This window comes from Salinarimonas ramus (assembly GCF_014645695.1).
Taxonomy (GTDB): domain Bacteria; phylum Pseudomonadota; class Alphaproteobacteria; order Rhizobiales; family Beijerinckiaceae; genus Salinarimonas; species Salinarimonas ramus.
The window spans coordinates 226,025-268,730 of record NZ_BMMF01000008.1 but is presented as its reverse complement, the minus strand read 5'-3'; the positions used below and the strand labels follow the sequence as shown (position 1 = coordinate 268,730).

At 71.2% G+C, this 42,706-nt stretch carries 38 protein-coding genes (1 of these 38 only partly in view); 22 read left to right on the top strand and 16 right to left on the bottom strand.

Features of this window, described 5'->3' with window-relative positions:
• Positions 1–1,000: hypothetical protein (locus IEX89_RS15025; protein ID WP_188914036.1), on the bottom strand; the 1,000-nt coding region annotated here is incomplete at its 3' end.
• A gap of 298 nt (positions 1,001–1,298) precedes the next feature.
• On the opposite strand from IEX89_RS15025, the gene IEX89_RS15020 reads away from it, so the two are divergent.
• The 4 genes from IEX89_RS15020 to IEX89_RS15005 all read left to right on the top strand — a co-directional run bounded on the left by IEX89_RS15020 (position 1,299) and on the right by IEX89_RS15005 (position 6,840).
• Positions 1,299–1,874: a phage tail protein gene (locus tag IEX89_RS15020; RefSeq protein ID WP_188914035.1), complete on the top strand. Its 576-nt coding sequence runs from the start codon at positions 1,299–1,301 to the stop codon at positions 1,872–1,874.
• 9 nt (positions 1,875–1,883) lie between these two features.
• Positions 1,884–2,246 (top strand): hypothetical protein, encoded by a 363-nt coding sequence (locus IEX89_RS15015; RefSeq protein WP_188914034.1) that lies wholly within the window; start codon positions 1,884–1,886, stop codon positions 2,244–2,246.
• Between the two features lie 783 nt (positions 2,247–3,029).
• Positions 3,030–3,758, top strand: a complete 729-nt coding sequence (locus IEX89_RS15010) for an XRE family transcriptional regulator (protein ID WP_188914033.1) — start codon at positions 3,030–3,032, stop codon at positions 3,756–3,758.
• 166 nt (positions 3,759–3,924) lie between these two features.
• Positions 3,925–6,840 carry a PAS domain S-box protein gene (locus IEX89_RS15005; RefSeq protein ID WP_188914032.1) on the top strand — a complete coding sequence of 972 codons (2,916 nt, stop codon included), beginning with the start codon at positions 3,925–3,927 and terminating at the stop codon, positions 6,838–6,840.
• Positions 6,841–6,880: 40 nt separating this feature from the next.
• Here the strand turns inward: IEX89_RS15005 and IEX89_RS15000 are convergent, their stop codons facing one another.
• From IEX89_RS15000 to IEX89_RS14980, 5 genes are read right to left on the bottom strand one after another with little or no spacing between them, the layout of a single operon-like run.
• Entirely contained in the window at positions 6,881–7,843 is a 963-nt protein-coding gene (locus tag IEX89_RS15000; RefSeq protein ID WP_188914031.1) for a 2-hydroxyacid dehydrogenase, read from the bottom strand.
• Positions 7,840–9,132: an NAD(P)/FAD-dependent oxidoreductase gene (locus IEX89_RS14995; RefSeq protein WP_188914030.1), complete on the bottom strand. Its 1,293-nt coding sequence runs from the start codon at positions 9,130–9,132 to the stop codon at positions 7,840–7,842. Before IEX89_RS14995 ends, IEX89_RS15000 begins: the two co-directional genes overlap by 4 nt.
• Before the next feature lie 32 nt (positions 9,133–9,164).
• On the bottom strand, positions 9,165–10,871 hold the full coding sequence (locus tag IEX89_RS14990) for a gamma-glutamyltransferase family protein (protein WP_188914029.1): 1,707 nt from the start codon (positions 10,869–10,871) through the stop codon (positions 9,165–9,167).
• Complete coding sequence (locus IEX89_RS14985) at positions 10,868–12,877, bottom strand: TRAP transporter permease (protein ID WP_188914028.1); 2,010 nt, start codon at positions 12,875–12,877, stop codon at positions 10,868–10,870. The genes IEX89_RS14990 and IEX89_RS14985 overlap by 4 nt, the downstream gene beginning before the upstream one ends.
• 36 nt (positions 12,878–12,913) lie before the next feature.
• Complete coding sequence (locus IEX89_RS14980) at positions 12,914–13,930, bottom strand: TAXI family TRAP transporter solute-binding subunit (RefSeq protein ID WP_188914027.1); 1,017 nt, start codon at positions 13,928–13,930, stop codon at positions 12,914–12,916.
• Between the two features lie 150 nt (positions 13,931–14,080).
• On the opposite strand from IEX89_RS14980, the gene IEX89_RS14975 reads away from it, so the two are divergent.
• The 5 genes from IEX89_RS14975 (at position 14,081) to IEX89_RS14955 (ending at position 19,340) form a co-directional block, all read left to right on the top strand.
• Positions 14,081–14,686 carry a cupin domain-containing protein gene (locus IEX89_RS14975; RefSeq protein WP_188914026.1) on the top strand — a complete coding sequence of 202 codons (606 nt, stop codon included), beginning with the start codon at positions 14,081–14,083 and terminating at the stop codon, positions 14,684–14,686.
• A gap of 95 nt (positions 14,687–14,781) precedes the next feature.
• Positions 14,782–16,197 carry an MATE family efflux transporter gene (locus tag IEX89_RS14970; RefSeq protein ID WP_188914025.1) on the top strand — a complete coding sequence of 472 codons (1,416 nt, stop codon included), beginning with the start codon at positions 14,782–14,784 and terminating at the stop codon, positions 16,195–16,197.
• A 70-nt stretch (positions 16,198–16,267) separates the two neighbouring features.
• Positions 16,268–17,119, top strand: coding sequence for a chorismate mutase (locus tag IEX89_RS14965; protein WP_188914024.1), 852 nt, complete (start codon positions 16,268–16,270; stop codon positions 17,117–17,119).
• 90 nt (positions 17,120–17,209) lie between these two features.
• Positions 17,210–18,406: a histidinol-phosphate transaminase gene (gene hisC / locus IEX89_RS14960; RefSeq protein ID WP_188914023.1), complete on the top strand. Its 1,197-nt coding sequence runs from the start codon at positions 17,210–17,212 to the stop codon at positions 18,404–18,406.
• Positions 18,399–19,340, top strand: coding sequence for a prephenate/arogenate dehydrogenase family protein (locus IEX89_RS14955; RefSeq protein WP_188914022.1), 942 nt, complete (start codon positions 18,399–18,401; stop codon positions 19,338–19,340). The genes hisC and IEX89_RS14955 overlap by 8 nt, the downstream gene beginning before the upstream one ends.
• Positions 19,341–19,429: 89 nt before the next feature.
• Here the strand turns inward: IEX89_RS14955 and proX are convergent, their stop codons facing one another.
• From proX to proV, 3 genes are all read right to left on the bottom strand, one after another.
• Positions 19,430–20,446, bottom strand: a complete 1,017-nt coding sequence (proX, locus tag IEX89_RS14950) for a glycine betaine/L-proline ABC transporter substrate-binding protein ProX (RefSeq protein WP_188914021.1) — start codon at positions 20,444–20,446, stop codon at positions 19,430–19,432.
• A 158-nt stretch (positions 20,447–20,604) separates the two neighbouring features.
• Positions 20,605–21,573: a glycine betaine/L-proline ABC transporter permease ProW gene (gene proW, locus IEX89_RS14945; protein ID WP_188914020.1), complete on the bottom strand. Its 969-nt coding sequence runs from the start codon at positions 21,571–21,573 to the stop codon at positions 20,605–20,607.
• A 4-nt stretch (positions 21,574–21,577) separates the two neighbouring features.
• Entirely contained in the window at positions 21,578–22,822 is a 1,245-nt protein-coding gene (proV, locus tag IEX89_RS14940) for a glycine betaine/L-proline ABC transporter ATP-binding protein ProV (RefSeq protein ID WP_188914019.1), read from the bottom strand.
• Between the two features lie 476 nt (positions 22,823–23,298).
• Between proV and IEX89_RS14935 the strand changes: the two genes are divergently transcribed.
• Positions 23,299–24,591: a flavin monoamine oxidase family protein gene (locus IEX89_RS14935; RefSeq protein WP_188914018.1), complete on the top strand. Its 1,293-nt coding sequence runs from the start codon at positions 23,299–23,301 to the stop codon at positions 24,589–24,591.
• A 29-nt stretch (positions 24,592–24,620) separates the two neighbouring features.
• Here the strand turns inward: IEX89_RS14935 and IEX89_RS14930 are convergent, their stop codons facing one another.
• Positions 24,621–25,166 carry a metal-independent carbonic anhydrase family protein gene (locus IEX89_RS14930; protein WP_188914017.1) on the bottom strand — a complete coding sequence of 182 codons (546 nt, stop codon included), beginning with the start codon at positions 25,164–25,166 and terminating at the stop codon, positions 24,621–24,623.
• Positions 25,167–25,321: 155 nt separating this feature from the next.
• On the opposite strand from IEX89_RS14930, the gene IEX89_RS14925 reads away from it, so the two are divergent.
• On the top strand, positions 25,322–26,308 hold the full coding sequence (locus IEX89_RS14925) for a LysR family transcriptional regulator (RefSeq protein ID WP_188914016.1): 987 nt from the start codon (positions 25,322–25,324) through the stop codon (positions 26,306–26,308).
• Between the two features lie 3 nt (positions 26,309–26,311).
• On the opposite strand, the gene lhpI is transcribed toward IEX89_RS14925, so the two are convergent.
• The 4 genes from lhpI to sppA all read right to left on the bottom strand — a co-directional run bounded on the left by lhpI (position 26,312) and on the right by sppA (position 29,137).
• Positions 26,312–27,304 carry a bifunctional Delta(1)-pyrroline-2-carboxylate/Delta(1)-piperideine-2-carboxylate reductase gene (gene lhpI / locus IEX89_RS14920; protein ID WP_188914015.1) on the bottom strand — a complete coding sequence of 331 codons (993 nt, stop codon included), beginning with the start codon at positions 27,302–27,304 and terminating at the stop codon, positions 26,312–26,314.
• Positions 27,301–27,645 (bottom strand): LapA family protein, encoded by a 345-nt coding sequence (locus IEX89_RS14915; RefSeq protein ID WP_188914014.1) that lies wholly within the window; start codon positions 27,643–27,645, stop codon positions 27,301–27,303. The genes lhpI and IEX89_RS14915 overlap by 4 nt, the downstream gene beginning before the upstream one ends.
• A 90-nt stretch (positions 27,646–27,735) precedes the next feature.
• Positions 27,736–28,095 (bottom strand): integration host factor subunit beta, encoded by a 360-nt coding sequence (locus tag IEX89_RS14910; protein WP_188914013.1) that lies wholly within the window; start codon positions 28,093–28,095, stop codon positions 27,736–27,738.
• Positions 28,096–28,120: 25 nt separating this feature from the next.
• Positions 28,121–29,137 (bottom strand): signal peptide peptidase SppA, encoded by a 1,017-nt coding sequence (gene sppA, locus IEX89_RS14905; RefSeq protein ID WP_188914012.1) that lies wholly within the window; start codon positions 29,135–29,137, stop codon positions 28,121–28,123.
• Between the two features lie 213 nt (positions 29,138–29,350).
• Between sppA and IEX89_RS14900 the strand changes: the two genes are divergently transcribed.
• Positions 29,351–30,271: a LysR family transcriptional regulator gene (locus IEX89_RS14900; RefSeq protein ID WP_188914011.1), complete on the top strand. Its 921-nt coding sequence runs from the start codon at positions 29,351–29,353 to the stop codon at positions 30,269–30,271.
• An 89-nt stretch (positions 30,272–30,360) separates the two neighbouring features.
• On the opposite strand, the gene rpsA is transcribed toward IEX89_RS14900, so the two are convergent.
• Positions 30,361–32,061 carry a 30S ribosomal protein S1 gene (gene rpsA / locus IEX89_RS14895; RefSeq protein WP_188914010.1) on the bottom strand — a complete coding sequence of 567 codons (1,701 nt, stop codon included), beginning with the start codon at positions 32,059–32,061 and terminating at the stop codon, positions 30,361–30,363.
• A gap of 524 nt (positions 32,062–32,585) precedes the next feature.
• Between rpsA and IEX89_RS14890 the strand changes: the two genes are divergently transcribed.
• The 7 genes from IEX89_RS14890 (at position 32,586) to IEX89_RS14860 (ending at position 38,901) form a co-directional block, all read left to right on the top strand.
• Positions 32,586–33,779 (top strand): ABC transporter substrate-binding protein, encoded by a 1,194-nt coding sequence (locus IEX89_RS14890; protein ID WP_188914009.1) that lies wholly within the window; start codon positions 32,586–32,588, stop codon positions 33,777–33,779.
• Positions 33,780–33,850: 71 nt separating this feature from the next.
• Positions 33,851–34,663 carry an ABC transporter ATP-binding protein gene (locus tag IEX89_RS14885; RefSeq protein ID WP_188914008.1) on the top strand — a complete coding sequence of 271 codons (813 nt, stop codon included), beginning with the start codon at positions 33,851–33,853 and terminating at the stop codon, positions 34,661–34,663.
• Positions 34,660–35,364: an ABC transporter ATP-binding protein gene (locus tag IEX89_RS14880; protein WP_188914007.1), complete on the top strand. Its 705-nt coding sequence runs from the start codon at positions 34,660–34,662 to the stop codon at positions 35,362–35,364. The genes IEX89_RS14885 and IEX89_RS14880 overlap by 4 nt, the downstream gene beginning before the upstream one ends.
• A 6-nt stretch (positions 35,365–35,370) precedes the next feature.
• On the top strand, positions 35,371–36,384 hold the full coding sequence (locus tag IEX89_RS14875) for a branched-chain amino acid ABC transporter permease (RefSeq protein ID WP_188914006.1): 1,014 nt from the start codon (positions 35,371–35,373) through the stop codon (positions 36,382–36,384).
• Positions 36,381–37,706 (top strand): branched-chain amino acid ABC transporter permease, encoded by a 1,326-nt coding sequence (locus IEX89_RS14870; protein ID WP_188914005.1) that lies wholly within the window; start codon positions 36,381–36,383, stop codon positions 37,704–37,706. Before IEX89_RS14875 ends, IEX89_RS14870 begins: the two co-directional genes overlap by 4 nt.
• 74 nt (positions 37,707–37,780) lie before the next feature.
• Positions 37,781–38,038 carry a glutaredoxin 3 gene (gene grxC, locus IEX89_RS14865; RefSeq protein WP_188914004.1) on the top strand — a complete coding sequence of 86 codons (258 nt, stop codon included), beginning with the start codon at positions 37,781–37,783 and terminating at the stop codon, positions 38,036–38,038.
• 17 nt (positions 38,039–38,055) lie between these two features.
• The gene (locus IEX89_RS14860) at positions 38,056–38,901 is read left to right on the top strand and encodes a carbon-nitrogen hydrolase family protein (protein ID WP_244645463.1); all 846 of its coding nucleotides are present in this window, start codon (positions 38,056–38,058) and stop codon (positions 38,899–38,901) included.
• 40 nt (positions 38,902–38,941) lie between these two features.
• Here IEX89_RS14860 and IEX89_RS14855 read toward each other — a convergent pair whose 3' ends face one another.
• Positions 38,942–39,727 (bottom strand): SDR family NAD(P)-dependent oxidoreductase, encoded by a 786-nt coding sequence (locus IEX89_RS14855; protein ID WP_188914003.1) that lies wholly within the window; start codon positions 39,725–39,727, stop codon positions 38,942–38,944.
• A 205-nt stretch (positions 39,728–39,932) separates the two neighbouring features.
• Here IEX89_RS14855 and IEX89_RS14850 point away from each other — a divergent pair, with 205 nt between their 5' ends.
• The 3 genes from IEX89_RS14850 to rpiA all read left to right on the top strand — a co-directional run.
• Positions 39,933–41,426, top strand: coding sequence for a SulP family inorganic anion transporter (locus tag IEX89_RS14850; protein ID WP_188914002.1), 1,494 nt, complete (start codon positions 39,933–39,935; stop codon positions 41,424–41,426).
• Positions 41,427–41,439: 13 nt separating this feature from the next.
• Positions 41,440–42,294 (top strand): universal stress protein, encoded by an 855-nt coding sequence (locus IEX89_RS14845; RefSeq protein ID WP_188914001.1) that lies wholly within the window; start codon positions 41,440–41,442, stop codon positions 42,292–42,294.
• Positions 42,295–42,425: 131 nt separating this feature from the next.
• Positions 42,426–42,706, top strand: the 5' portion of a protein-coding gene (gene rpiA, locus IEX89_RS14840) for a ribose-5-phosphate isomerase RpiA (RefSeq protein ID WP_188914000.1). The gene runs 418 nt beyond the window's last position; the window shows 281 of its 699 coding nt (coding positions 1–281); it begins with the start codon at positions 42,426–42,428; its stop codon lies off the right edge, out of view.

Here is a 42,706-nt window from a genome sequence, read left to right as displayed (position 1 = left end):
CGGTATTCGACTCGGCGTCCGCGAAGGTGATGGCCGAGAGGTCGAGGTTGCCCTGCGTGTCCTCGGTGAAGGACACGCTCGTCGGCACGCCCGTCGCCGTCGGCGCGTCGTTGATCGAGGTGGAGACGACGGTCGTGGTGCTGTCGGTGGTGTCGGTGGTGCCGTCGTTCACGGTGATGGTGAACGTCGTGGTCTCGGTGAGGCCGGCGGCGACGCGGTTGTCGGTGGGGTCGAAGACGAGCTGGCGGATGGCGGTGGTGGCGGCGGCGGTCGTCGAGGCGAGCGTGTAGGTGCCGTTATTGTTGTCGGTGAAGCCGGATGCCGTCAGCGAGGCGGCGGTGAAGACGCCCTTGGCGGCGACGTCGAGGGCGACCGTGACCGTGACCGGGTTGTCCTCCGCGTCGGAGATCTCGACGGTGCTGAATGGTGTGATGGTGGCGGTGTCGTTGACGTTTTGGTTCGCTGTTGTATTAGAAATCGTGGGTGCAATATTCGGAACAGCAGACACGTTAATGTCGTCAAACTCAAGATCTAAGTTTGCCGATACAGTTTGCGTTCTAAAACGTATCGCGTCGATGTTATCCCAGCCCGTAAATGCGAGAGTACCGACCGCGTCGACATTTTCACTATATGAAATACTGCCTGTAGTTCCCAGGGCGAATGAGAAATCTTCATCAATTACAACTTGACCATCTCTCAGGCCCTCGATTATCATTGGCTCTAGAAAAACATAATACAATTGTAGTGAGTCAAGTTTAAACTCACTCCCATCTGTAGATTGGATGGAGAACGTATTTGGAATGAAGGCCCCGGAGAGTCGCAGTGCAAAGTCTGTAGGACTCTCTGTTATGGGGCTTGATTGAGGATCGTTCGCATCGATGATGGTAAAATACTGATCCTGAGATGCGCCGCTGCCGACGAAGGTGAAGTCTTGAAGCGTAAAGCTTTGCTGATTGATAGTGCCAACGGTGGCCCCATCAAAATTCTGATCATTGGCCATACTGATCTCCGTGTGGCTTTTCCAAGCCGAAACGAGGCTCTTCTAGTGCATGCAATTAAGACACGATTGATACAATTTTAGGACGTATTTAGATGCAACATAATCACCTAACCGAGCTATGCCCAACTAGCGCTAGATAATGCACGATAACGGAGCCGTCATCAAGCACACTCTTGGGTGCAGATCGCCCGAACGCTCCTGCAAGTAGAGGGCTTGGACATCACTAGAAATTGTGCTCTTCTCAAACGCGTCGGGGCTGCGAATCACTCCCCGCTCCGCGTCAGATTGGGAGGGGCACATGGAATACTTCATCGGCACAGTCTTGCTTTGGGCGCCTACTTTTGCCCCGAGAGGGTGGTCTTATTGCAACGGAGGACTTCTTGCAATAAGCCAGAATACCGCTCTGTTTTCGCTGATTGGAACAACGTATGGCGGAGATGGTCGAACTACGTTTGGTCTGCCCGACCTCCGCTCGCGAGTCCCGATTGGCGCTGGGATGGGTCAAGGGCCCGGCTTGAGCTTCTATCCCTTGGGCGCAAGAGCGGGTGTAGAAAGCGTTACTCTGCTGTTAACGCAGATGCCCCAGCATAACCATCCGGCTCAAGCTAGCATGGTGGCTTACGACACTCCTGCAAGTGACGTTTCTCCTCAGGCTGGGCAGGTCCTATCCTCCGGCTCAGTGAATGTCCGCGGAAGTGCGGGCACAGCGAGCATTTATGCGAACCCCGCCGGGGCCGCTGTCACGCTCGCTCCGCAATCAACATCCGTTCAAGTCGGAATGAACGGAGGTAATCAATCACATGAGAACAGGATGCCGTTCGAAGGTGTGAGCTTTATCATTGCACTTACTGGCATCTTCCCGCCGCGCGACTGATCGCACACCATGACCGACGTGCCCCTCCTCGACACTCTCCACGTCCGCCCCTGCGGGCTCGCCCACGAGGGACGGGAGGGGCGCGGCTTCTGTTCCAAGGCGGCGCGGGCGGGCAATCTCGCCTGCGCCCACACCATGGCGCGTTACCCTCTGCGTGACGCCCTCGAAGCCCAGTCCGCCGCCGGCCGCCCCGGCGCCGCCGCCGCGCTGGCCCGCTGGCACGCCCTCGACCTCGCCATCGGCCAGGCCGACCACGCCCGCTCCGAGGCCGAAGCGAGAGGCGACCGCCCCGCCGCCGCCCGCGCCGTGGCGGATCACGACGCTGCCGCTCGAGAGCTCGACGAACTGCTGACGTTCGCCCGCGCGGGGTGAGGCGGTGGGGACGGGTCGCGCGACGCGTGACCGTCCATGTGTCGCCGATGCGGGCGTCTCGTGGCCGCGCGCGCTACCGCGCACGCTGTAGCGGGCACCCGTGCTCATGGGTCCCGGGTCCGCGTTCGCGGCCCGGGATGACAGGGGGGCGCGCCCTCTTCCGTCATCCCGGACGGCGAAGCCGATCCGTGACCCGGAACACGAGGGGGTAGGGTCAGGGCGCGCGGGAGCGCGTCCGTCCACCGGGAGATGTGCAGGCGTCTCGTGGCCGCGCGCGCTACCGCGCACGCTATGGCGGGCACCCGTGCTCATGGGTCCCGGGTCCGCGTTCGCGGCCCGGGATGACAGTTTTGGGCGCGCCGAAGCGACCTCGCGGCTCCCCCGCACCGGATCACCTCCGCCGTCCCGGACGGCGGCGAGCTCCGGCCTTCCTGCAGCACATGCGCGCACGCGACAGCTCCTCCATCCGTCGATATCGGATCGACCTCATACGCAATCGGGTCTACAAACGACCGAATCCGGCCGCGGCCGGCCGGACGGACGCGAACGCGTCGCCCCATCGGCTGCCGAAGCCGTGGGACGGCGGACCCGTGTCCGCGGGGACCGGGGATGCGCAATGTACGGCGGCGGACACCATCGCAAATCCGATTCCCTCGACGAGAGACGAACGGAAAGCCGATCGAGACCAGCCGTGACGAGCGCGATATTCCCTCACACCTTCGACACTGATCGATTCTCCGATCGTCGTCAACCCCGAATGCGTTCGACGGGCAGGAATACGCGATGACGCATCCCGACGACGACGACGCCGTTCCCGGCGGGGCACGAGGGGGCTCGCATCGGGGAGGCTTGCAGGAGGAACAGGCGTTCTTCGAGGGCGACGGCGCGGATGCCGCGCCGACCGGGTTCAAGCAGGAGATCGCCGAGCGGGTGCGGCGCGCCATGGGCGGCCGCAGCCAGAGCGCGTTCGCGCGCGCGATCGGCGTTTCGCAGAGCACGGTGTCGGAGGTGGTGCGGGGGGAGCGGGAGCCCAGGCCGTCGATGCTGGTCAGGATCGCGGAGGTGACGGGGCTCTCGGCGGCGTGGCTGCTCACCGGCGAGGCGCAAGACGCGGGCTCGGAGGGGGCGATCCTGGTGCCCCACGTCGACACGGGGGGCGAGGAGCCGGCGCGGCCGGGCGTGCCGTTCAGCGCGGCGACGCTGCGAGAGCTCGGGATCCGGCCCGGCCGGGCGCGGGTCCTGGCGGTGCGCGGCGAGGCGGCCGACCCGGTGCACGCCGGCGGCATCGCCGTGATCGACCTCGACGCCACGAGCGTCGAGGGCTACGGCGGGCTCTACGCCGTGGAGTGGCCGGGCGGCGCGCTGGTGAAGCGGCTGGAGCGCAGCTTCGACGGCGATCTCCTGATCCACGGCGACGGGCCCGGGCGCGGGGAGGCGACGCGGCTCGACGCCGCGCGCAGCGACCGGCTGGTGGTGCTGGGGCGGGTGCGGATGATCCAGCGGATGGTGTGACGCGCGACCCACGGCGCGCCGGCCGAGCCGGCGGCGCTCGCCGCTCCGCGACGGAGCCGCGGGACATGCCCGTGCGTTCGCGTCTATACTCGTTCGCAGCCGTCGGCGGTCCGGCGACGGAGAGGCCCGCGGCATCCCGCGATTTCGCCCCGAGGACGACCCGCCCGTGAGCAACCCCGACCGAGACGACACCCGTTCCGAAACCGGTCGTGCCTCGGCCGGAGCGGTCGAGGCCTGGGATGCGATGCAGCGCGACGCGATCCTCGCCCAGCTCGCCGAGGGGATCATCGTCGCGGACGCGCAGGGGCGCATCACCTTCGTCAACGACGCGGCCGAACGGCTGCACGGCACGAAGCTGCTGGGCGTCGCGCCCGACGCCTATTCGGACGCCTACAGCCTGCTCACCGAGGACGGCGCGCCCCATCCCTCGCAGGACCTGCCGCTCGCGCGCGCGGTCCTCCACGGGGAGCGGGTGGAGGAGGCGCGCTGGCGCATCCGGCGCCCGGACGGCAGCGAGGTCGTCGCCATCGGCTCCGCACGCCCGATCCTTTCGCCCGACGGCACGCGCACGGGCGCCGTCCTCACCGTGCGCGACGACACCGCCCGCCTCGCCGCCGAGGCGGCGCTGCGCGCGAGCGAGGCCCGGCTCGCCTTCCTCGATCGGCTCGGCGCCGTGAGCGTGCCCATCGCCGACGCCGACGCCGTGCTGGCGACGACGACGCGGATGCTGGGCGAGCATCTCGGGCTCGCGATCTGCGCCTATGCCGACATGGACGCGGACGAGGACGGCTTCACCATCCGCGGCGACTGGGCGGCGCCGGCTTCGCGCAGCATCGTGGGGCGCTACCGGCTCGTCGATTTCGGGGCGCTCGCGGTGGCGCGGCTGCGCGCGGGCGAGCCCCTCGTCGTCGAGGACATCCGGCGCGACCTCCCGCCGGAGGCGGCGGCGACCTTCCAGGCGATCGGCATCGGCGCCACCGTCTGCATGCCCCTCGTCAAGGGCGGGCGGCTCACCGCGCTCATGGCGATCCACGACCGCGTGCCGCGCCGGTGGACCGACGAGGAGATCTCGCTGCTGCGTGCCGTCACGGCCCGCTCGTGGGCGCACGTGGAGCGCGTCGCGGCCGCCGCCGAGCTGCGCGTCAGCGAGGCCCGGCTCACCCGCGCCTTCGAGGCCGGCGCGCTGGGCGCCTGGGAGCTCGATCTGACCACGCTCGCCGCCTGGCGTTCCCCGCAGCACGACCGGATCTTCGGCTACGAGGACATGCTGCCGGAATGGACCTACGGGCAGTTCCTCGACCATATCGTCCCGGAGGACCGCGCGCGTGTCGACGCGGCGTTCCAGGAGGCCATCGCCGACCTCTCCCGCTGGGAGTTCGAGTGCCGGATCCGCCGCGCCGACGGCGAGGAGCGCTGGATCGCGGGGCAGGGAAGGGTCGACGCCGGCCCGGACGGGACGGCGCGGCGGATCGAGGGCATGGTGCGCGACGTCACCGGTCGGCGCCTCGCCGAGGAGCGCCTGCGCGAGCTCAACGACACCCTCGCCCGGCGCGTCGCCGAGCGCACGGCCGAGCGCGACAGGATCTGGCGCCTCTCGACGGACATGATGCTCGTGGCGCGCTTCGACGGCACGATCGCGGCCGTCAACCCGGCCTGGACGACGCTGCTCGGCTGGAGCGAGGCGGAGCTCGTCGGCGCGGACTTCCCGAGCCTCGTCCATCCCGACGAGCGTGCCGGCACCCTCGCCGAGATGGGCCGCCTCGGGGAGGGCGCGACCACGTTCCGCTTCGAGAACCGCTACCGCGCCCGCGACGGTTCCTATCGCTGGCTGTCCTGGACCGCGGTGCCCGAGGCCGGATTGATCCACGCGGTGGGGCGCGACGTCACCGCCGAGCGCGAGCAGGCGCTCGCCCTCGCCAAGGCCGAGGACGCGCTGCGCCAGAGCCAGAAGCTCGAGGCCATGGGCCAGCTCACCGGCGGCGTCGCTCACGACTTCAACAATCTCCTCACCCCGATCATCGGCCCCCTCGACATGCTGGTGCGGCGCGGCATCGGCAGCGAGCGCGAGCGACGTCTCCTCGACGCGGCCCTGCAATCGGCGGAGCGGGCGAAGGTGCTCGTCCAGCGCCTCCTCGCCTTCGCGCGGCGCCAGCCGCTGCGGCCCTCCTCGGTGGACATCGCGACCCTCGTCGGCGGCATGGCCGACCTGATCGGCTCGACGCTCGGCCCCTCCATCGAGGTGCGGGTCGATCTCGCGCCGGACCTGCCCAAGGCGCATGCCGACGCGAACCAGATCGAGATGGCGCTGCTCAATCTCGGCGTGAACGCCCGCGACGCCATGCCGAGCGGCGGCACGCTCACCATCGCCGCCGCCCCGGCGCGGGTGGAGGCGCAGACGATCGACATCGCGGCGCAGGCCGTGCCCGCTCTCGCGCCGGGTGCCTACGTGCGCCTCACCGTCGCCGATACCGGCATCGGCATGGACGAGGCGACGCGGGCGCGCGCCATCGAGCCGTTCTTCTCCACGAAGGGCATCGGCAAGGGCACGGGGCTCGGGCTGTCCATGGTCCACGGGCTCGCCGCCCAGCTCGGTGGCGCCCTCTCCATCGAGAGCGCGCTCGGGCAGGGCACGCGTATCCATCTCTGGCTCCCCGTCGGCGCGGCGGACGCCGCCGGCGCCGAGCGGCCGGCGGGCGCGTCCGCGCCGGCGCAGGCGGAGCGCGGGGCGGCGCTCGTCGTCGACGACGAGGAGCTCGTGCGCATGAGCGTCGCCGACATGCTCGTCGATCTCGGCTTCTCGGTGAGCGAGGCGACCTCGGGCGAGGAGGCGCTTCGCCGCCTCGACGAGGGCGGGCCCTTCGCGATCCTGGTCACCGACCACCTGATGCCGGGCATGAGCGGCGTCGACCTCGCGCGCGCCGCGCAGCGCACGCGCCCCTCGCTGCCGATCCTGATCGTCTCGGGCTACGCAGACGTCGAGACCATCGCTCCCGACCTGCCACGCCTCGCCAAGCCCTTCCGCCCGGCGGAGCTCGCGAGCCAGATCGCCCGGCTCCTGCCCGAGGACGGCGCCACGGGCTGAGCACCGGACGCTCGGCGCGATCCACCACGGCCGGGTCGCGCTAGCCGGCCTCGTCGGAAAGATAGCCGTCGAACGAGACGAGGCTCTCCACCACGCGATCGTAGAGCCGCGTGCGGGCCTGGCGTGTGCGGTAGGCCACGTGCGGGGTGAGGACGACGTTGGGCAGGCGCCGCAGCGGCGAGGCGGCGGCGAGCGGCTCGTGCGCGAAGACGTCGAGGCCCGCGCCGGCGATCCGCCCCGCCTCCAGCGCGGCGACGAGCGCCGCCTCGTCGACGAGGGCGCCGCGCGCCGTGTTCACGAGGATCGCCTCCGGGCGCATGGCCGCGATCAGCCGCGCGTCGAGGATGCCCGCCGTCTCCGGCGTCGAGGCGAGGTGGAGGGAGACCACGTCCGCGCGCGCGACGAGCTCGTCGAGGGAGACGAAGGTGACGGCGCCCTCGCGCTCGCCGGGGGCGCGCGAACGGGTGTGGACGAGGATCGTCGCCTCGAAGCCCTCGAGCAGGCGCGCGAAGGCCTTGGCGATCCCGCCCCAGCCGACGAGCCCGACCGTCGCGCCGGAGAGCTCGCGGCCCTGATGCGCCACCTCCCAGCCGCCCGCACGGAGCGTGGCGTCGGCCGCGGGGATCGCGCGCAGCGTCGCGAGCGCGAGGCCGAGCGCGTGCTCGGCGATGGCGCGATCGCCGTAGCCCGGCGCCGTCGTCACGTCGACACCGTGGGCGGCCGCCAGCGCCAGGTCGACGTAGCTCGACGCACCGCTGCCGCAGAAGGCGATGCGCCTGAGCCGCGGCGCCGCGGCGAAGGCCTCGCTCGGGAAGTCCCAGGCGAGCATCACGCCGTCGGCGTCCGCCACGCGCGCCGCGAAGGTGGCGGCGTCGGGCGCGCGCCCGAGGTGGACGCGCACCTCGCCGCGGGCTTCGAGCCGGGCCATGGCGCCGCTCGCGTCGAGCAGGGCGAGCGTGTCTTCGCTCGTGTCCGGCAGGACGAGGACGGGCCGGCGGCTCACGAGGCCATCGCCCGGCGTTCGCGGGCGTCCTGCCAGCGATAATAGGCGGTGAGCGCGTGCACGACGGGGGAATGCAGCCCGTGCAACCGGATCGGTCGCAGCGGCGTCACCGGAAGCGGCATCGCGTCGGCCGGCTCGCCGGCGGCGAGGCGGGCGAGGACGGTGCCCATGGCCGTCCCCATGGCGACCCCGCGCCCGTTGAAGCCGAGCCCGGCGAACAGCCCCTCCTCGATCTCGTGGAGATGCGGGAGATGATCCGCCGTCATCGCGACGCGCCCGCCCCAATGGTACGAGAAGCGGATCTCGCCGAGCTGCGGATAGAGCCGTCGGAGCGCCGCCTGCAGCACGCCGGTGTCGCCGGCGTCGAGCGCGTCCTTGCGGAAGCCGCGCCCGCCCATGAGCAGGCGGTTGTGGCGGTCCTTGCGGAAGTACCACAGCAGCCGGCGCGTGTCGGAGGCGGGATGGCCTTCGGGCAGGATCGTCGCCGCGACGTTGTCGGAGAGCGGCTCGGTCGCGACCTGGAAGCTGAAGACCGGCACGACGCTGCGCATCAGCGTCGGGTGCAGCGGCCCGGAATAGCCGTTCGTGGCGAGGACGACCCGGCGCGCCGCGACGCTGCCGCGCGGCGTCGTCACGCGCCACGTCCCGTCGCGGCGCGCGAGCCCCGTCGCGGGGCTGTCCGCGTGGATGCGTGCGCCGAGGCCCGCCGCCGCGCGGGCGAGGCCGCGAGCGAAGGAGAGCGGCTGGATCGAGCCGCCGCGCCGGTCGAGCAGGGCGCCGACGTAATGCTCCGAGCCGACGAGCCGGGCCGTCTCGGCGCGGTCGAGCTCGACGATGTCGGCGCCGTAGGGTCGCCATTGCGCCGCGCGGGCGCGGATCGTGTCGAGCCCGGCCTCGGCGTGGGCCGGCTGCAGCCACCCGCCCTCGAAGGCGTCGCAGGCGATGGCATGGCGGCGCACGATGTCGAACAGGATCCGCGGCGTGGAGCCGGCGAAGGAGGCGAGCCGCGCGCCGGCCTCGTCGCCGAAGGCGGAGAGCAGCGCGTCGGGATCCTGCTTCAGCCCGGGGATCACCTGCCCGCCGTTGCGGCCCGAGGCGCCCCAGCCCGGGGCGTTCGCCTCGAGCACCACGACGTCGATCCCCCGCTCCGCGAGGGCGAGCGCCGTCGAGAGGCCGGTGAAGCCACCGCCGACGACGCAGACCTCGGCACTGGTCTCGGCGTCGAGCGGTCGGTGGCCGGGGTCCGGCTCGGCGGTCGCGGCCCAGAGCGAATCGGGATGGCGTTCCATGAAGGGGCGTCCTCTCTCGGCGCGCGGGGCGCTCACAGGCCGATGGCGTAGGCGGGGCGGCGGGGATCGGCGCCACCGCGGATCAGGCCCTCGTCGCGGTCGGTCTCGACGGCGCACAGGCCGCCGGCGCGCCAGTCGCGCTCGCGCCAGTAGCTCACCGTGTGGCCGCGCGCGGCGAGCGCCTCGCCCACCCGCTCGGGGATGCCGGGCTCGAGCTTGACGAGGCCGTGATGGTGGGTGAAGGGCGCGAACGATCCCGGGAAGTCGTAGGTGGCGAAGCGCGGGGCGTCGATCGCCTCCTGCAGCGCCATGCCGAAATGGTAGCGGTTGAGCAGGAGCTGGAGCATCGCCTGGCTCTGCACGTCGCCGCCCGGCGTGCCGAAGGGCATGACGTCGTCGCCGCGCACGAACAGCGCCGGGTTCGGCGTCAGGCGCGGCCGGCGGCCCGCGGCGGCACCGGACGGGTGAGCGGGATCGGGGCGGGACTGGCTGCCGCGCGAGGACGGCACGAGGCCGGTGCCCGGCACGACGGGCACGTTCCACGAGCCGTCGCTCGGCGTCGCCGAGAAGGCGTTGCCGTCGCGATCCACCACCGCGACGTAGGACGTGTCCGGCTCCGGGCGCGGATCGGGGCCGCCGGCGGGCACGGTGCGCTCGCCGGTCGAGCCGAGCGGCAGGAGCGGCCCCGGCATCTCCTGGCGTGCGCGCCGCCGGTCGATCTCGGCCGCCCGCGCGCGGGCGTGCTCCGGGGAGACGAGCGCGTCGAGGGGCACGTCGACGAAGGCCGGGTCGCCGAAATGGTGCTCGCGATCGGCGAAGGCGCCCTTCATCGCCTCGACCAGGAGATGGATGTAGTCCGCGTCGTTGTGCGCGAGCCCGTCGAGGCCGAGCACCTCGATCTGCGCGAGCGTCATCGGCAGGACGGGGCCTTGGCACCAGGCGCCGCAGACGTGGAGCGTGCCGCCCAGCGTGCGCATGGCGAGCGCCGGCTCGATCCGGCAGCGATAGGAGGCCATGTCCTCGCGCGACAGGAAGCCGCCCTCGCGGGCGACGTAGTCGACGATCTCGCGGGCGATCTCGCCCTCGTAGAACGCGGCGCGCACCGCCGCGAGCCCGGCGGCGCGGTCGCCGCTCGAGCCTTCCTCCGCGCGGAACAGCCGCTCGAACGTGTCGGCGAGATCGCTCTGGACGAAGCGCTCGCCCACCCTCGGCGGCCGGCCGCGGGGCAGGTAGATGGCCGCGTTGGCGGGCCAGGCGCGATAGCCCTCCTCGTATTCCGCGATCGTCTCCGCGAGGAGCGGGTGCACGGCGAAGCCCTCGCGGGCGAAGCGCGCGGCGGCGCCGGCGACCTCGCGGAAGGACATCGTGCCGTAGCGCGCGAGCGCCTCGATCCAGGCCGCGGGCGCGGCGGGCACGACGATGCGCTCGACGCCCGGCGGGATCGTGCCGCCGTGGCGCTCCATGAAGTGGCGCGGCGGCAGCGATCGCGACCAGGTGCCGAGGCCGTCGATCGTGATCGGCGTCTCCATGCCCGCCATGCGGATCATGATCGGCGCGACGCCCGCCACGTTGACGAGATCGGGTTGGAGAACGCCGAGCGCGATCCCCGCCGCGCAGCCCGCGTCGACGGCGTTGCCGCCGGCGACGAGGACGTCGTGGGCGGCCGCCGCCGCGAGGAAGTGGCCGGCGGCGACGACGTGGCGGGTGCCGGCGATCTCGGGTCTGGTGGGCGGGATCATGCGGAATGCTCCGGGGTGGGCAGCCGGCGATCGCGGCGCGCGATCAGGATCTGGCGCGCGAGGATCGCCGCGAAGAGGGCGAGCCCCGCCACGTCCGTCATGCGGCCCGGATCGAGGAGACCGAAGGCCGCGGGGAGCAGCAGCACCCGCTCGATCATCGAGAGCGGCGCCAGCAGGTGCCCCTCGATGGCGCTGTTGAGCGCCACCAGCGCCACGAAGGCGACGGCGACGAGGAGGAGCTGCTCGGCGATGCCCACGTCGATGCCGATGATGCCCGGCTGGACGACGAAGAGGAAGGGCAGGAGGAAGCCCGGTATGGCGAGTCTCAAGGCCGTGAAGGCGGTCTTCCAGAAGCCCGCGCCCGCGATGTTCGAGGCGACGAGGGCGCCCACCGCCACGGGCGGCGTGATCGCCGACATGTTGGCGTAGTAGAAGACGAAGAGGTGGGCCGCGAGCAGCGGCACGCCGAGCTGCACCATCGCCGGCGCGCCCAGCAGCGCGACGAGGATGTAGGCGGCCGAGGTCGGCAGGCCGATGCCGAAGGCGAGGCAGGCCAGCGCCGAGAGCGGCAGGAGCAGCCACAGCCGCCCACCCGACATCTCGAGCATGGCGTAGGAGAGCTTCTGGGCGAAGCCCGTGACCACCACGAACTCGACCATGATCGAGATCACCGCGATGATGATCGCCACCGACGCGCCCGAGCGTGCGCCGTAGATCAGGCCGCGGGCGACGACGACGAGCCCGTCCGTCAGCCCGCGAACGGGGCTGCGCGGGCCGTTCAGGCCGGCCGCGCCCACCGCGACGCGCTTGACGAGCTCGGAGCCCACGATGGCGATGTTGGCGTAGAGCGCCGCCATGCCCGCCGGCATGCCGCCGACCAGCAGCGCCACGAGCACGCCGACGCTGAAGATCAGGTGCGCGTGGAGCAGCGTCGCGCGCGGCAGCGACATGTCCATCATCGGGATGTCGGCGCGCGCGCTCTCGCGCATGGCGCGGGCGTCGATGCCCTCGCGGATCGCCCGCAGATGCACGCCCCACATGAGGAAGGCGTAGAACAGGATCGCGGGGAAGACGGTGGCGACCATCACCTCGGCATACGAGATGCCGGTGATGCCGACGATGAGGAAGGCGGTCAGCCCGAGCTTGGGCGGCGTCACCTGCCCGCCCGCCGACGCCGTGGCCTCCACCGCGCCGGCGAAATGCGGGCTGAAGCCCGAGCGCTTCATCAGGGGGATGGTGAAGGCGCCGGTGGAGGCGACGTTCGCCATGATCGAGCCCGAGATGCTGCCGAAGAAGCCGGAGGACACGATCGCCGCCTGGGCCGGCCCGGCCCGCAGCCCGCCGACGAGGCCGAAGGCGGCGCGCATGATGTAGTCGAGCCCGCCCGTGGCCTTGAGCAGGCCGGCCAGCAGCATGAACAGGAAGATCGTGGAAGCCGAGACCTCGGTGAGCCCGCCGAGCAGGCCGCGGAAGTACGGGATCGACGTCGTCGCGACCAGCCGCTGGAGCCCGATGCCGGCGTGGTTGGCGAAGCCCGGCACCAGGTTGCCCCAATAGGCGTAGAGCATCGCGAGCGCGGCGATGATCGGGATCGAGGCCCCCCATTCGCGCCAGACCGCGACGAGGGCGAGGACGAGGAGGAGCGAGGCGACCGCGAGATCCGCGCCGTTCGGGAAGAACGGGCGCGTGGTGACCAGCGCGTCGTATTCGAGGTGGATGTAGAGGAGCGGCACGAAGCACGCGGCCGCGAGCACGAGCGCGATGCCGCTCGACAGAGTGCGCCCCTTGCCGGCGTCCCCGTTGGCGAGGGCGAGATAGCCCACGACGAGGGCGAGGCAGAGGTGGATGTTCTTGAACTGCCCGGACGGCAGGACGAAGGCCCACGTCTGCCAGACGTGGAGGAGCGCCATGAAGAGCGCCACCGCGCAGAGCAGCGCGGCCGTGCGCGGCGTCGCCGAAAAGCGCGGCTCGATGCGGCCCACCGCCCGCGCCAGGAAGCCCGACATGTCCGCTCCTCCGTCCCGATCCGGGATCTCTCGCGCTCAGCCTTCGACCAGGTCGTCGCGCCAGACGTTCTGTTCCTTGAAGTACTGGGCTGCGCCCGCATTCACCGGCACGCCGGGGACGAGATAGCGGGTGGCGTCCTCGAGCCTGACGCTGGTGAGCACGTTCGAGATGGCGTGGAGGTCCGCCACGTTCTCGAAGACGGCCTTCGTCATCTCGTAGGCGGCCTCGTGGGAGACGTTGGGGTTCGCCGCGAGGATGCCCGACGAGCCGCTCGCCACCGCGGGCTCGGAGAGGTGCGGCCAGGTCTCCGGCGTCACCTCGAAGCGCATGATGCCGGGATTCTCCTCCTGGGCGCGGGAGATCAGCGCATCGGGGAAGGAGACGGGGCGCACCGGGTAGTTCGTCGTCAGCTCCACCACGATGGGGGAGGGGCGAAGCGCCGTGAGGATGGCGGGGATGCAGTCGATGTTGCCCGCCATGAAGCCGTCGTAGATCTCGCGCCAGGAGCCGAAGGTCCAGCGCACCTCGTCGCCGAAGCCGCTCTCCTCGAACATCAGCCGCCAGGACTGGGCCGTGGTGCCGCCGGCGGCGCCGGGGGAGATGCGCTTGCCGCGCAGGTCCTCGAAGGTGCGGATCTCGCTGTCGGCGTGGACGATCGGGGGCAGGGCGAAGGTCGTGTAGCAGAACATCTGCTGCACATCGATGGGCGTGCCGTAGGGCGCCGCGCCCTCGCGGGCCGCGACGAGGTCGACCGACGTGCTCTGGCCGAAATCGAGCAGGCCCTGGCCGATCAGCGCCACGTTCTCCGCGCCGCCGGACGTCGACTGGGACGAGCTGCGAAGGCCCGAATGACGGTTGATAATCGTGCTGAGCCCTTCGATGATGACGTAGCCGGTGGATCCGAGGGTCGCGGACCCGAAGAGATACTGGCCGCCGCCGACCTGCGCGCGCAGGCGCGCCGGCGTGAGGGCGAGGAGGCCCAGCGCGCCCGCGCCGGTGAGGAGCGTGCGTCGCGTGATGCCGCCTTCGGGGGAGAGCTCGAGATCGCGCATGCTGGTTTTCCCTCTGGCTGGTTTGTTCACTATGCTGAAACGCGCCCCCGTCCTTCGATGCGATCGACGGACGGTAACGCGCGCATGCCGTTGCCAAACACAGGATTCCACGGTACCGAGCCTGGCACAAGACGAGGACTGTTCAAAAATATGAACACGGTCTCACACTCTGCCCCGAACCCCGCGGCACCGGACGCCACCGATGCCGATACGCGGCTGGGCGAATCGATCCGCGCGCACCGGGTCGCGCGCGGCCTCACGCTGCGCGACGTCGCCGCGCGCTCCGGCGTGGCGATCGGGACGTTGAGCCAGCTCGAGCGCGGCATCGCCTCGCCGTCCTTGAAGATCCTGCGCGAGGTCTGCGCGGCGATCGACCTTCCCATGGTGCGCCTGTTCGAGGGGCTCGACGGGGGAGGCGACGACGTCGTCGTTCATCCGTACGAGCGCGGCAGCCTCGCGATCCCCGGCAAGGGCATGCGCAAGGAGCTGCTCACGCGCCGCAACGGCGCCAACATCCAGGCGATGATCGTGACGGTGGAGCCCGGCGGCGGCTCGGGGATCGACCCCTATTCCCACGACGGCGAGGAGGTCGGCCATGTGCTCGCCGGCGAGCTGACCCTGCGCGTCGGCATGCGCAGCTATCGCATCGGGCCTGGCGACACGTTCTGCTTCGAGAGCACGCTGCCCCATGGCTTCGAGAATTACGGCGACGTCGACGCCGTGATCCTCTGGGTGGTGAGCCGCCCGTTCTACTGAGCGCCGGCGCGCGCGCCGGCCGCTGCTCGCGAAAATCATCGTAGCCAGCGCCCGCGCGGGGGCGTACAAGGCCCGTCCATTCGAAAGACGAGCCCATGCCCCCCGCCACCGATGCGCTGACCGCGGCGCCGCCGTCGGGGCAGGCCGCGTGGCGACGCGAGGCGATCGCGACGCTGGCCCTGTCCTGGCCCCTGATTCTCACCAACGTCGCGCAGACCTCCCTGCAGGCGACGGACGTGCTGATGCTCTCCTGGCTCTCGCCGGAGGCGCTGGCCGCGGGCGCGCTCGGCTCGAACCTCCTCTTCGTGTGCTTCATCGCGGGGGTCGGCCTCTTCAGCGCCATCTCGGCGATGATCGCCGCCGAGCGCGGGCGCAAGCGCCACGCGGTGCGCGAGGTGCGCCGCACCGTGCGCCAGGGCTTCTGGGCGGGTGTGGTCCTCGTCGTGCCGGCCTGGGCGATGCTGTGGAACGCGCGCACGGTCCTCGAGTGGCTCGGCCAGGATCCCGTCCTCTCCGACATGGCGGCGGACTATTGCCGGGCCGTGATGTGGTGCCTGCTGCCGGCCTATTTCTACCTCACCCTGCGCAACTTCGTCGCCGCCCTGGAGCGTCCGCTCCTGGCGCTCGCGGTGGGTATCCTGGCGATCGGCGTCAATGCCGCGCTGAACTGGGCGCTGATCTTCGGCAATTGGGGCGCGCCCGCGCTCGGCCTCGTCGGCGCGGGCTGGGCGACGACGCTCACCAACGTCTTCCTGTTCGGGGCGCTGGCGCTCCTCGTCCTCGCCGATCGGCGCGCGCGCCGCTACCGCGTCTTCGGGCGCTTCTGGCGCTCGGACTGGCCGCGTTTCTTCCAGCTCTGGCGGCTCGGGCTGCCGGTCGCCGCCATCGTGCTCTTCGAGGTGACGATCTTCTCCGCGGCGGTCTTCCTCATGGGGCTGATCTCCACGGAGGCGCTCGCCGCCCACCAGATCGCCATCCAGATCGCGTCGCTCTCCTTCATGGTGCCGCTCGGCATCTCCATGGCGGCGACGGTGCGCGTCGGCCTCGCCTACGGCGCGGGCGACCGCGAGGCGGTGACGCGCGCCGGCTGGATAGCGTTCGCCATGGGCGTCGGCTTCATGGCGTGCATGGCACTCGTGATGATCTTCGCGCCGCGCCTCCTCGTCTCCGCCTTCCTCGACGTGTCGGACCCGGCGAACGCGACCGTCGTCGCCCTCGCGGTCTCCTACCTCGCCCTCGCCGGCCTGTTCCAGGTGGTCGACGGGGCGCAGGCGGTGACGGCGGGCATGCTGCGCGGGCTGCACGACACGCGCATCCCGATGTTCATGGCGCTGACGGGCTACTGGCTCTTCGGCCTGCCGCTGGCCGCCGGCCTCGCCTTCTGGGCCGGCCTCGAAGGCGTCGGCATCTGGATCGGCCTCGCCGGCGGCCTCGCGCTCACGGCGGTGCTGCTGGTGTGGCGCTGGGTCGGTCGGGAGCGGCTGGGGCTGTTGCCGGTGGGGCGCAGATGACGATAGGGAAGCCGCGCGCTTGCGCCGACACGAGCACGGCTCGCATACTTCGCCGCGCCAGGAGACCCCGATGCCCGATCCGAAAGCCGCACCCGTCGATCTCGCCGCCCTGCGCGGGGAGATCGATCGGCTCGATGCCGAGATGCACGCCCTGCTGCTCGAGCGCGGCGAGATCATCGAGCGGCTGATCGCGGTCAAGAAGACGAGCGAATCCGGCTCGGCCTTCCGGCCGGGCCGGGAGAGCGCCGTGATGCGCGCCATCGCCGAGCGCCATCGCGGCATCCTGCCCCTCGACACGGTGGAATCGATCTGGCGGGTGATCATCGGCACCTTCACCTGGGTGCAGGCGCCCTACGCCGTCCATGCGGACGTGTCGGGGGGCGATGCGCCCATGCGCGATTCGGCGCGCTTCCATTTCGGCTTCACCGTGCCCTACGTCCCCCACGAGAGCGCGCGGGACGTGATCGCGGCGGTGGCGGCGGCGCGTGGCGATCTCGGAATCTTCCGCATCGACCAGGGCGCCTCCGCCGGCCCCTGGTGGCGGGATCTCGCCGGGGCGAGCGCGCCCAAGATCATCGCGCGCCTGCCCTTCATCGAGCGCCCCGGCCATCCCGCCGGCACGCCGGTCTACGTCGTCTCGAAGCCGCTGGCCGACGCCGCCGTGCGCGAGGAGGTGCTCTTCGCCGTGCGCGTCGAGCGCTGGCGCGACGCCGCGGCTGAGGCGGTCTCGACGCTCGGCGGCGAGATCGTCTGCACGACGGGGCTCGCGGGCGAGCTCTCCGCCCTCGTCGCCGTGCCCGGCGCCGTCGAGCCGCGCGACCTCGTCGCCGCGCTCGACGCGAGCCGCGCGCCGGTCTCGGAGATCGTCGAGGTGGGGAGCCACGCCGCGCGCATGCGCTTCGCGGACGGCGCGATATCTTAGCACGTGAAATCGAGCCGGCGATGCGCTAGGACGGGCGCGCCCGGCCGGCGCCGGGCATCGTCCATTCCGCCATAGGGCCACGAGGCCGTCATGTCGTCGAACACCGTCCTGGAGACCACCGCGCTCGGCCCGATCGGCGCCTCGCTCGAAGCGCCGCGCCCGCTCGCCCGCCCCGAGCCGCGCCCCGGCGTGCTCGCCATCGAGACCTACGTGCCCGGCAAGAGCGTGGTGCCGCCCGGCGTCACGCCCCACAAGCTCTCCTCCAACGAGAACCCCTTCGGCGCCTCGCCCGCGGCGATCGCCGCCGCGAAGGCCGCCATGGACAGGCTCGCGGTCTATCCCGACGGCTCGGCGAGCGCGCTGCGCGCGGCGATCGCCCGCAAGTACGGCCTCGACGCGAAGCGCATCGTGGTGGGCAACGGCTCGGACGAGCTCCTCGAGATGCTGGCGCAGGCCTATATCGGGCCGGGCGACGAGGGCCTGTTCAGCGAGCACGGCTTCCTCGTCTACCGCATCGCCATCCTCACCGCCGGCGGCACGCCCGTCGTCGCGCCCGAGCGCGACTACACGACGGACGTCGACGCCATCCTCGCGCGCGTCACCGAACGCACGCGCATCGTCTTCCTCGCGAACCCCAACAACCCCACGGGCACCTACCTGCCCTTCGACGAGATCCGCCGGCTGCAGGCGGCGCTGCCGCCGCGGGTGCTGCTCGTCCTCGATGCGGCCTACGCGGAATACGTGCGACGCAACGACTACGCGTCGGGTCTCGAGCTCGCGCTCACCGCCGAGAACGTGGTGATGACGCGCACCTTCTCGAAGGTCTACGGCCTCGCGGCTCTGCGGCTGGGCTGGATGGTGGCGCCCGCGCACGTGGTCGACACCATCGAGCGCATCCGCCCGCCCTTCAACGTCAACGCCGCGGCGCTCGCCGCCGGCGTCGCCGCCATCGAGGACGAGGCCTTCGTCTCCGCGTCGGTGGCGCACAACGAAGAATGGGCGGAGCGGCTCACGACGGCGTTCGAGGCGCTCGGCCTCGGCGTGACGCCGAGCGTCGGCAACTTCCTGATGATCCACTTCCCGACGACGCCCGGCCGCACGGCCAGGGAGGCGGACGCCTTCCTCACCGCGCGGGGCCTCGTCGTGCGGCGCATCGAGAGCTATGGGCTGCCGAACGCGCTGCGCATGTCCATCGGCACGGCGGAGGCGAACGAGCTCGTCGTCGCGGCGCTGCGGGACTTCCTCGCGGGCGGCGACGCGCGCGCTCCGGAGACGCGTGATGCCTGAGCGGCTCGGCCCGCCGCGGGAGGCGCCGATCTTCCGCCGGCTGGCGCTCGTCGGGCTCGGGCTGATCGGCTCGTCGATCGCCCGCGCCGCACGCCGGCAGAACCTCGCCACGGAGATCGTCGCCGCCGATTCCAATGCAGAGGTGCGCGCCCGCGCCGAGGAGATCGGGCTCGCGGACAGGGTCTACGCCGACGTCGCGGATGCGGCGCGCGGGGCCGATTGCGTGATCCTGTGCGTGCCGGTGGGCGCCTGCGGACCCGTCGCGAAGGCGATGAGGTCGGTGCTCGAGCCGGGCGCGATCGTCTCCGACGTCGGATCCGTGAAGGGAGCGGTGATGGCCGCGGTGGAGCCGCATCTGCCCGAGGGCGTGCAGTTCGTGCCGGCCCATCCCGTGGCGGGAACCGAGGATTCCGGCCCGGATGCCGGCTTCTCCACGCTCTTCGCCGGGCGCTGGGCGATCCTCACCCCCGCCTACGGGGTGGAGGCGGACGCCGTGGAGCGGATGCGCGCCTTCTGGGAGGGGATGGGCTCGGCCGTCGAGATCATGTCGGCGCCCCACCACGACCTCGTGCTCGCCATCACGAGCCACGTTCCCCACCTCATCGCCTACAACATCGTGGGCACGGCGGCGGATCTCGAGGAGGTGACGCGCTCGGAGGTGATCAAGTTCTCCGCCGGCGGCTTTCGCGACTTCACCCGCATCGCCGCTTCCGATCCGACCATGTGGCGCGACGTCTTCCTCAACAACAAGGAAGCGGTGCTCGAGATGCTCCAGCGCTTCAACGAGGACCTCTCGGCCCTCGCCCGCGCCATCCGCTGGGACGACGGCGAGACGCTGCACGCGCTCTTCACGCGCACCCGCGCCATCCGCCGCGGCATCGTCTCGGAGGGGCAGGACGCCCCGGCACCGGATTTCGGCCGCCCGCGGGAGTGAGCCGCGCGGCGCTCCGCTCAGGAGGCAACGAGAGAGGGCGGCGCCCGTCGGACGCCGCCCTCCTCTTTTTCGTCGTCGCGTGGAGGCGATCAGCCCTCGACGGCGCGGGCCTCGTCGAGCCAGCCGTTGAACTGCTCGATGTTCTCCTGGATCCACTCCTGGGCGTGACGCTCGATGTCCTCCATCGAATCCTCGCCCTCCTGCATCAGAAGGTTCTGGGCGGAGACGTCGTTGATCGGGATCTCGGCGAGCTCGAGGAAGCGCGCCGCGGCCGGGTTCTCCTCGGCCCACTCGCGGTTGGCGAGGACGCGGATCTCGTCGACGGCGAAGCCGAGGTTCTTGCCCTCGGCCGAGGTGTCCTCGGTGGTGGCGTCGGGGTTGTTGGGCAGCGAGGTGTAGGGCACCTCGAGCCACTCGACGTCCTCGCCCGGGACGAGCGTGCCCGACACCCACAGCGGCGTCCAGGTGTAGTAGAGCACCGGCTCACCGCGCTCGAAGCGCGCGATCGTGTCCGCCATCAGGGCGAAGTAGCTGCCCTGATTGTGCTGGACGGTCTCGTCGAGCTCGTATTCGGGGATCTGATGCTCGATCACCAGCTCGCAGCCCCAGCCGGGGTTGCAGCCGGTCAGATCGGCCATGCCGTCGCCGTTGGCGTCGAAGAGCGCGGCGATCTCCGGGTCCTGAAGCTGGGCGAGGCTGGTGATGCCGTGCTCGTCCGCCGTCGCCTTGTCGATGAGGTAGCCCTGGAGCACGTCGTCGATGAACGTGCCGAGCTTGACCATCGCCTCCTCGCCGCCGGAATTCTCGAAGAACTCCTGGTGCAGCAGGTTCCAGTGCACGCCGGTGAAGTCGGCGTCGCCCTGGCCGAGCGCGACGTGCATGACGGCGTACTCGCCCTCGAGCGGGTCCTCGACCGTGTAGCCGAGCTGGCGCAGGCCCTCGAAGAGCACGACGTGCTGGAAGATCTCCTCGGCGATGCCCGAGGTCATCGGCTGCACGGTCTTGCCCTCGCCCGGCATGGCGGGGGCGTCCTGAGCCGACGCAGGGGCGGTCAGCCCGAGCGCCGCGATCAGCGCGATCGCGCTGGCGGTCGTCGTGGTTCGCATGGGTCTCTCCTCTCGCTGGTTGGTCGGTTCGAGCCCGTCGGGCTCTGCCTTGGTCGGCGGTCGCGCATCCCCGATCGCGGGGACGCGCGCGCCGCATCGACGCGCGACGGCCGCGCGAGAAGCGGGCCGTCGCTTGCGTGCGATTTTCGTTTCGCCGCTCAGCCGCCGCGTTGCGTCGCCGCCGCGGCCGCGCTGGCGCTGCGCCCTGCGGTCAGGCCGCGCACGAGCCCGATCGGCCCGCGCTCGACGAAGCGCCGCCCGCCGCGCTCGCGCTCCGAGGAGGCGAGCGCCTGAGTCATGCGGTCGAGCACGATGGCGAGCACGACGATGCCGACGCCGCCGATCACGGCGAGGCCCATGTCCAGGCGGCCGATGCCGCGCAGCACCATCTGGCCGAGCCCGCCCACGGAGATCATCGAGGCGATGACCACCATCGACAGCGCGAGCATCAGCGACTGGTTGACGCCGGCCATGATCGTCTTCGTCGCGAGCGGCAGCTGCACCTTGAAGAGCAGCTGGCGGCCAGAGGCGCCGAAGGCGTTGGCGGCCTCGATCACGTCCTTGGGGACCTGGCGGATGCCGAGATTGGTCAGGCGGATGAGCGGCGCCACGGCGAAGATGATGGTGACGATCACGCCCGGCACGTTGCCGATGCCGAACAGCACCACGATCGGCACCAGGTAGACGAAGGCCGGCGTCGTCTGCATCGTGTCGAGCACCGGGCGCAGGCCCGTCTCGAACCGGTCCGAGCGCGCGGCCAGGATGCCGAGCGGCACGCCGATCGCCGTGCAGAAGAACACCGCCGTGAGCACGAGCGCGAGGGTCACCATCGACTGCTCGTAGGCGCCGATCAGCCCCACGAAGAACAGCGACAGGGCCGTGCCCAGCGCGAGGCGCCCGCCCACGACCTGCCAGGCGACGAGCGCGAGCAGCACGATCATCAGCCCCGGCGGCAGGAACAGAAGCAGGTCGGTGATGCCTTCCAGCACCCAGTCGATGGGCTGGCGGATCGCCTGGAAGACCGGGCGGGCGTTGGCCACCCAGTCGAAGACGACCTCGACCCAGTCGTCGAAGGGGATCTCGAGGGTCTCGAAGGGATAGAGCGGATTGAAGGACAGGGTCTGCATGATCTCACTCTCCCGCGGCGGCGACCGGCGCGACCGCGTCCGCTTCGACGGGGGCGCTCTCGGCGGGGAGGTTGTCGAGAGCCTGGAGCAGCGACGTCCGCGAGACCACGCCGCGATAGCGTCCCTGCTCGTCGACCACGGGCACGGGATGGGGCGAGGTCGCGACGACGCCCATCAGCTCGTGCAGCGGGGCCGTCGGCAGTACCGTGGCCGTCTCCGGCATCAGCGCCGCGTCGAGCGGGGCGTCGTCGCGGCGCGCCTGCTCGAGCGAGGCCAGCGAGACGACGCCGGCGAAGCGCCGGCCCCGGCCGATCACGAAGCCGTATTCCCGGTCGAAGTCGCCGAGCAGCCGCAGCGCCGCGCGCGGGCCCTGCTCGGGCTTGTCGATGATCGTCACCTGCGTCTTGGTGGCGATGTCGGCGGCGGTGAGCACCTTGGAGATGTCCACCCCGCGGAAGAAGGAGCGGACGTACTCGTTCGCCGGGTTCTTCAGGATCTCGTCGGGCGAGCCCACCTGCACGACCACGCCGCCCTGCATGATGGCGATGCGGTCGCCGATGCGCATGGCCTCGTCGAGATCGTGGCTGATGAAGATGATGGTGCGCTTCTTCTCCTCCTGCAGGCGGATCAGCTCGTCCTGCATCTCGGAGCGGATGAGCGGGTCGAGGGCGGAGAAGGCCTCGTCCATCAGGAGGATCGGCGGATCGGCGGCGAGCGCCCGGGCGAGGCCGACGCGCTGCTGCATGCCGCCGGAGAGCTCGTCCGGGTAGCTCTCGGCATTGGCGGCGAGGCCCACCTGCTCGAGCGCGGCGAGGGCGCGCTCGCGACGCTCCTCTCGGCCCATGCCGGCGAGCTCGAGCCCGAAGGCGACGTTGTCGATCACCTTGATGTGGGGCAGGAGCGCGAAGGACTGGAACACCATCGATATGGTGGTGCGCCGCAAGTCCCGCAGGCCCGCCTCGTCGAGCTTGGTGATGTCCCGCCCGTCCACCGTGATCGAGCCGGACGAGGGCTCGATGAGGCGGTTGAACATGCGGACCATGGTGGACTTGCCGGAGCCCGACAGGCCCATGATCACGAAGATCTCGCCTTCCTTTACGGTGAACGAAGCATCCCGCACGCCGACCGTATTTCCGGTACGCGCGAAGATCTCGTCCTTGTCGAGACCCTCGCGTATCAGGGCGAGGGCCTCCTCCGGGTCGGGCCCGAAGATCTTGTAGAGGTGCTCGACGGTGATCTTGTCGGTCATGCGTCTCCCAAAGCGCGTCTAGGCGTTGCGCCGATCCGACGATCGACCAGAGTGGACGTAGCAGATCCCCTCGATACGATACGACTAGTGCACGAGAAATACGACCCCGAGCTATCGGAGTGCTATCGAGGGACCCGCGATGTGAGAGGAACTTAATTGACTTGGCTCGTGATGGCAACCGTTGAGCTTGCCCTTTACGATCCGACAGCCCGAGGAATGGGCCGGCGCCCGTGCCGCGCGTCGTGCCCGAGCCCGGGCGCTGCCCCAGGGGCAGCTCCCGGGAGCACATCCGCAGGTGTCACCTCGGGGAAGTCCCGTGCGCCGAAGCGTCGCGCCCGCGCCCGCTTGCGAGCCGGCGGGCGCGGGCGCAAGGCTCTCGCCGATCCGGCTCGGGCGGGGCTCGGACGACCCTTCGGACGACCCTTCGCATGCCATCTCGAAAACCCGTCGCGCCCGCGGCGCCGGAGCCCGCTCCGGTGCGGCGCGCGCGTGTCGCTCCGCCGCCGCGTGCGGCGGACGTCGCCATCCTCGGCGCCGGCGCCGCCGGCATCGCCGCCGCGCGGCGGCTCCTCGCGACGGGCCTCTCCGTCGTCCTGATCGAGGCGCGCGAACGCGTTGGCGGGCGCGCGCTCACGGCGCGCCTGGCCGGCCAGGCCGTCGACATCGGCGCGCATTGGCTGCACGCGGCGCAGGAGAACGGCCTCGTCGAGGAAGCGCGCCGGCTCGGCCTGCCGCTCTTCGACGCGCCGCAGGAGCCGCGCCTCGTCGTCGGCGCGCGCGAGGCCGACGCCGCCGAGACCCGCGCCTTCCACGCCGGCTGGTCGCAGCTCGCTGAGGCGATCCAGGAGATCGGCGCGAAGGACGACCTCGCCCCCGCCTCCGCTGCGCTCGAACGCCTCTCGCCCGAGGCGGCGGCGTTCGCCGGCACGCTCGCCTTCGCGCACGGCCCCTTCGCCTGCGGCGCCACGCTCGACAGCGTGGGAGCGGCGGATTTCGCGGCGGCGCGGGACGATCTCGATCTCTTCGTCGCCGGCGGCTACGGCGCCCTCGTGGCCCGCCTCGCCGACGGCCTGCCGGTGGCGCTCGCGACCCGCGCCACGCGGGTGGACTGGTCGGGGCGGGAGGTGCGCATCGAGACGAACCGGGGCGACGTGCACGCCCGCGCGCTCGTCGTCACCGTGCCGGTGCCGGTGCTCGCGCGCGGCGACATCGTCTTCGACCCGCCGCTACCCGCCGGCACCCGCGACGCGCTCCACGCGCTGCGCCCGGCGTCCTACGAGCACGTGATCCTCGCCTGGCCCGGCGGGCCGCTGCGCGAGGCGGCGAACACGACGATCGCCTTCGACGGCGACCCGGCCGACAATCTCGGCCTCCTCGCCAATTTCGACGGGGGCGTGCTGCACTACGCCGATCTCGGCGGACCGCTCGTGGGCCGGCTCGGATCGCCGGCGGCGCGGGCCGATTTCGTGCGCGAGAGCCTGGCTGCGCGCTTCGGGCGAGAGGCGGTGGCGGGACTTCGCGTGCTGCATGCGAGCCGCTGGGGCGAGGATCCGCTCTCGGCCTGCGCCTGGATGGTTGCGCCGCCCGGCGCTCACGGCGCCCGCGCCGTCCTGCGCGAGCCCGTCGGCGGACGGGTGCTCATCGCCGGCGAGGCGACCTCCTCGACCCTCTGGGGCACGATCGGCGGCGCCTACGCAGAAGGAGAGCGCGCCGCTCGGGACGCGGCGACGCTCGTTGGGGGGATCGCGGCGGGCGCGCGCATCGGCTGAGCGCATGCCCGCGAGCGGGTGGCCTTCGATCAGGACGCGTCGTCGGGCGCGTAGGGCAGCGAGGAATGATGCAGGACGATCTTCAGGTCGCCCGCGTCGTCGCGCGTGTAGGCGAAGCTGTACTCGACCTTCACCTCCTCGCCGGCGGTGGTCGTGAAGAAGTAGTTGCCCATGGCCACGGCGAGCTCCTCGCCGATCACGGTCCCCTCGTTCTCCCACCGCACGGCGGTGTAGGGCGCGATGGCGAAGCCGCCGTCCTCGGCGATGTCGCCGCCGACGAAGTAGGACAGCGCCTCGTTCGCGTCGCCGCGGAACTGGTCGGCCGCGGCGAGCGTCGGCTTGAACAGCACCGCGTCGGCATCCTCGTAGGCGTAGAACTGCTCGATATGGGCGCGCGCCGCCTCGCGGTAGTCGCCGCCCTCGGTGAAGGTGCGGCCGATGGCGACGATGCCCTCGCCCCAGGCGGTCTGCGCGGCGGCGACGTCCTCGGCCGTGATCGGGGCCGACGCGTCCATGGCCTGCGCGGCGCCCGAGAGCGCGAGGGCGGAGGCGGCGGCAAGCAGAAGGGTCTTCATCTGGTCTCTCCCGTTGTCGTAGTCGCGGATCGATCTCGTCCGCGAACGGGGAGATGGCGCCGGTGCGATCGGGGACAAATCGAAAGATCCTAACCCATCTTCAGTCTCGCCCTATGTATTGGGAGTTGTCCCGATTTTGCGCGAGAGAGGCTCCCGTGCGTCCCACCCTGCGCCAGCTGCAATACCTCGTCGCCATCGCCGAGACGGGCGGCGTCGCCAAGGCGGCGCGGCGTTGCCACGTCTCGCAGGCGAGCCTCTCGGCGCAGATCTCCACCATGGAGGCCGAGCTCGGGATCACGGTCCTCGAGCGGGTGGGGCGGGGTGTCCGGCCCACCCCGCTCGGCGAGGAGATCGTGCGGCGCGCCCGCGAGGTGCTCTCGGCCGTCGAGCAGATCCGCCACATCGGGCGGGGGCCGCAGACGCATTTCCCCAAGCGCCTGCGGCTCGGCGTCCTGCCCTCCATCGGCGCCTATTTCATGCCGCTGGCCACGCGCGACCTGCACGCCGCGCATCCGGAGCTGCGGCTCTTCGTGCAGGAGGGCAGCACGGAGGAGCTTCTCGCGGCGCTCCTCGACGCGCGCCTCGACCTCCTGATCACGACGCCGTCGGCGCGGGCGGACGTGCGCGAGGTCCCGCTCTTCACGGAGAGCCTGTGGGTGTGCGCGAGCGCGGAGGACCCGCTCTCGGCGGCGCGCACGCCGGTCACGCTCGACGATCTCGCCGGCTACCCGCTGCTCACGCTCGGCGAGGGCTTCCACCTCACCCGCGTGGTGGAGCGCATGGCGCAGGCGGCCGGCGCGCATGTCAGCCTGGAGTACCAGAGCCGCACCCTCGACGCCGTGCGGCAGATGGCGGTGATGGGGGCGGGCGTCGCCGTGCTGCCGAGCCTCTACGCGCTGGCGGAGGCGGTGCGCGACCCCGATTTCGTCGTGCGCCTCGTGGACGATCCCATCGCCAGCCACCGCGTGGTGCTGCAATGGCGGGCGACCTCGCCGATGCAGGAGGCCTTCCACGAGATCGCGCACGGCCTGCGGCAGGTAAAGGCGCGCATCCGCCGCTCGCGGCGCGGGCTCTTCCCGCTGCCGGCCTGGATCGACGACGGCTTGCCCGAGGAGGAGACCAGCCCGACGCAGGACGCGTGAGCCTCAGCCGCGGGCGCGCATCACCGCCATCGCCGCCGCGAGGTCCTCGATCGCGGCACCCACCGACTTGAAGAGCGTGATCTCCCGCGCGCTCCCGCGGCCGGCGGACGTGCCGCGGCACAGCCCGAATAGGTCGCCGCGCACCGCCTCGCGCGCGAAGGCGCCGGCGCGGATCGCCACGGCGACGTCCCCACCCTCGTCGAGCGCGGCCGGCGTGTCGACGTAGACCGCGGCGCGGGCGAGCGCCGCGTCGTCGGCCTCGCGCATGGAGAGGTTGAAGGCGCCCACGAGATCGAGATGCGCGCCGGCTTTCAGCCATTCGCCCCGCACGATGGGCTCGCGCGAGAGCGTGGCGCAGGAGACGAGATCCGCCTCGCGGACCGCGCTCTCGAGGTCCGCCGTCGCGACGACCTCCACGGAGCGATCGGCCACGCCCTCCGCGGCGAGGCGCGCGGCCAGCGCCTCCGCCTTGGCGGGATCGCGGTTCCAGATCGTGACGTGATCGATGGGGCGCTGGCTCGCGTGCGCGCGCACGAGAAAGGGCGCGAGCGCGCCGGCGCCCACCATCACCATGCGCCGCGCGTCCTCGCGCGCGAGCCGGCGGGCCGCGAGCGCCGAGGCGCAGGCCGTGCGCCATAGCGTCAACCGCGCCCCGTCGATGACGGCCCGCGGCACGCCGGTGGCGCCGTCGGCGAGATAGTAGACGCCCTGGACCGAGGCGAGGCCGCGCGCCCCGTTGCCGGGGAAGACCGCGACGATCTTCACGCCGAGCGCCGCGCCGTCGGCGCTGGCCGCCGCGTCGCCGCCGCCGCTCCAGGCGGGCATCAGGAGGAGCGTCGCGTCGCCGTCGGGGCGGGGGATGCCGTGATGATGGCGCACCGGCGCGACGAGATCGCCGGCGAAGGCGTCGTGGAGCGCATCGACGAGGCTGGTGAACGTCAGAGCGCGGTCGACGTCCTCGGCGGACAGGACGGCGAGCGGGGACGCCCCGCTCATCGTGCCGACGTGGGGCCGGCGAGGGCGGGCAGGCCGGTCTGCGCCTCGCGATCCTTGGCGCGGTCGACCTCGCGCTTGAGGCTCGAGGCCTCGCGCTTGTAGGCGCGCTCGGCCTTGCGGTGCTTGCCCTGGACGAGCCAGGCCGCGCAGCCGCCGATGACGACGCCGGCGGCGAAGAGGACGAAGAGCACGATCCATAGAGGCCCGGTGAGCGACCAGACCGGGTTCTCGGGCGTGAACGGATCGAAGGAGATCGTCGTCGGCGCGCGGTTGGCCATGGCGAAGAGCGCCACGAGCAGCGCGAAGGGAACGAGAATCAGGAGCGAGACGATGCGCCTCATGGGACGACCTCCGGAGATTGCGCACGAGCCCCGGCGCGCGGGCGCGCCGAGACCCGGGTTCGGGCGAGCCGGCCGGCCCGCGGCACGAGCTTAGCGGGCGGCGGCGAAGGGCGCCATGCCGCTCGCCTCGCCCTCGTCGTCGCCGTCCTCGTCGGCACCGAGATCGTCCTCGCCGCGGTTGAGCCGCATGCGCATCTCCTTGCCGGTCTTGAAGACGGGAATGGCCTTCTCGGCCACGGCAACGCTCTCCCCGGTGCGCGGGTTGCGTCCGATTCGCGCCTCGCGACGCTTCACCGAGAAGGCGCCGAAGCCGCGCAGCTCCACCCGATCTCCCCGCGCGAGCGCGTCCGTGATCGTGTCGAGGATCGCGCCGACGATGTTCTCGACGTCGCGCTGATAGAGGTGCGGATTCTGCTCAGCGATCCGCAGGACCAGCTCGGACTTGATCATGTCGCGCCTAGCATGTTGAAAATATTTAGTTTTCCAGTCGAGGCTGCCAGAGCGCGAGAAGCCCGTCAAGCCGAAAGCCGCGGGCCCGGGCCGAGGCGCGGGCGAGCGTGGCCGAAAGGCCGTCGAGCCCGGCGAGGTCCGCGACGAGGGCACCGGCGGCGAAGACGTCGAAGGGATCCTCCGCCCGGTCGGGCTCCCAGTCCCGCACGGGGAGGTCCTCGTCGATGCCGGCTTCCGCGAGCCAGGCGCGCGCGGTCTCCTCGTCGCCGAGCGCGTCGACGAGCCCGAGCGCCAGCGCCTGGCGCCCGTTCCACACGCGTCCGTCGGAGACCCGCTCCACCTCCGCGACGGAGAGCGGACGCCGCTCGCCGACGAGCTCGACGAACCATTGGTAGGTGTCGGAGACGACGAGGCGGATCGCCTCCACCGCGTCCTCGTCGACGGGGCTGACGGCGGAGGGCGCGGCCTTGAGCGGCGTCGACTTGATCTCGACGACCTCGATGCCGAGCTCGTCGAGGAGCCCCGACACGTTCGGCACCTGGATCAGCACGCCGATGGAGCCGACGATGGCCGTCTGGCGCGAGACGATGTGGTCGGCGCCGAGCGCCGCGATGTAGCCGCCCGACGCCGCGAGCCCGTCGACGAAGGCGACGGTGGGCTTGGCTCGCGCCACCTCGCGCAGGGCCGTGAACAGCTCCTCCGCGCCCGTCGTCGTGCCGCCGGGGCTGTTGATGCGCACGATCACGCCGCGCGCGGTCTCGGTCTCGGCTAGCTCGCGCAGCATCTCCGCCGCCTCGCGATCCGTCGTGATCATGCCGGAGACCGACACCCGCGCGACGTGGTCGCGCCCGGCGGGGATCTCGTCGGGGCCGGCGATGCGCCAGCCCACCGCGATCACCGCAATGACGGCGGCGAGGATGCCGAGCACGCGCCAGAAGCCGAGCTTGCGCCGCAGCCGGCGCCGATCGGCGACGTGCTCGGGATCGGTGCGTCCGCGATCCGGGCGTGCGGCATCGGCGGGGGAGGGGACGGTCTCGGGCATGCGCGGCCTTTCCGGATCGGGCGTCCGGGACGCGGCTGGACGCACGGGGAAGCTAGTGGCGCGGGGCTGCGACGGCAAGGGAAGTGCCGCAACGAGGAGGACAATCCAGGGTCCCTCAGTCGACACTACTTATGAGGTATATTTTAGGTTGACGAGCAATCCTGGCGGCGATTAGGTAAGGACCGTGCGCAACGCGAGCGAGGCGGACCACGCATGGCCGAGGATCTCAACCGCATCGACTGGGACGATCTGCGTCTCTTCCTCGTCGTCGCACGCATGCCGAGCCTGCGCGTCGCCGCGGACGTGCTCGGCGTCAGCGCCGCGACCCTGTCGCGACACGTCGCCACGCTGGAGCAGCGGCTCGGCACGCCGCTCTTCCTGCGCCGCAGCCGCGGGCTGGAGCTCAGCCGCGAGGGCGAGGCCCTGTTCGCGCGCTGCGAGGAGATCGAGCGCATCGTCGGGCGCGCCGCCGAATTGGACGTGGGCGCATCCCGCTTCCAGGAAGTGCATCTGGGCTGCGTCCCCGCCCTCGCCCGGCTCATCGTGCCCGCTCTGCCGCGCTTCGCCACGGGCTGGCCCGATCTGCGCCTCGTCCTCGCCGCCTCCGCCGAGGTCGGCGACTTCGAGGCGAGCGAGGTCGACATCGCGGTTCGCCTCACGCGGCCCAAGAAGGGGCGCTTCACCGTGCGGCGCGTCGCCTCCATGCCGCTCTCCGTCTGGGGGCGCGCGGACGGGCCGGCGGATCGCCCCCTCGTCCTGTGGGGCCCCGCCAACGGCCACGCGAGCCGGCTCGACGCCCTCGTGCAGGAGCGCGCGCCCGATCGGCGCGTGGCGTTCGTGACGAACGAGCTCTCGAGCTTCGTCGGCGCCCTGCGCGCCGGGCTCGGCCAGGGCGTCCTGCCGGACGTCGTGGCCCGCGAGCATCCCGAGCTCGTACGCATGGACGGCTTCGGGTCGCTGCCGGAGGAGGAGGTCTGGATCGTCACGCGCGAGGAGGCGCGCCGGCGCGCGAGCGTGCGCCAGCTCGCGACCTTCCTCGGCGGCGTCCTCTCGGACGCGCTGCGCCCGCGCGCGCGCCGGCCGATCGCGCCCGGCATGGCGATCCCCGAGGCGGCGGCCGTCCCCGGCGAATGAAGAAAAGCCCCGCGCGAGGGTCGCTCGCGCGGGGCTTCTTCGTGGTCCCGTGGCTCACGCCGCCGCCGGGGCGGCGGCGTTCGCACGGCTCACTTCTTCTCGCGGGCCTTGAGGGCGGCGCCGAGGATGTCGCCGAGGGACGCACCGCTGTCGGTCGAGCCGAACTGCGCGATCGCCTCCTTCTCCTCGGCCATCTCGAGGGCCTTGATGGAGAGCTGCACCCGGCGCGCCTTGCGGTCGAACTGCGTGACGCGCGCGTCGAGCTTCTCGCCGGGGGCGAAGCGCTCGGGGCGCTGGTCGCCGCGGTCGCGGGCGAGCTCGGCACGGCGGATGAAGGTGCCGAGATCGGTGTCGACGATCTTCACCTCGATGCCCGAGTCCTTCACCTCCGTCACCTCGCAGGTGACGACCTGGCCCTTGCGGATCTCGCCGGCATCCGCGAAGGGATCGCCCGCGAGCTGCTTGATGCCGAGCGAGATGCGCTCCTTGTCCACGTCCACGTCGAGGACCTGAGCGCGGACCATGTCGCCCTTCTTGAACTCCTCGATGACCTGCTCGCCCGGACGGTTCCAGTCGAGATCGGAGAGGTGGACCATGCCGTCCACGTCGCCTTCGAGGCCGATGAACAGGCCGAACTCGGTCTTGTTCTTGACCTCGCCCTCGACCTCGGAGCCCACCGGATGAGCCTCGGCGAAGGCGTCCCAGGGGTTCTGGAGCGTCTGCTTGAGGCCCAGCGAGATGCGGCGCTTGATCGGATCGACCTCGAGGATCTGGACCTCGACCTCCTGGGAGGTGGAGACGATCTTGCCGGGATGGACGTTCTTCTTCGTCCAGGACATCTCGGAGACGTGGATCAGCCCCTCGATGCCCGGCTCGAGCTCGACGAACGCGCCGTAATCCGTGATGTTGGTCACGCGGCCCTTGAAGCGGGCGTTGACCGGGTAGCGGGCGGCGATGCCCTCCCACGGATCGGCGAGCAGCTGCTTGATGCCCAGCGAGATGCGGTGCGTCTCGTGGTTGATCTTGATGATCTTGACCTTCACGGACTGGCCGATCTGCACCACCTCGGAGGGATGGTTCACGCGGCGCCACGCCATGTCGGTGACGTGGAGCAGGCCGTCGATGCCGCCGAGGTCGACGAACGCACCGTACTCGGTGATGTTCTTGACGACGCCCTCGATGACCTGACCCTCTTCGAGGTTGGCCACGAGCTCGGAACGCTGCTCGGCGCGGCTCTCCTCGAGGACGGTGCGGCGCGACACGACGATGTTGCCGCGACGGCGATCCATCTTGAGGATCTGGAACGGCTGCGGCACGCCCATGAGCGGGGTGACGTCGCGCACCGGGCGGATGTCGACCTGCGAGCGCGGCAGGAACGCCACGGCGCCGTCGAGATCGACGGTGTAGCCGCCCTTCACCTGGTTGAAGATCATGCCGGAGACGCGCTCGTTGGCCTCGAAGGCCTTCTCGAGCTTGACCCAGCTCTCCTCGCGGCGCGCCTTCTCGCGCGAGATCACCGCCTCGCCGAGCGCGTTCTCGACGCGGTCGACGTAGACCTCGACCTCGGAGCCGATCGAGATCGGCTCGTCGCGGCCGGGGCCCATGAATTCCTTGAGGGCGACGCGCCCCTCGGTCTTGGCGCCGATGTCGATGACGGCGACGTCCTTCTCGATCGCGACGACCTTGCCCTTGACGACGGCGCCCTCGGCGACCTCGTTCTGCTGGAAGGATTCCTCGAGGAGGGCCGCGAAATCCTCACGGCTGGGCGCGTTCTGCATGGAAGCGGACATTCAATCTCCTAGTGCCCTCGTCGGGCGTGCGCCGGCGGGTTGGCGTTGCGTTGCGTCCCCGCTCGCCGCGCCCGGGGGCGCGCGCTCTCGCGAAACCCGCCGGGCTGCCGCTCCTCGTTCGAGTGGAGCGGGCCGGCGCGACGACGGCGAACGGTGACGGTCTCTCGTCCGCGGGAGCCTCGGGAACGCCTCCCCGCCGGCCCGCGCGCCCCCTCGGGCACGCGAGTGCGGGACGGTTCCTCGCGGACGTCCTCGCGGATCGCGGCGTCTTAACGGAAAATGCCTGGACAGGCAAGGCTCGGGCGTGCTTCCAAGCGCGCCCGAGCGCCGCGGCATGCCGCGCGCACGCCTCACGCCGCCGCAGAGGGGCGCGATCCGGTCTCCCACAGCGAGAAATCGGCGGGAGATCCTCGTTGCACTGTAGCCCCGAACGAAGCCTTGCATTAGGACTATCCCCGACCCCTCGGGAGGCGTCCGGTCGACGGACGCCGTCGGGGAGGAAACGAAGAACGGGAGACGCGACAATGAAGAAGCTCATGCTCGCCACGGCGGCGGCGGCCCTGCTGACGGCCCCTGCCCTGGCGCAGGAGGGGGACATCCCCGTCGGCATCATCCTCGGCTTCACCGGGCCGCTCGAGTCGATCATGCCCAACATGGCGGCGAGCGCGGAGATGGCGTTCGCCGAGGCCTCCGAGTCGGGCCTGCTGCTCGGCGGGCGCGCCGTCGCGCCTGTGCGCGGCGATTCCACCTGCATCGACGCCGCCGCCGCCACCGCGACGGCCGAGCGCCTGATCACCTCCGACGACGTCGTCGCCATCATGGGCGCGGACTGCTCGGGCGTCACGACGGCCGTCGTCAACAACGTCTCGGTGCCCAACGGCGTCACCACGATCTCGCCCTCGGCGACCTCGCCGGCGCTGTCCACCATCGAGGACAACGACCTCTTCTTCCGCACCGCGCCCTCCGACGCGCGTCAGGGCGAGGTCATCGCGAACCTCCTCGACGAGCGCGGCATCGACGAGGTGGCGATCACCTACACCAACAACGATTACGGCCGCGGCCTCGCCGAGGCGTTCTCCTCCGCCTACGAGGCGCTCGGGCATTCGGTGCTGATCTCGGCGGCCCACGAGGACGGCCGGGCCGACTATTCGGCCGAGGTGGGCGCGCTCTCCGCGTCGGGCGCCGACACGCTGGTCGTGTTCGGCTACGTCGACCAGGGCGGCCGCGGCATCGTCCAGGCCTCCCTCGACACCGGCGCCTTCGAGGAATTCGTGTTCGCCGACGGCATGTTCGGCGACAGCATCATCGAGGCCATCGGCGACGAGCTGAACGGGCGCGTCATCGGCACCGTGCCGGGCTCCGACGGCGCGGGCACGGCCGCCTTCGCCGACCTGGCCGGCGCCGCGGGCGTCGATCCCACCGGCACCTATGCGGGCGAGAGCTACGACGCCGCCGCCCTCATCGTGCTGGCCATGCAGGCGGCGGGCTCGGCCGATCGCGCCGCGATCGCCGGCGAGGTGATGAACGTCGCCAACGCGCCGGGCGAGCCCATCGGGCCGGGCGAGCTGGCCAAGGGCCTGCAGATCCTCGCGGACGGCGGCGACATCGACTATGTCGGCGCCACCGGCGTGGAGCTGATCGGTGCGGGCGAGGCCGCCGGCTCCTATCGCGTCTACGAGATCGAGGACGGCGCGTTCCAGACGATCGAGTTCCGCTGAGCGTTCCTCACGCGCGGCGTCGGTCCGGGCCTCGCGGCCCGGACCGGCGTCGTCACGAGAAGTGTACCCGCATGATCCGCGTCGACGACCTGCATCTGAGCTTCGGCGGCATCAAGGCCGTGAACGGGGCGAGCCTCGAGATCGCGAAGGGCTCCATCACCGGGCTCATCGGCCCCAACGGCGCGGGCAAGACGACGCTCTTCAACGTCATCGCCGGCCACTACAAGCCGACCTCCGGGCGCGTCTTCCTCGACGGCGAGGACGTGACGGGGCTGCCTCCCCACGCACTGTTCGCCCGCGGCCTGCTGCGCACCTTCCAGATCGCCCACGAGTTCTCGACGCTCACCGTGCGCGAGAACCTGATGATGGTGCCCCCGAGCCAAGCGGGCGAGACCTTGTGGAACGCCTGGTTCCGCCGCCGCGAGATCGCCGCGCAGGAGCGCGCCCTCGTCGAGAAGACGGAGGAGGTGCTGCACTTCCTCCACCTCAACCACGTAGCGGACGAGCTCGCCGGCAACCTCTCGGGCGGCCAGAAGAAGCTGCTCGAGCTCGGTCGCACCATGATGGTGGACGCCAAGATCGTCTTCCTCGACGAGGTGGGCGCGGGCGTGAACCGCACGCTGCTCAAGACCATCGGCCACGCCATCGAGCGGCTCAACCGCGAGCGCGGCTACACGTTCTGCATGATCGAGCACGACATGGACTTCATCGGGCGCCTGTGCGACCCCGTCATCGTCATGGCGGAGGGCTCCGTCCTGACGCAGGGCCATCCCGACGCGGTGCGCGCCGACGAGCGGGTGATCGAGGCCTATCTCGGGCGCGGCCTGAAGAACCGCCGCCGCGAGCCGGTCGGGCCGGCCGCGCAGCCGGGAGCCTCCGCATGAGCTTCCTCTCGGGCGCGCACATGACCGGCGGCTACGGCGGCGCCGACATCCTGCACGATTGCACCATCGGCGTGGAGCGCGGCGAGATCGCCGTCATCGTCGGCCCCAACGGCGCCGGCAAGTCCACGGCCATGAAGGCGATCTTCGGCATGCTGGCGCTGCGCCAGGGCACGATCACGCTCGACGGGCGCGACATCGGCGCGCTCTCGCCGCAGGAGCGCGTCGTCGCCGGCATGGGCTTCGTGCCGCAGACCTCCAACGTCTTCCGCGCGCTCACCGTCGAGGAGAACCTCGAGATGGGCGCCTACATCCGCAAGGACGACTATCGCGAGACAATGGAGCAGGTCTTCGCGCTCTTCCCCATCCTGCGCGAGAAGCGCCGCCAGCCCGCGGGCGAGCTCTCCGGCGGCCAGCGCCAGCAGGTCGCGGTGGGCCGCGCGCTGATGACGAAGCCCAAGGTGCTCATGCTCGACGAGCCCACCGCCGGCGTCTCGCCCATCGTCATGGACGAGCTCTTCGACAAGATCCTCGACGTGGCGAAGACCGGCATCGCCATCCTCATGGTGGAGCAGAACGCCCGCCAGGCGCTCGAGATCGCCGACAAGGGCTACGTCCTCGTCCAGGGCCGCAACCGCTACACGGACACCGGCGCCGCGCTCCTCGCGGACCCGGAGGTCCGCCGCACCTTCCTCGGAGGCTGACCGGCCGTGGAAAACCTCGCCAACGCCTTCGTGGTGCTCGCCAACTTCGTGCTGATCCCGGGCGTCGCCTACGGTGCGCAGCTCGCTCTCGGCGCGCTCGGCGTCACGCTGATCTACGCCGTCCTGCGCTTTTCGAACTTCGCCCACGGCGACCTCATGGCCTTCGGCACGATGGCCACGATCCTCGGCACCTGGTGGCTCCAGGCCAACGGGATCGGCATCCATCCGCTGCCCACCGCCCTCCTGATGCTGCCGGTGGGCATCGCCGCCGCCGTCGCGCTGGCGCTGGGCACCGACCGGGTGGTCTACCGCTTCTATCGGCGGCGCAAGGCGGCACCGGTGGTGTTCGTCATCGTCTCGGTGGGCGTGATGTTCGTCTACAACGCGCTGGTGCGCTTCTTCATCGGCGTCGAGGACCAGCGCTTCGAGGACGGGGAGCGCTTCATAATCCGCGCGCGGGACTTCGAGACGCTGACGGGCCTCGACGAGGGCCTGGCGCTGCGCTCCAGCCAGGTGCTCACCGTCGTCGTCGCCCTCGTGGCGGTGGCCGCGCTGTTCTGGTTCCTGCAGCGCACGCGCACCGGCAAGGCCATGCGCGCGTTCTCCGACAACGAGGATCTGGCGCTGCTCTCGGGGATCGACCCCAAGCGCGTGGTGATGATCACCTGGGTGCTCGCGGCGACGCTCGCGACGCTCGCCGGCGTGCTCTACGGGCTCGACAAGAGCTTCCGGCCGTTCAACTACTTCCAGCTCCTGCTGCCCATCTTCGCCGCCGCCATCGTCGGCGGCATCGGCAAGCCCGTGGGCGCCGTCGTCGGCGGCTTCGTCGTGGCCTTCTCGGAGGTCGGGCTCACCTACGCCTACAGGCGCGTGCTGCAATACGTCGTGCCGGAGGACCTGATGCCCGACGGGCTCGCCCAGCTCCTGTCGACGGACTACAAGTTCGCCGTCTCCTTCATCATCCTGGTCCTCGTCCTCCTCCTGAGGCCGACCGGCATCCTGCGGGGGCGCGTGATATGAGCCCGTCCGTCCGGACACCCCTCTTCTTCGCGATCATGGCCGCCGCGCTGCTGGCGGTGGGCGTCTTCCAATCATGGACGCTCGCGCTCGCGATCCTCAACCTCTCGCTCGTCTCCGCCATCATGGCGCTGGGCGTGAACATGCAATGGGGCTATGCCGGCCTCTTCAACGTCGGCGTCATGGGCTTCGCCGCACTGGGCGGCGTCGGCGCCGTGCTGGTCTCGATGCCCCCCGTGCCCGGCGCCTGGGCGGCGGGATCGTGGGACCTCGCCTTCGCCGCGCTCGCGGTGCTGGCCACGATCGGGGCCGCGCTCCTCGTGACGCGTCTCGTGCCGAAGGGGCGCCGCACGCTGCCCATCATCCTCGTCCTCGTTATCGGCTATTTCGCCATCCGCTATTTCGGCGACCGTGCCACCGAGGCGGTGGAAGGCTACGAGGCGGCCTCGCTCGGCTATCTCGGCGGGCTCGGCCTGCCGGTGCTCCTCGGCTGGGTCGTCGGCGCGCTGTTCGCCGCGGGCGCCGCCTGGCTCATCGGCAAGGTGGCGCTGGGGCTGCGCTCGGACTACCTCGCCATCGCGACGCTGGGCATCTCAGAGATCATCATCGCCATCATCAAGAACGAGGCCTGGCTCACCCGCGGCGTGAAGAACGTCACGGGCCTGCCGCGCCCCGCGCCCTACGAGATCGAGCTGCAGCAGGATCCGGGCTTCGTCGATTTCGCCACGGGCCTGGGCCTGCCGGCGACGACGGCCTCCTCGCTCGCCGTCGCGCTCGTCTACACGGCGCTCTTCTCCCTGGTGCTGATCGCGCTGCTCGCCCTGTCGGAGCGCGCGCTCAACTCGCCCTGGGGCCGCATGATGCGCGCGATCCGCGACAATCGCGACGCCGCCGCCGCCATGGGCAAGGACGTCACCCGCCGCCACCTGCAGATCTTCGTCATCGGCTCGGCCGTCGTCGGGCTCGGCGGGGCGATGCTCGTGACCCTCGACGGCCAGTTCACGCCGGGCTCCTACCAGCCGCTGCGCTTCACCTTCCTCATCTGGGTGATGGTGATCCTCGGGGGCTCGGGCAACAACATGGGCTCGGTGCTGGGCGCCTTCGTGATCTGGTTCGTCTGGGTGCAGGCCGAGCCCGCCGGCCTGTGGCTGATGGACACGATCACCGCCGGCATGGCGCAGGGCGACGCCCTGCGGGCGCATCTCCTCGATTCCGCGCCGCATCTGCGCCTCTTCCTGATGGGCGTCATCCTCCTCGTCGTCCTGCGCTTCTCGCCCCGCGGCCTCCTGCCGGAGAAGACGGGGGGCGTGCCGCGCAAGGCGTGAGGCGAGCAGCGCGCGGGTAGCGCGCGGCAGCGTCGCACCTATATGGTGGAGCCGAGGACACGACGAGGCCCGCGATGAAGCCGATCGAGATCTACCTGCGCACCTGGTGCCCCTATTGCATCGCCGCCAAGGGGCTGCTCGACAAGAAGGGCGCGGCCTACACGGTGATCGACATCGAGGCGGAGCCCGAGCGACGGCGCGAAATGATCGAGCGGGCGAACGGGCGCAGCACCGTCCCGCAGATCTTCGTCGGCGAGACGCATGTGGGCGGCTTCGACGACCTCTCCGCCCTGGATCGCGCCGGCCGGCTCGATCCGCTGCTCGCAGCTTGAGACGAGGAGAGCGCAGCATGAGCCGGATCGTCGTCGCCTGCGTCGGGATGCGCTCGAGCCGCGATCCCGCCGCCAATCGCGAGGCCGCGATCGCCGGCGTGAACGCCGCCGCGGACGCGGGGGCCGTCTACGTCCAGACGCCGGAGATGACGGCGCTGCTCGAGCGCGACCGCGCGGCGCTCTTCGACAAGATCCGCGAGGAGGATGCCGACGAGACCATCGCGGCCCTGCGCGAGGTCGCGCGTCGGCGCGGCGTCACCGTCCATCTCGGCTCGCTGGCGATCCGGGTCGGCGAGAAGGTGGCGAACCGCGCGGTCGTCATCGGTCCCGACGGTGCGATCCTCGCGACCTACGACAAGATCCATCTCTTCGACGTCGACCTGCCCAACGGCGAGACCTGGCGCGAGAGCAACACCTATGTCGGCGGCGATCGCGCGGTGATCGCCCGCGCGCCGCTGGGCGAGGCGGGAGAGGCCGGGATCGGCGTCGCCATCTGCTACGACATCCGCTTCCCGCATCTCTACCGCGCTTACGGCGAGGCCGGGGCGGCGATCCTCACCGCACCGGCGGCCTTCACGCGCCAGACCGGGGAGGCGCATTGGCAGGTCCTCGCCCGCGCCCGCGCCATCGAGAACGGCGCCTTCTTCGTCGCCGCCGCCCAGGGCGGCGTGCACGAGGACGGGCGGGAGACCTACGGCCATTCGATCATCGTCGACCCGTGGGGACGCGTTCTCGCCGAGGGCGACGCCGAGCCCGGCATCGTCGCCGCGCAGATCGACCTCGACGCCGTGGCGGAGGCGCGCCGGCGCATCCCGAGCCTGCGGCACGGGCGCCCCTTCACCCTCGTCGGCGGCGCGGGCTGAGCCCCGGCCGCCGGTCGAGGGCGGGTCGTCACGCCGGCCTTCACTTCGGCTGCATGCGCAGCGCGCCGTCGAGGCGGATCGTCTCGCCGTTGAGCATGTCGTTCTCGACGATGGACTTGACGAGCGCCGCGTATTCCGACGGCTTGCCGAGGCGCGAGGGGAAGGGCACGTTCGCCGCGAGCGAGGTGCGCACCTCCTCCGAGAGCGAGGCGAACATCGGCGTCTCGAACAGGCCCGGCAGGATCGTCACGACGCGGATGCCGAAGCCCGAGAGGTCGCGGGCGACCGGCAGCGTCAGGCCCACGACGCCGCCCTTCGATGCGGCGTAGGCCGCCTGGCCGATCTGCCCGTCCTGCGCGGCGACCGACGCCGTCGAGACGATGACGCCGCGCCCGCCGTCCGCCGTCACGGGATCGAGCCCGGCCATGCCCGTCGCGCACTTGGCGATCATGGCGAAGGTGCCGATCAGGTTGACGTGGATCGTCTTCGTGAAGGTCTCGAGATCGTGGGCGACGAGGGCGCCGGTGTCGCGCTTCTTGGAGACCGTGCGCTTGCCGGGCGCGATACCGGCGCAATTGACGAGCAGGCGCTCGACGCCGTGGGCCGCGCGGGCCTTTTCCAGGCCGGCGTCGATCGAGGCCTCGTCGGTGACGTCGACGGCGCAGAAGAGGCCGCCGATCTCGCGCGCCACGGCCTCGCCGCGCTCCGCGTCGCGATCGAAGAGCGCGACCTTCACGCCGGCGTCCGCGAGGCGCCGCGCGGTGGCCTCGCCGAGGCCCGAGGCGCCGCCGGTGACGATGGCGGCGGAAACGTCGGTGAGCTGCATCTTGTCTTCCTCCTTGGGATCGCATCCGTTTAGCGGGCACCGGGAGAACGCGAAAGGCCCCGGCGGCGCATGCGTCGCCGGGGCGGCTGCCCTGTCGCCCGCGATGTTGCAATGCAGCGAGAAATCCCGTAGCTCAAATGGTGAAATCGCCGGGGCTCGGCCGCTCGTGTCCGCCCCCTCCCGTCGAAATCCCCCGAAAGACCCCATGCCCTCCTTCCTCGATCCCGCGCGCCTGCGCGCCGAATGGCTCGGCAACGTGCGCGGCGACCTGCTCGCCGGGCTCGTCGTCGCCCTCGCTCTCATCCCCGAGGCGATCGCCTTCTCGATCATCGCCGGCGTCGATCCGAAGGTGGGGCTCTACGCCTCCTTCTCCATCGCCGTCGTCGCGGCGATCGCGGGCGGGCGCCCGGGCATGATCTCGGCGGCGACGGCGGCGACCGCCGTCCTGATGGTCGACCTCGTGCGCGATCACGGGCTCGAATACCTGCTCGCCGCGACCGTGCTGGCGGGCGTCCTGCAGGTGATCGCGGGCATCCTGCGCCTGGGGCGGCTGATGCGCTTCGTGTCTCGCTCGGTGATGACGGGCTTCGTCAACGCGCTCGCGATCCTGATCTTCATGGCGCAGCTTCCGGAGCTGATCGGCGTGCCGTGGCTCACCTACGTGATGGTCGCCGCCGGCCTGGTGATCATCTACGGCTTCCCGCGGATCACGACCGCGATCCCCGCCCCGCTCGTGTGCATCCTCGTCCTCACCGCGGTGGCGGTGGGGCTCGGCATGGACCTGCGCACGGTGGGCGACATGGGCGAATTGCCCTCGACGTTGCCGGTCTTCCTCCTGCCGGACGTGCCGCTCACCCTCGAGACCTTCATGATCGTCCTGCCCTATTCCGCCGCGGTGGCGGCGGTGGGCCTGCTCGAATCGCTGATGACGGCGCAGATCGTCGACGACCTCACCGACACCGACAGCGACCGCGACCGCGAATGCGTGGGCCAGGGCGCGGCGAACTTCGTGACGGGCTTTCTCGGCGGCATGGCGGGCTGCGCCATGATCGGCCAGTCGGTGATCAACGTGAAGTCCGGCGGGCGCGGGCGGCTCTCGTGCTTCGTCGCCGGCGTGTTCCTGCTCGTTCTCGTGGTCGTGCTCGGCGATCTCGTCTCGATCATCCCGATGGCGGCGCTCGTCGCGATCATGATCATGGTGTCGGTCGGCACGTTCTCCTGGTCGTCGCTGCGCGAGCTCGCGACGAATCCGCGGCGCTCCTCCACAGTGATGCTCGCCACCGTCGCCGGCGTGGTGCTCACGCACAACCTCGCCATCGGCGTGCTCATCGGCGTGCTCCTGTCGGGCATCTTCTTCGCCTCGAAGGTGGCGCAGCTGTTCCGCGTCGGCTCGACGCTGTCGAAGGACGGGCGCGCCCGGGCCTACGTCGTCGAGGGCCAGGTGTTCTTCGCCTCCTCCGAGAGCTTCCTCGCCGCTTTCGACTTCCGCGAGGCGCTGGAGTCGGTCACGATCGACGTCTCGCGCGCCCATATCTGGGACCTGACGGGCGTCGGCGCTCTCGACAAGGTGGTGCTGAAGTTCCGCCGCGAGGGCACGACCGTCGAGATCGTCGGCCTCAACGAGGCGAGCGCGACCATCGTCGACAAGCTCGCCGTCCACGACAAGCCGGACGCGCTCGCGCGCCTCGGCGGCCATTGAGGAGAGGCCTTTCATGCGTACCATCCTCGCTCTGGTCGACGGCTCGCTCTACGCGGGCAGCGTCTGCGACCTCGCCGCCTGGGCCGCCGCGCGCACCGCGTCCACGGTGACGCTGCTGCACGTGCTCGGCCGACGCGAGACCGCGACGACGCCCATCGACCTCTCGGGCTCGCTCAGGGCCGACGCCCGCGAGGCGCTCCTCGCCGAGCTCGCGGCCAACGACGAATCGCGTGCGCGCCTGGCGCAGAAGCGCGGACGGCTCCTTCTGGACGACGCACGGGCGCGCATCGAGAAGGCGGCGGCCGCCACCGGCGTCGAGGCGAAGCTTCGCCACGGCGACCTCCTCGATGCCGTCGCCGAGCTCGAGCCCGAGGCCGCCCTCGTCGTCGTCGGCAAGCGCGGCGAGGCGGCGGACTTCGCCAAGGGGCATCTGGGCTCGAATCTCGAGCGCATCGTGCGCGCCAGCACGCGTCCGGTGCTGGTGGCGGCGCGCGCGTTCCGCCCGATCGCCAAGGTGGTCCTCGCCTATGACGCGAGCCCGTCGGCCGAGCGCGCGCTCGATCTCGCTTCGCACGACCCCATGACGAACGGCCTCGCGGTCGAGGTGATCACGGTCGGCGACGGCGAGGCGGCGCGCACGCGCGTCGAGGCGGCGGCGGAGCGGCTGCGCGCGGCCGGCCGCGCGGCCACGGGTCGCGTCGTCGCGGGCGAGCCCGAGGAGGCGATCGGCGCCGCCGTCGAGGCGAGCGAGGCGGATCTCCTCGTCATGGGCGCCTTCGGCCACGGGCGCCTGCGGGCGCTGGTCGTCGGCTCGACCACGACGGCGATGGTGCGGCGCTGCCGCATCCCGGTGCTGATGGTCCGTTGAGCGCGACGGCGCCACGCGCGGCGCTTGCGCCTTCCCCCGTCGGTGTCACGCATGTTAAGGACCCGCATCCGTATGGGAGAGGGTCCTGACACCATGGCCGTGACGCGCCGATGCAGCCCGGGGATCGACCGATGAGCGCCGAGGCACTCAAGCGCGAGGCGGCGGCGCGCGCGCTCGCCCTCGTCGAGCCCGGCATGCGGCTGGGGCTCGGCACGGGCTCGACCGCCAAGCACTTCGTCGCGCTGCTCGGCGAGAAGGTGCGCGCCGGCCTCGACGTCGTCGGCGTGCCGACCTCGGAGGCGACGCGGGCGCAGGCCGAGGCCGAGGGCATCCGCCTCGCGACCCTCGACGAGTTCCCCGGGCTCGACCTCACCGTCGACGGCGCGGACGAGCTCGACGACGCGCTCAACCT

Bases quoted from the DNA above. Each gene is read 5' to 3' on its own strand.
- IEX89_RS14990 (WP_188914029.1), bottom strand. From the start codon at position 10,871: ATGATCCCGCCCACCAGACCCGAGATCGCCGGCACCCGCCACGTCGTC.
- proW (WP_188914020.1), bottom strand. From the start codon at position 21,573: ATGCAGACCCTGTCCTTCAATCCGCTCTATCCCTTCGAGACCCTCGAG.
- IEX89_RS14955 (WP_188914022.1), top strand. From the start codon at position 18,399: ATGCCTGAGCGGCTCGGCCCGCCGCGGGAGGCGCCGATCTTCCGCCGG.
- grxC (WP_188914004.1), top strand. From the start codon at position 37,781: ATGAAGCCGATCGAGATCTACCTGCGCACCTGGTGCCCCTATTGCATC.
- IEX89_RS14980 (WP_188914027.1), bottom strand. From the start codon at position 13,930: ATGCGCGATCTCGAGCTCTCCCCCGAAGGCGGCATCACGCGACGCACG.
- IEX89_RS14995 (WP_188914030.1), bottom strand. From the start codon at position 9,132: ATGGAACGCCATCCCGATTCGCTCTGGGCCGCGACCGCCGAGCCGGAC.
- IEX89_RS14965 (WP_188914024.1), top strand. From the start codon at position 16,268: ATGCCCGATCCGAAAGCCGCACCCGTCGATCTCGCCGCCCTGCGCGGG.
- IEX89_RS14855 (WP_188914003.1), bottom strand. From the start codon at position 39,727: ATGCAGCTCACCGACGTTTCCGCCGCCATCGTCACCGGCGGCGCCTCG.
- proX (WP_188914021.1), bottom strand. From the start codon at position 20,446: ATGCGAACCACGACGACCGCCAGCGCGATCGCGCTGATCGCGGCGCTC.
- IEX89_RS14850 (WP_188914002.1), top strand. From the start codon at position 39,933: ATGCCCTCCTTCCTCGATCCCGCGCGCCTGCGCGCCGAATGGCTCGGC.
- IEX89_RS14975 (WP_188914026.1), top strand. From the start codon at position 14,081: ATGAACACGGTCTCACACTCTGCCCCGAACCCCGCGGCACCGGACGCC.
- IEX89_RS14870 (WP_188914005.1), top strand. From the start codon at position 36,381: ATGAGCCCGTCCGTCCGGACACCCCTCTTCTTCGCGATCATGGCCGCC.
- IEX89_RS14930 (WP_188914017.1), bottom strand. From the start codon at position 25,166: ATGAAGACCCTTCTGCTTGCCGCCGCCTCCGCCCTCGCGCTCTCGGGC.
- IEX89_RS14890 (WP_188914009.1), top strand. From the start codon at position 32,586: ATGAAGAAGCTCATGCTCGCCACGGCGGCGGCGGCCCTGCTGACGGCC.
- IEX89_RS14900 (WP_188914011.1), top strand. From the start codon at position 29,351: ATGGCCGAGGATCTCAACCGCATCGACTGGGACGATCTGCGTCTCTTC.
- IEX89_RS14985 (WP_188914028.1), bottom strand. From the start codon at position 12,877: ATGTCGGGCTTCCTGGCGCGGGCGGTGGGCCGCATCGAGCCGCGCTTT.
- IEX89_RS14910 (WP_188914013.1), bottom strand. From the start codon at position 28,095: ATGATCAAGTCCGAGCTGGTCCTGCGGATCGCTGAGCAGAATCCGCAC.
- rpsA (WP_188914010.1), bottom strand. From the start codon at position 32,061: ATGTCCGCTTCCATGCAGAACGCGCCCAGCCGTGAGGATTTCGCGGCC.
- IEX89_RS14970 (WP_188914025.1), top strand. From the start codon at position 14,782: ATGCCCCCCGCCACCGATGCGCTGACCGCGGCGCCGCCGTCGGGGCAG.
- IEX89_RS14885 (WP_188914008.1), top strand. From the start codon at position 33,851: ATGATCCGCGTCGACGACCTGCATCTGAGCTTCGGCGGCATCAAGGCC.
- proV (WP_188914019.1), bottom strand. From the start codon at position 22,822: ATGACCGACAAGATCACCGTCGAGCACCTCTACAAGATCTTCGGGCCC.
- IEX89_RS15015 (WP_188914034.1), top strand. From the start codon at position 1,884: ATGACCGACGTGCCCCTCCTCGACACTCTCCACGTCCGCCCCTGCGGG.
- IEX89_RS15020 (WP_188914035.1), top strand. From the start codon at position 1,299: ATGGAATACTTCATCGGCACAGTCTTGCTTTGGGCGCCTACTTTTGCC.
- hisC (WP_188914023.1), top strand. From the start codon at position 17,210: ATGTCGTCGAACACCGTCCTGGAGACCACCGCGCTCGGCCCGATCGGC.
- IEX89_RS14880 (WP_188914007.1), top strand. From the start codon at position 34,660: ATGAGCTTCCTCTCGGGCGCGCACATGACCGGCGGCTACGGCGGCGCC.
- IEX89_RS14915 (WP_188914014.1), bottom strand. From the start codon at position 27,645: ATGAGGCGCATCGTCTCGCTCCTGATTCTCGTTCCCTTCGCGCTGCTC.
- IEX89_RS15010 (WP_188914033.1), top strand. From the start codon at position 3,030: ATGACGCATCCCGACGACGACGACGCCGTTCCCGGCGGGGCACGAGGG.
- IEX89_RS14860 (WP_244645463.1), top strand. From the start codon at position 38,056: ATGAGCCGGATCGTCGTCGCCTGCGTCGGGATGCGCTCGAGCCGCGAT.
- sppA (WP_188914012.1), bottom strand. From the start codon at position 29,137: ATGCCCGAGACCGTCCCCTCCCCCGCCGATGCCGCACGCCCGGATCGC.
- IEX89_RS14845 (WP_188914001.1), top strand. From the start codon at position 41,440: ATGCGTACCATCCTCGCTCTGGTCGACGGCTCGCTCTACGCGGGCAGC.
- lhpI (WP_188914015.1), bottom strand. From the start codon at position 27,304: ATGAGCGGGGCGTCCCCGCTCGCCGTCCTGTCCGCCGAGGACGTCGAC.